The organism is Hyphomonas sp., from assembly GCF_046313975.1.
Taxonomy (GTDB): domain Bacteria; phylum Pseudomonadota; class Alphaproteobacteria; order Caulobacterales; family Hyphomonadaceae; genus Hyphomonas.
This window is the reverse complement of the sequence record NZ_JBKBXB010000019.1, coordinates 1-51,997: the sequence shown is the minus strand read 5'-3', so window position 1 is coordinate 51,997 and position 51,997 is coordinate 1. Positions and strand designations below refer to the sequence as shown.

General features: G+C 63.9%; 62 protein-coding genes and 1 riboswitch (1 of these 63 cut by a window edge). Of the genes, 29 read left to right on the top strand and 33 right to left on the bottom strand.

Annotated features, from left to right (window positions below; genetic code table 11):
* From hrcA to ACK4TE_RS08790, 4 genes are all read right to left on the bottom strand, one after another.
* Nucleotides 1-1,069, bottom strand: partial view of a heat-inducible transcriptional repressor HrcA gene (gene hrcA / locus ACK4TE_RS08805; protein ID WP_409911126.1) — the 5' portion only. The gene continues 20 nt to the left of window position 1, outside the view; only the first 1,069 of its 1,089 coding nucleotides appear in the window; it begins with the start codon at nt 1,067-1,069; its stop codon lies beyond the left edge, outside the window.
* A 42-nt stretch (nt 1,070-1,111) separates the two neighbouring features.
* Nucleotides 1,112-1,825, bottom strand: coding sequence for an SdpI family protein (locus ACK4TE_RS08800; protein ID WP_409911125.1), 714 nt, complete (start codon nt 1,823-1,825; stop codon nt 1,112-1,114).
* Nucleotides 1,822-2,118, bottom strand: a complete 297-nt coding sequence (locus ACK4TE_RS08795; RefSeq protein WP_409911124.1) for an autorepressor SdpR family transcription factor — start codon at nt 2,116-2,118, stop codon at nt 1,822-1,824. The genes ACK4TE_RS08800 and ACK4TE_RS08795 overlap by 4 nt, the downstream gene beginning before the upstream one ends.
* A gap of 61 nt (nt 2,119-2,179) precedes the next feature.
* Nucleotides 2,180-3,850, bottom strand: a complete 1,671-nt coding sequence (locus ACK4TE_RS08790; RefSeq protein WP_409911123.1) for a formate--tetrahydrofolate ligase — start codon at nt 3,848-3,850, stop codon at nt 2,180-2,182.
* 90 nt (nt 3,851-3,940) lie between these two features.
* On the opposite strand from ACK4TE_RS08790, the gene rph reads away from it, so the two are divergent.
* Complete coding sequence (rph, locus tag ACK4TE_RS08785; RefSeq protein ID WP_409911122.1) at nt 3,941-4,669, top strand: ribonuclease PH; 729 nt, start codon at nt 3,941-3,943, stop codon at nt 4,667-4,669.
* Between the two features lie 3 nt (nt 4,670-4,672).
* Here rph and ACK4TE_RS08780 read toward each other — a convergent pair whose 3' ends face one another.
* The 4 genes from ACK4TE_RS08780 to ACK4TE_RS08765 form a co-directional block, all read right to left on the bottom strand.
* Nucleotides 4,673-4,984 (bottom strand): hypothetical protein, encoded by a 312-nt coding sequence (locus ACK4TE_RS08780; RefSeq protein WP_409911121.1) that lies wholly within the window; start codon nt 4,982-4,984, stop codon nt 4,673-4,675.
* A gap of 95 nt (nt 4,985-5,079) precedes the next feature.
* The gene (locus ACK4TE_RS08775; protein WP_409911120.1) at nt 5,080-5,823 is read right to left on the bottom strand and encodes a helix-turn-helix transcriptional regulator; all 744 of its coding nucleotides are present in this window, start codon (nt 5,821-5,823) and stop codon (nt 5,080-5,082) included.
* Nucleotides 5,824-5,894: 71 nt separating this feature from the next.
* On the bottom strand, nt 5,895-6,140 hold the full coding sequence (locus ACK4TE_RS08770) for a helix-turn-helix domain-containing protein (protein WP_409911119.1): 246 nt from the start codon (nt 6,138-6,140) through the stop codon (nt 5,895-5,897).
* A gap of 16 nt (nt 6,141-6,156) precedes the next feature.
* Entirely contained in the window at nt 6,157-6,687 is a 531-nt protein-coding gene (locus ACK4TE_RS08765; RefSeq protein WP_409911118.1) for a DUF2975 domain-containing protein, read from the bottom strand.
* A gap of 117 nt (nt 6,688-6,804) precedes the next feature.
* On the opposite strand from ACK4TE_RS08765, the gene rdgB reads away from it, so the two are divergent.
* Both rdgB and hemW read left to right on the top strand, forming a co-directional pair.
* The gene (gene rdgB, locus ACK4TE_RS08760) at nt 6,805-7,431 is read left to right on the top strand and encodes an RdgB/HAM1 family non-canonical purine NTP pyrophosphatase (RefSeq protein WP_409911117.1); all 627 of its coding nucleotides are present in this window, start codon (nt 6,805-6,807) and stop codon (nt 7,429-7,431) included.
* Nucleotides 7,428-8,600 carry a radical SAM family heme chaperone HemW gene (gene hemW / locus ACK4TE_RS08755; RefSeq protein WP_409911116.1) on the top strand — a complete coding sequence of 391 codons (1,173 nt, stop codon included), beginning with the start codon at nt 7,428-7,430 and terminating at the stop codon, nt 8,598-8,600. The genes rdgB and hemW overlap by 4 nt, the downstream gene beginning before the upstream one ends.
* Before the next feature lie 3 nt (nt 8,601-8,603).
* Here hemW and ACK4TE_RS08750 read toward each other — a convergent pair whose 3' ends face one another.
* Nucleotides 8,604-9,503: a tyrosine recombinase XerC gene (locus ACK4TE_RS08750; protein WP_409911115.1), complete on the bottom strand. Its 900-nt coding sequence runs from the start codon at nt 9,501-9,503 to the stop codon at nt 8,604-8,606.
* Between the two features lie 93 nt (nt 9,504-9,596).
* On the opposite strand from ACK4TE_RS08750, the gene ACK4TE_RS08745 reads away from it, so the two are divergent.
* Nucleotides 9,597-10,799 carry an acyltransferase family protein gene (locus tag ACK4TE_RS08745; protein ID WP_409911114.1) on the top strand — a complete coding sequence of 401 codons (1,203 nt, stop codon included), beginning with the start codon at nt 9,597-9,599 and terminating at the stop codon, nt 10,797-10,799.
* On the opposite strand, the gene ACK4TE_RS08740 is transcribed toward ACK4TE_RS08745, so the two are convergent.
* From ACK4TE_RS08740 to ACK4TE_RS08725, 4 genes are all read right to left on the bottom strand, one after another.
* Nucleotides 10,796-11,266: a YcgN family cysteine cluster protein gene (locus ACK4TE_RS08740; protein WP_409911113.1), complete on the bottom strand. Its 471-nt coding sequence runs from the start codon at nt 11,264-11,266 to the stop codon at nt 10,796-10,798. The genes ACK4TE_RS08745 and ACK4TE_RS08740 overlap by 4 nt on opposite strands.
* The gene (locus tag ACK4TE_RS08735; protein WP_409911112.1) at nt 11,245-11,541 is read right to left on the bottom strand and encodes a GNAT family N-acetyltransferase; all 297 of its coding nucleotides are present in this window, start codon (nt 11,539-11,541) and stop codon (nt 11,245-11,247) included. The genes ACK4TE_RS08740 and ACK4TE_RS08735 overlap by 22 nt, the downstream gene beginning before the upstream one ends.
* Nucleotides 11,520-11,807, bottom strand: a complete 288-nt coding sequence (locus tag ACK4TE_RS08730; RefSeq protein ID WP_409911111.1) for a GNAT family N-acetyltransferase — start codon at nt 11,805-11,807, stop codon at nt 11,520-11,522. The genes ACK4TE_RS08735 and ACK4TE_RS08730 overlap by 22 nt, the downstream gene beginning before the upstream one ends.
* Before the next feature lie 120 nt (nt 11,808-11,927).
* A complete protein-coding gene (locus ACK4TE_RS08725; RefSeq protein WP_409911110.1) occupies nt 11,928-12,098 on the bottom strand; it encodes a CsbD family protein in 171 nt (56 codons plus the stop codon).
* 92 nt (nt 12,099-12,190) lie between these two features.
* Here ACK4TE_RS08725 and mnmC point away from each other — a divergent pair, with 92 nt between their 5' ends.
* On the top strand, nt 12,191-14,041 hold the full coding sequence (gene mnmC, locus ACK4TE_RS08720; RefSeq protein ID WP_409911109.1) for an FAD-dependent 5-carboxymethylaminomethyl-2-thiouridine(34) oxidoreductase MnmC: 1,851 nt from the start codon (nt 12,191-12,193) through the stop codon (nt 14,039-14,041).
* Here mnmC and ACK4TE_RS08715 read toward each other — a convergent pair.
* The 5 genes from ACK4TE_RS08715 to ACK4TE_RS08695 all read right to left on the bottom strand — a co-directional run bounded on the left by ACK4TE_RS08715 (nt 14,038) and on the right by ACK4TE_RS08695 (nt 15,910).
* Complete coding sequence (locus ACK4TE_RS08715; RefSeq protein WP_409911108.1) at nt 14,038-14,223, bottom strand: hypothetical protein; 186 nt, start codon at nt 14,221-14,223, stop codon at nt 14,038-14,040. The two genes, mnmC and ACK4TE_RS08715, sit on opposite strands and share 4 nt — an antisense overlap.
* Before the next feature lie 43 nt (nt 14,224-14,266).
* Entirely contained in the window at nt 14,267-14,683 is a 417-nt protein-coding gene (pspC, locus tag ACK4TE_RS08710; protein ID WP_409911107.1) for an envelope stress response membrane protein PspC, read from the bottom strand.
* A 12-nt stretch (nt 14,684-14,695) separates the two neighbouring features.
* Complete coding sequence (gene pspB / locus ACK4TE_RS08705; RefSeq protein WP_409911106.1) at nt 14,696-14,962, bottom strand: envelope stress response membrane protein PspB; 267 nt, start codon at nt 14,960-14,962, stop codon at nt 14,696-14,698.
* Between the two features lie 113 nt (nt 14,963-15,075).
* Nucleotides 15,076-15,753 (bottom strand): phage shock protein PspA, encoded by a 678-nt coding sequence (pspA, locus tag ACK4TE_RS08700; protein WP_409911105.1) that lies wholly within the window; start codon nt 15,751-15,753, stop codon nt 15,076-15,078.
* A 25-nt stretch (nt 15,754-15,778) separates the two neighbouring features.
* Entirely contained in the window at nt 15,779-15,910 is a 132-nt protein-coding gene (locus tag ACK4TE_RS08695; RefSeq protein ID WP_409911104.1) for a hypothetical protein, read from the bottom strand.
* A gap of 204 nt (nt 15,911-16,114) precedes the next feature.
* Here ACK4TE_RS08695 and pspF point away from each other — a divergent pair, with 204 nt between their 5' ends.
* The 4 genes from pspF to ACK4TE_RS08675 all read left to right on the top strand — a co-directional run bounded on the left by pspF (nt 16,115) and on the right by ACK4TE_RS08675 (nt 19,542).
* A complete protein-coding gene (gene pspF, locus ACK4TE_RS08690; RefSeq protein ID WP_409911139.1) occupies nt 16,115-17,149 on the top strand; it encodes a phage shock protein operon transcriptional activator in 1,035 nt (344 codons plus the stop codon).
* Nucleotides 17,150-17,223: 74 nt separating this feature from the next.
* Nucleotides 17,224-18,327 carry a hypothetical protein gene (locus ACK4TE_RS08685; RefSeq protein WP_409911103.1) on the top strand — a complete coding sequence of 368 codons (1,104 nt, stop codon included), beginning with the start codon at nt 17,224-17,226 and terminating at the stop codon, nt 18,325-18,327.
* Between the two features lie 138 nt (nt 18,328-18,465).
* Nucleotides 18,466-19,056, top strand: a complete 591-nt coding sequence (hpf, locus tag ACK4TE_RS08680) for a ribosome hibernation-promoting factor, HPF/YfiA family (protein WP_409911102.1) — start codon at nt 18,466-18,468, stop codon at nt 19,054-19,056.
* A 21-nt stretch (nt 19,057-19,077) separates the two neighbouring features.
* Nucleotides 19,078-19,542: a PTS sugar transporter subunit IIA gene (locus tag ACK4TE_RS08675; protein ID WP_409911101.1), complete on the top strand. Its 465-nt coding sequence runs from the start codon at nt 19,078-19,080 to the stop codon at nt 19,540-19,542.
* Between the two features lie 76 nt (nt 19,543-19,618).
* On the opposite strand, the gene ACK4TE_RS08670 is transcribed toward ACK4TE_RS08675, so the two are convergent.
* The 4 genes from ACK4TE_RS08670 to ACK4TE_RS08655 all read right to left on the bottom strand — a co-directional run bounded on the left by ACK4TE_RS08670 (nt 19,619) and on the right by ACK4TE_RS08655 (nt 23,752).
* The gene (locus ACK4TE_RS08670) at nt 19,619-21,790 is read right to left on the bottom strand and encodes a M3 family metallopeptidase (protein WP_409911100.1); all 2,172 of its coding nucleotides are present in this window, start codon (nt 21,788-21,790) and stop codon (nt 19,619-19,621) included.
* Nucleotides 21,791-21,921: 131 nt separating this feature from the next.
* Nucleotides 21,922-22,860 (bottom strand): NAD(P)H-dependent flavin oxidoreductase, encoded by a 939-nt coding sequence (locus ACK4TE_RS08665; RefSeq protein WP_409911099.1) that lies wholly within the window; start codon nt 22,858-22,860, stop codon nt 21,922-21,924.
* A gap of 75 nt (nt 22,861-22,935) precedes the next feature.
* Nucleotides 22,936-23,283, bottom strand: a complete 348-nt coding sequence (locus tag ACK4TE_RS08660) for a DUF3088 family protein (RefSeq protein ID WP_409911098.1) — start codon at nt 23,281-23,283, stop codon at nt 22,936-22,938.
* Between the two features lie 31 nt (nt 23,284-23,314).
* Nucleotides 23,315-23,752: a cyclic nucleotide-binding/CBS domain-containing protein gene (locus ACK4TE_RS08655; protein WP_409911097.1), complete on the bottom strand. Its 438-nt coding sequence runs from the start codon at nt 23,750-23,752 to the stop codon at nt 23,315-23,317.
* Nucleotides 23,753-23,920: 168 nt separating this feature from the next.
* Between ACK4TE_RS08655 and ACK4TE_RS08650 the strand changes: the two genes are divergently transcribed.
* Nucleotides 23,921-24,733: an enoyl-CoA hydratase/isomerase family protein gene (locus ACK4TE_RS08650; protein ID WP_409911096.1), complete on the top strand. Its 813-nt coding sequence runs from the start codon at nt 23,921-23,923 to the stop codon at nt 24,731-24,733.
* Nucleotides 24,734-25,217: 484 nt separating this feature from the next.
* Here ACK4TE_RS08650 and ACK4TE_RS08645 read toward each other — a convergent pair whose 3' ends face one another.
* Nucleotides 25,218-27,179 (bottom strand): alpha/beta hydrolase family protein, encoded by a 1,962-nt coding sequence (locus tag ACK4TE_RS08645; RefSeq protein WP_409911095.1) that lies wholly within the window; start codon nt 27,177-27,179, stop codon nt 25,218-25,220.
* A gap of 154 nt (nt 27,180-27,333) precedes the next feature.
* Nucleotides 27,334-27,411, top strand: a riboswitch (SAM riboswitch).
* Between the two features lie 64 nt (nt 27,412-27,475).
* On the opposite strand from ACK4TE_RS08645, the gene metA reads away from it, so the two are divergent.
* Entirely contained in the window at nt 27,476-28,408 is a 933-nt protein-coding gene (metA, locus tag ACK4TE_RS08640; RefSeq protein WP_409911094.1) for a homoserine O-succinyltransferase, read from the top strand.
* On the opposite strand, the gene ACK4TE_RS08635 is transcribed toward metA, so the two are convergent.
* Nucleotides 28,341-29,666 carry a Y-family DNA polymerase gene (locus ACK4TE_RS08635; protein ID WP_409911093.1) on the bottom strand — a complete coding sequence of 442 codons (1,326 nt, stop codon included), beginning with the start codon at nt 29,664-29,666 and terminating at the stop codon, nt 28,341-28,343. The two genes, metA and ACK4TE_RS08635, sit on opposite strands and share 68 nt — an antisense overlap.
* Before the next feature lie 108 nt (nt 29,667-29,774).
* Between ACK4TE_RS08635 and ACK4TE_RS08630 the strand changes: the two genes are divergently transcribed.
* The 6 genes from ACK4TE_RS08630 (at nt 29,775) to ACK4TE_RS08605 (ending at nt 36,297) form a co-directional block, all read left to right on the top strand.
* Complete coding sequence (locus ACK4TE_RS08630; RefSeq protein ID WP_409911092.1) at nt 29,775-30,935, top strand: acyl-CoA dehydrogenase family protein; 1,161 nt, start codon at nt 29,775-29,777, stop codon at nt 30,933-30,935.
* Nucleotides 30,935-31,822 (top strand): lysophospholipid acyltransferase family protein, encoded by an 888-nt coding sequence (locus ACK4TE_RS08625; protein WP_409911091.1) that lies wholly within the window; start codon nt 30,935-30,937, stop codon nt 31,820-31,822. The genes ACK4TE_RS08630 and ACK4TE_RS08625 overlap by 1 nt, the downstream gene beginning before the upstream one ends.
* Nucleotides 31,823-31,889: 67 nt before the next feature.
* Entirely contained in the window at nt 31,890-33,005 is a 1,116-nt protein-coding gene (locus tag ACK4TE_RS08620) for a DUF3667 domain-containing protein (RefSeq protein ID WP_409911090.1), read from the top strand.
* A gap of 81 nt (nt 33,006-33,086) precedes the next feature.
* Nucleotides 33,087-34,799, top strand: coding sequence for an amidohydrolase (locus ACK4TE_RS08615; RefSeq protein ID WP_409911089.1), 1,713 nt, complete (start codon nt 33,087-33,089; stop codon nt 34,797-34,799).
* Nucleotides 34,796-35,143, top strand: a complete 348-nt coding sequence (locus tag ACK4TE_RS08610; RefSeq protein ID WP_409911088.1) for an MmcQ/YjbR family DNA-binding protein — start codon at nt 34,796-34,798, stop codon at nt 35,141-35,143. The genes ACK4TE_RS08615 and ACK4TE_RS08610 overlap by 4 nt, the downstream gene beginning before the upstream one ends.
* Nucleotides 35,140-36,297 carry an acyl-CoA dehydrogenase family protein gene (locus ACK4TE_RS08605; RefSeq protein ID WP_409911087.1) on the top strand — a complete coding sequence of 386 codons (1,158 nt, stop codon included), beginning with the start codon at nt 35,140-35,142 and terminating at the stop codon, nt 36,295-36,297. The genes ACK4TE_RS08610 and ACK4TE_RS08605 overlap by 4 nt, the downstream gene beginning before the upstream one ends.
* Before the next feature lie 4 nt (nt 36,298-36,301).
* On the opposite strand, the gene ACK4TE_RS08600 is transcribed toward ACK4TE_RS08605, so the two are convergent.
* Nucleotides 36,302-37,033 (bottom strand): SDR family NAD(P)-dependent oxidoreductase, encoded by a 732-nt coding sequence (locus tag ACK4TE_RS08600; protein ID WP_409911086.1) that lies wholly within the window; start codon nt 37,031-37,033, stop codon nt 36,302-36,304.
* 80 nt (nt 37,034-37,113) lie between these two features.
* Here ACK4TE_RS08600 and ACK4TE_RS08595 point away from each other — a divergent pair, with 80 nt between their 5' ends.
* Nucleotides 37,114-38,307 carry an FAD-dependent oxidoreductase gene (locus tag ACK4TE_RS08595; protein ID WP_409911085.1) on the top strand — a complete coding sequence of 398 codons (1,194 nt, stop codon included), beginning with the start codon at nt 37,114-37,116 and terminating at the stop codon, nt 38,305-38,307.
* A 2-nt stretch (nt 38,308-38,309) separates the two neighbouring features.
* Here ACK4TE_RS08595 and mutM read toward each other — a convergent pair whose 3' ends face one another.
* A complete protein-coding gene (gene mutM, locus ACK4TE_RS08590; RefSeq protein WP_409911084.1) occupies nt 38,310-39,155 on the bottom strand; it encodes a bifunctional DNA-formamidopyrimidine glycosylase/DNA-(apurinic or apyrimidinic site) lyase in 846 nt (281 codons plus the stop codon).
* Between the two features lie 46 nt (nt 39,156-39,201).
* Between mutM and ACK4TE_RS08585 the strand changes: the two genes are divergently transcribed.
* From ACK4TE_RS08585 to coaBC, 4 genes are all read left to right on the top strand, one after another.
* Entirely contained in the window at nt 39,202-39,990 is a 789-nt protein-coding gene (locus ACK4TE_RS08585; protein WP_409911083.1) for a class I SAM-dependent methyltransferase, read from the top strand.
* Between the two features lie 3 nt (nt 39,991-39,993).
* Complete coding sequence (locus ACK4TE_RS08580; protein WP_409911082.1) at nt 39,994-41,514, top strand: AarF/UbiB family protein; 1,521 nt, start codon at nt 39,994-39,996, stop codon at nt 41,512-41,514.
* 123 nt (nt 41,515-41,637) lie between these two features.
* Nucleotides 41,638-41,958: a hypothetical protein gene (locus ACK4TE_RS08575; RefSeq protein WP_409911081.1), complete on the top strand. Its 321-nt coding sequence runs from the start codon at nt 41,638-41,640 to the stop codon at nt 41,956-41,958.
* A gap of 117 nt (nt 41,959-42,075) precedes the next feature.
* Nucleotides 42,076-43,302 (top strand): bifunctional phosphopantothenoylcysteine decarboxylase/phosphopantothenate--cysteine ligase CoaBC, encoded by a 1,227-nt coding sequence (gene coaBC / locus ACK4TE_RS08570; RefSeq protein WP_409911080.1) that lies wholly within the window; start codon nt 42,076-42,078, stop codon nt 43,300-43,302.
* 1 nt (nt 43,303) lies between these two features.
* Here coaBC and ACK4TE_RS08565 read toward each other — a convergent pair whose 3' ends face one another.
* Nucleotides 43,304-43,534: a GDCCVxC domain-containing (seleno)protein gene (locus tag ACK4TE_RS08565; protein ID WP_409911079.1), complete on the bottom strand. Its 231-nt coding sequence runs from the start codon at nt 43,532-43,534 to the stop codon at nt 43,304-43,306.
* Nucleotides 43,516-43,881 carry a hypothetical protein gene (locus tag ACK4TE_RS08560; RefSeq protein WP_409911078.1) on the bottom strand — a complete coding sequence of 122 codons (366 nt, stop codon included), beginning with the start codon at nt 43,879-43,881 and terminating at the stop codon, nt 43,516-43,518. Before ACK4TE_RS08560 ends, ACK4TE_RS08565 begins: the two co-directional genes overlap by 19 nt.
* Before the next feature lie 48 nt (nt 43,882-43,929).
* On the opposite strand from ACK4TE_RS08560, the gene ACK4TE_RS08555 reads away from it, so the two are divergent.
* The 4 genes from ACK4TE_RS08555 (at nt 43,930) to ACK4TE_RS08540 (ending at nt 45,426) form a co-directional block, all read left to right on the top strand.
* Complete coding sequence (locus ACK4TE_RS08555; RefSeq protein WP_409911077.1) at nt 43,930-44,322, top strand: MerR family transcriptional regulator; 393 nt, start codon at nt 43,930-43,932, stop codon at nt 44,320-44,322.
* A 47-nt stretch (nt 44,323-44,369) separates the two neighbouring features.
* Nucleotides 44,370-44,825: a dUTP diphosphatase gene (gene dut / locus ACK4TE_RS08550; RefSeq protein WP_409911076.1), complete on the top strand. Its 456-nt coding sequence runs from the start codon at nt 44,370-44,372 to the stop codon at nt 44,823-44,825.
* A gap of 78 nt (nt 44,826-44,903) precedes the next feature.
* Nucleotides 44,904-45,122 (top strand): hypothetical protein, encoded by a 219-nt coding sequence (locus ACK4TE_RS08545; protein WP_409911075.1) that lies wholly within the window; start codon nt 44,904-44,906, stop codon nt 45,120-45,122.
* A gap of 73 nt (nt 45,123-45,195) precedes the next feature.
* Complete coding sequence (locus tag ACK4TE_RS08540) at nt 45,196-45,426, top strand: hypothetical protein (RefSeq protein WP_409911074.1); 231 nt, start codon at nt 45,196-45,198, stop codon at nt 45,424-45,426.
* Here the strand turns inward: ACK4TE_RS08540 and ACK4TE_RS08535 are convergent.
* The 5 genes from ACK4TE_RS08535 to ACK4TE_RS08515 all read right to left on the bottom strand — a co-directional run bounded on the left by ACK4TE_RS08535 (nt 45,423) and on the right by ACK4TE_RS08515 (nt 49,875).
* The gene (locus ACK4TE_RS08535; RefSeq protein ID WP_409911073.1) at nt 45,423-46,769 is read right to left on the bottom strand and encodes an ATP-dependent RecD-like DNA helicase; all 1,347 of its coding nucleotides are present in this window, start codon (nt 46,767-46,769) and stop codon (nt 45,423-45,425) included. The two genes, ACK4TE_RS08540 and ACK4TE_RS08535, sit on opposite strands and share 4 nt — an antisense overlap.
* A gap of 5 nt (nt 46,770-46,774) precedes the next feature.
* Nucleotides 46,775-47,221 carry an N-acetyltransferase family protein gene (locus tag ACK4TE_RS08530; protein WP_409911072.1) on the bottom strand — a complete coding sequence of 149 codons (447 nt, stop codon included), beginning with the start codon at nt 47,219-47,221 and terminating at the stop codon, nt 46,775-46,777.
* A 51-nt stretch (nt 47,222-47,272) separates the two neighbouring features.
* The gene (lpdA, locus tag ACK4TE_RS08525) at nt 47,273-48,676 is read right to left on the bottom strand and encodes a dihydrolipoyl dehydrogenase (protein ID WP_409911071.1); all 1,404 of its coding nucleotides are present in this window, start codon (nt 48,674-48,676) and stop codon (nt 47,273-47,275) included.
* A gap of 87 nt (nt 48,677-48,763) precedes the next feature.
* The gene (locus tag ACK4TE_RS08520) at nt 48,764-49,135 is read right to left on the bottom strand and encodes a hypothetical protein (protein ID WP_409911070.1); all 372 of its coding nucleotides are present in this window, start codon (nt 49,133-49,135) and stop codon (nt 48,764-48,766) included.
* A gap of 62 nt (nt 49,136-49,197) precedes the next feature.
* Nucleotides 49,198-49,875 carry a hypothetical protein gene (locus ACK4TE_RS08515; RefSeq protein WP_409911069.1) on the bottom strand — a complete coding sequence of 226 codons (678 nt, stop codon included), beginning with the start codon at nt 49,873-49,875 and terminating at the stop codon, nt 49,198-49,200.
* Nucleotides 49,876-50,009: 134 nt separating this feature from the next.
* On the opposite strand from ACK4TE_RS08515, the gene ACK4TE_RS08510 reads away from it, so the two are divergent.
* From ACK4TE_RS08510 to ACK4TE_RS08500, 3 genes are all read left to right on the top strand, one after another.
* Nucleotides 50,010-50,783: an SDR family oxidoreductase gene (locus ACK4TE_RS08510; protein ID WP_409911068.1), complete on the top strand. Its 774-nt coding sequence runs from the start codon at nt 50,010-50,012 to the stop codon at nt 50,781-50,783.
* 77 nt (nt 50,784-50,860) lie between these two features.
* Nucleotides 50,861-51,592 (top strand): hypothetical protein, encoded by a 732-nt coding sequence (locus tag ACK4TE_RS08505; RefSeq protein WP_409911067.1) that lies wholly within the window; start codon nt 50,861-50,863, stop codon nt 51,590-51,592.
* Nucleotides 51,593-51,714: 122 nt separating this feature from the next.
* Nucleotides 51,715-51,948 carry a helix-turn-helix transcriptional regulator gene (locus tag ACK4TE_RS08500; protein ID WP_409911138.1) on the top strand — a complete coding sequence of 78 codons (234 nt, stop codon included), beginning with the start codon at nt 51,715-51,717 and terminating at the stop codon, nt 51,946-51,948.
* Nucleotides 51,949-51,997 lie beyond the last annotated feature (49 nt).

Sequence of the window (51,997 nt, the reverse complement as noted above, 5' to 3'; positions counted from 1 at the left end):
GCCGGCCGGCGAGGATCTCGCCAACCACTTTCGCGGTATAATCCACCATCGGGATCACCCGGGCATAGTTTAGCCGTGTCGGCCCGATAACGCCCAATGCCCCGATCACCTGTTTCGTGCCGCCCATATAGGGTGCCACAATCACACTTGAACCCGATAACGGGAAAAGCCTGTTCTCGGAGCCGATGAACAGGCGCACCCCGCTGGCATCGCGCGTCGTATCCAGCACTTCGAGCAGGCTTTGCTGGCGTTCAAGCTCGTTGAACAGCTGGCGGACCCTGTCAAGGTCTTCGGCGGCCTTGGCATCTTCCAGGAGGTTGGCGCGGCCACGCACGATCAGGCTGCGGCCGCGGCCCGGCGTCTCACCGCTCCATTGGGCGAGGCCCGCCTCGACAAGGGCGGTGGCGGCGGTGTCGAGCTGGGCGCGGCGGTCCTGCAGCTCGGTGCGGACTTCGGCGGTCGCCTCAGCCAGCGTGCGGCCCTTGAGCCGGGTCGACAGGTAGTTGCCGGCTTCGATCAGGGTTGTGGCCGGCAGGCCTTCGGGCACCTTGATGATCCGGTTTTCAACGTCGCCGTCCTCGGTGACGAGGATACAGAGCGCGTCGCCGCCTGCCAGGGGCACAAACTCGACATGGCGCACAGGGGCGTCGCGCGTGGGGGAGGAGACGAGGCCGGCGCCGCCTGCAAGGCCGGAGAGGATGTCGGAGGCTTCGCCCAGCACGGCCTCCAGGTCGGTTCCGGCCGCCGCGAGGCGCTCGTCGATGGCTTTCTTGTCGGGCTTCGAAGGCTCGCCGTATTCGAGGAAGCCGTCGACGAAGAGGCGCAGGCCCCGGTGGGTCGGAGCGCGGCCAGCGGAGATGTGCGGTGCGTCCAGCAGGCCAAGCTCTGTGAGGTCGGCCATGACATTGCGGATCGAGGCCGGGGAGAGGGCGATACCGGACTTTGACAGCGTCCGCGAGCCGACGGGTTCGCCGGTCGCCAGGTAGCCCTCGACAATCTCCCGGAAAATGTCCCGGGAGCGCTGGTCGAGCCGCTGCATCAGGGATTCAGTTTCGAAACGCTCCGCCATGCTTCTGGATTAAGGTTCAGGCAGGCCGGGTTCAATAGGGCCTCAGACAGTCAGCCCGGTTCCTTCGTCGCGGTCAGGGGCGTTTTTCCAGGCGAAATAGGAGTAGACGACCGAGATAATGGCGGCTGCGAAGATCCATGCCGTGAGCTGAAGGGCGAGCCAGATGCCGTCGAACAGGAAGGCGCCGGCGATGCCGAGCGCGCCGGCGATCATGAACAGGGGGCCGGCGAGGCGGTGGGTCTTTTCCCAGGCATGGTCTGAAGACAAGGTCCAGGGCGTGCGTACGCCGAACATGAAGCTGGAGCGGGTTTTCGGCATATAGTTGCCGATGACGATCATCAGCAGCGCCGCGCCCGCAATGACAAAGCGGACGGCCTCGTCCGGCATCACGAAGTCAGTGCCTGCCTGCAGCATGGACACGCAGATGCCGGCGTGAACCAGCGTCAGCAGGATGGCAGTGCCGATCCATGTGGCGAGGTAGGCCTTGCGGCTGGTTTCGATGTTCGCCTTGCGGGGGTCCATCATCGGCACGATCGCGAGAATGATGCTGAGCAGGAAGAGGGCGGCGGGCATCATCAGCAGGTAATTCCAGACTTCTGCCTTGGGCGCGAACTGGTCCGGTCGGCCATCGAGGCCCCAATGGACCGGGATGTCACCCGTCGCCGGCAGGGCGTTCCAGGCCCAGGCAGCGATACCGGCCGAGAGGATCGTGGCGACAGCCGACCAGGCCAGTCCGGTGCGGATAAAGGGTTTCATTCTGCGGCCTCCTTGATGTCGTCGTCGCCATTGTCCCGGCCGAGCAGGCCGAGAAGGGCGGATGCGGCGTCCTCGAGGACGCTGGTGTTCACGCGGTAGAGGATCTGGTTGCCCTGCCGTTCGGCGGTGATCAGGTCAGCGTCCTTCAGCACGGCGAGGTGCCGGCTCATGGTCGGCCAGCTGGCCTCGAACTCGGCGGCAAGATCGCCGGCCAGACGCGGTCCCTTGCGCAGCATGGCCAGCACCTGACGGCGGGCCGGATGGGCAAGGGCTTTGAAAACGCTGTTTTCCATGCCCATTAATTAGCAGATACGCTAATTAGCGTCAAGTCTAATTTCTATTTTTGCTAAATAGCTAGCTGAGGCCTTCGATCTGGCCGCTGGAATTGAGGGACATGTGCTCCGCTGCCGGATGGCGGGGGAGGCCGGGCATGGTCATGATGTCCCCGCAGATCGCGGCGATGAAGCCGGCCCCGGCCGCGAGGCGCACTTCGCGCAGCCGCACGACATGGCCTTCCGGCGCACCCAGAAGGGCAGGGTCGGTCGAGAAGCTGTACTGGGTCTTCGCCATGCAGACCGGCAGGTGGCCGAAGCCGGCCTCTTCCCATGCGCTCAGCTGCGCTTTCACGGCGCGCGTCGTCTCCACCCGTCCGGCGCGGTAGATGCGCCTTGCCACTGTCTCGATCTTCTCCATCAGCGGTATGTCATCGGGGTAGAGCAGGGTAAACGGCTCAGTCCGTCTCGCCGAGGCATCGACGACCTTGCGGGCGAGGTCTTCAGCGCCGCGGCCGCCTTCGGCCCAATGGGTGCACAGCGCGACCGGCACGCCGAGCTTGCCGCAATAGGCTTCGATGGCGGCGATCTCGCCGGACGTGTCCGTGGTGAACCGGTTCACGGCGACGACCACCGGCAGGCCGAACTGGCGGAGGTTCTCGATATGCCGGCCAAGATTGGCGAGACCGGATTCGAGCGCGCTGTAACTGACAGTGGCGAGGTCTTCCTTCGCAAGGCCGCCATGCATCTTCAGGGCACGGACGGTTGCGACCAGCACGGCGGCGTCCGGCACAAGGTTTGCCTGCCGGCATTTGATATTCAGGAATTTCTCCGCACCAAGATCAGCGCCGAAGCCCGCCTCGGTCACAACATAGTCTGCCATCTGCAAGGCGGCGCGGGTCGCGATGACCGAGTTGCAGCCATGCGCGATGTTCGCGAACGGGCCGCCATGGATCAGGCAGGGATTGTTCTCCAGCGTCTGCACGAGGTTCGGCTGGATCGCATCCTTCAGCAGCACCATCATCGCGCCGACGGCCTTAATGCCTGCCGCCGTGACAGCCGCGCGTTCGCGCGTGTAGCCGACGATGATGCGCCCGAGGCGGGCTTCAAGATCGGCCGTGTCCCTGGCGAGGCAGAGGATCGCCATGATTTCCGAGGCAACGGTGATGTCGAACCCGGTCTCCATCGGCGTGCCATTGCCCGGCCCGCCAAGACCGGTAACGACATTGCGCAGGCTGCGATCATTCATGTCGAGCACACGCCGCCAGGTGACGCGCACCGGATCGAGCCGCGGCTCATGCCCCCAGTGAATGTGATTGTCGATCATCGCGGCGAGCAGGTTGTGCGCGGCAGTGATGGCGTGGAAATCGCCGGTGAAGTGCAGGTTGATCTCGTCCATAGGCACGACCTGGGCGAGGCCGCCGCCCGTGGCGCCGCCCTTCATGCCGAAACAGGGGCCAAGCGAGGGCTCACGCAGGCAGAGCATCGTTTTCTCGCCGATCCGGTTCAGCGCGTCAGCAAGGCCGACAGACGTGGTTGTCTTGCCTTCGCCGGCTGCCGTCGGGCTGATGGCGGTGACCAGGATCAGCTTGCCGAGATTTTGCGGACGCAGGCTGCGGATATGGCGGGCAGAGATCTTGGCCTTGTCGTGACCGTAAGGGATCAGGTCCTCGGCGGCGATGCCGAGCCCGGCGGCTACCTCGCCAATCGGGCGCTTTTTCGCGGCCCGCGCGATCTCGATATCACTTGCCATACTGCTTATCGCACTCCCCGGCGCAGCCTTATCAGTGGACAGGCCGCACAAAACCCGCAAACAAGCCGCAACCTAAGAGGATTCCAGCGAATGCCCAGTCTGCTTCGTCCGTCCGGACGCGCCTTTGACCAGATGCGGCCTGTCTCTCTCGAGACCGGTGTGACCCGTTATGCGGAAGGCTCCTGTCTTGCCAAGTTCGGCCATACCCATGTCCTGTGCACGGCCAGCTGGGAAAAGGGTGTGCCGGCCTGGCTGAAAGGCAAGGGTCAGGGCTGGGTGACCGGTGAGTACGGCATGCTGCCGCGCGCCACCCATACCCGGGGTCGGCGCGAAGCCGCGCAGGGCAAGCAGTCCGGCCGTACGCAGGAAATCCAGCGCCTGATCGGCCGCTCGATGCGCTCCGTGATCGATTTGTCGGCGCTTGGCGAGAACACGATCACCATCGACTGCGATGTCGTGCAGGCCGATGGCGGCACGCGCACGGCGTCGATCACCGGCGGCTTTGTCGCCCTCGCGCTCGCCTGCCGCTACTTGCAGACCGAAGGCGTCATCAAGGCGAATCCGGTTCTGAAACAGGCAGCTGCCATTTCAGTTGGCGTCTTCCAGGACCATCCGGTGCTGGATGTCGACTATCCGGAGGACTCTTCGGGCGAGGCCGACATGAATGTGGTGATGAGTTCCGATGGCGGCTTCATCGAAGTGCAGGGCACAGGCGAAGCGCGCCCGCTGACGCGGGCCGAGCTCGAGGCGATGCTTAAGCTGGCGGAGAAGGGATGCGGCGAACTGTTCGACGCCCAACGCATGGCGCTGGGCGGCTGATCGTCAGGAGACGGACTTCAGCGGCTGAAGCCCGTTCCAGCTGAAAATGTCTTCGCATTCTTCGCGGCTGAACCCGCAGATATGCGTCAGCAGCTCCGCGCGGTCTGCGGCGGCGTGCGCGGTGACGTCCCGGACCTGAAAATCTACCAGGCAGAACAGCAGGTGCCGCGAGGGCTGGGCTGGCAGGTGGTAGCGGATGAGGTCGCTCAGCGCCTCCTCCACGGCAGTATCGCCGGCTTTGAGGTCGCCAAGCAGCGCCGATGCGTAGAGACGCAGGCGCGGCAGTTCCTGTTCGATGAGTGCAATCCATGTCATGGCGGGCCAGATAGGGTATCCGGGCGATTCCCTTGCCACGGGAATCCATGACACCGCTGACAAAACACCTGCGGCATCCTGTCCTGAGGTTGAAGTCAGGCAACCAGTCCGAGTGCCAATCCGCGGAGACCGGCGGTTACCCGGTCGTGGACATCAAGCTTTTCGAAGCAGCGCCGGACGTAGGTATCGACCGTATTGGCCGAAATATTCAGTTTGGCCGCGATCATCTGGTTCGACAGACCCCGGACGACATAGCCGAGGATCTGCGCCTCGCGTTCGGACAGGGACACGGTCTCTGGCAGCGATTTCAGGATCAGGTCGCAATAGCGCAGATGCACCGCTTGGCACGCCCAGTGAATATCCGACGTCTGCTGACGATCCGGCATCACGCCATCCTTGCCGAAGCCGATGGCGAAATAGCCATTGCGGCCGTTGGGCCCGAAAACCGGCACCGCAAGACCATCCCCGAAACTCGCAGACCGGGCGCGGCGTATATAGGTTTTCTCGGCAGGGCTCAGGGTCGTGAGGCTTTCGATCTCCGACCAGCGGAACGGCGCCGTCCGGCGCGCCGCGACCTTCGGCATCGGGTCGAGATCGAGCATGCCTTCACTGCGATAGGTGGTGACCCACTCTTCCGGAAAGCCCTGCGTGTAGACCGGGATGTCGGGTCCGAAGTCCGCCGCGCCGATGGGCGGGTAGTGGTAGTAGCTCGCCATCTTCACACCGCAGGCGCCAAGGAAGGAGGTCATCGCCTGGCGGATTGCCGCGACATCGCGGGCAGCCGAGAGGTGGGACCGCAGCCGGTCGAGAGGGGATTCAGCTTTGTCAGGTTCGGTCACACCTGCTCCCGCCGCTGTACGATTACTACGCGGCAACGATGCCTTTTTTTGGGGAGAAGTGGAAGGGAAAACTATTCAGCGGCGACGCGCCGGTCGCCCTGTTCGCCTTCATCTTCCGTATCGAACACGAGAATGTCACCTGGCTGACATTTCAGCTCACGGCACAAGGCCTCAAGCGTCGAGAAGCGAATGGCCTTGGCCTTGCCGGTCTTCAGGATAGACAGGTTGGCGAGGGTGACACCGACCCTTTCCGAAAGCTCGGTCAGCGACATGCGCCGTTCGAGCAGGACTCGGTCGAGGGTAACGCGAATGGTCATGTCCTTGCGGCGCTCCTCAGATCGTCATTTTTTCTTCGTCGCGCAGGCGTGTGCCTTCGCGGAAGACTTGGGAAAGCACAAACAACGCGGCAACCGATATCCACAGTATGAGCTGAGTCGACAGGCGAGGGGGCTCGTCTGCGACAAGCGTGGGAACGGTGCTGACAGCCACCACAACCAGGATCCGGATGATCTCCATCGCCGCGATGGCAATGCCGATGCGCGACAGGCGCGCCGCGTTTTCCGGCACGAAGGGATCGCCATCCGCCAGTGTCAGCAGGATGCGGCGCAGCTGCAGGCAGATGAAGATCACGCCCGGCACGATCACCGCGAGGCCGGCAAGGCCGATGACCAGCTGGCCCGGTGTTACGCCGTCCGCCAGCGCCTTGATCCCGGAAATTTCGGCCGAGCCGCCCGACAGGCTGGCCGCGAGGCCGATGGAGAGGACAGGGATGCCGATCACGCCCATGGCGCCAACGATCCACATGGCGACCGTGACCAGCACGGTCATGATCTCGGCCATGGAATTGCGACCCGCGTTCGGCATGCTCTGTCTTTTCACCCTTTAGCCTTGATGGTTTATGAAGAAGGACTTTGCCGGCGCATTGTCCCATTATTACCGAATAACGATATATAAGTTCGCAGATAACGCAAGAATGGAGCCATGAAAACGGTGAAACCCGCAGAATCGTCGCTCCAGCTTGAACCCGGCCGCCTGCTGGCGGCAACCCACAATACAGGCAAGGTGCGCGAACTGACCGCCCTGTTTGCGCCCTATGGTTTCGAAGTGGTATCCGCCATCGAGCTTGATTTGCCGGAACCGGAAGAGACAGAGACAACTTTCGCGGGAAATGCGCTCCTCAAGGCGCGTGCCGCGGCGGAAGCATCCGGCCTGCCGGCCCTGTCCGACGATTCCGGCCTCGCCGTAACGGCTCTCGGCGGCGCGCCCGGCATTTATTCTGCCCGGTGGGCGGGCGAGCCCCGCGACTTCTACCGTGCGATGGAACGGGTCGAATCAGAGCTGCAGGCCAACGGTTCGGCGGACCGGACGGCAAAATTCGTCTGCGCCCTCGCCGTCGTCTGGCCGGATGGCCGGCAGGCTGTGTTCGAAGGCGAAGTGCATGGCACGCTCGTCTGGCCCCCGCGAGGGGAGAGGGGCTTCGGCTATGATCCGGTTTTTGTCGCGGCCGGGGAAACCCTCACTTTCGGCGAGATGGACCCCGACCGGAAGCACGCCATGAGCCACAGGGCGAAAGCAGTGGCGAAGCTGCGCGAGGCACTTCTGTCATGAGTGGCGGTGTCTCTCCGGCAGGCCCGCATTTCGGCTTTGGCCTGTATGTCCACTGGCCCTACTGCACGCGCATCTGCCCGTATTGCGACTTCAACGTCTATGCCGCGAAAGACCGGGATGGCAGCGCCCTGGTGGACGCAATTGCCGCCGACATCCACGCACATCGTCCGCGCTTGCCCCAGCACGGCGCCCTAGACACGGTGTATTTCGGCGGTGGCACACCGGCACTGCTGCGCCCGGATGAACTTGGCACGATCCTGCGCGCTGCATCCGATACTTTCGGCATCCAGCGCGGCGCCGAAGTGACGCTGGAAGCCAATCCGAACGATGTGCTGCGTGCAGACCTCACAGGGCTCGCCAATGCCGGCGTCACGCGCCTGTCCATCGGGGTCCAGTCGCTGCGTGATTCCTCCCTTGCCTTCCTCGGGCGCGATCATGATGCGGTGTCGGCCGCTGAAGCCGTCCGCCGGGCCCTGAAGGTGTTTCCCTCGGTGTCGATCGATCTCATCTATGCCCGCCCGGGTCAGAGCCCGGCGAGCTGGGAGGCGGAACTGAAAGACGCGCTCGCGCTCGGTGCGCCGCACCTGTCGCTTTACGAACTGACTTTCGAACCAAAGACCCCGTTCGGCCTGGCGGCAAAGCGCGGCGACATCAAACCCATGGACGATGATCAGCAGGCGGATCTTTATGAGCTGACGCAGGCCGTCACGGCCGGCGCGGGCTTGCCCGCCTATGAAATCTCGAACCATGCAGCCTCGAAAGACCATCAGTCCCGCCATAACCTTGTTTACTGGCGCAGCGGGGACTGGATCGGCGTCGGTCCCGGAGCGCATGGACGTCTCACGGTGAACGGCGCGCGCTATGCCAGCATCGCCGAACGCCGGCCGGAGGCCTATATCGCCAATGTCCAGGCCCTGCAGAGCGGATGGGGCGACGCGACAAAGCTGGAGCCTCTCGAAGTTGCGCGCGAAATCCTTGCGATGGGCCTGCGGGCCGCGGAAGGCGTCGACCTTCGCCGCGTCGAGGCCGTATCCGGACAGCGCGTGCCACGCGACAAGATCGCTGTGTTCGCCGAGAGAGGCTGGGCAGAAATCGTTGGCGCGGAACTTCGCCTGACACAGGCCGGCCGCCTGCTGGCGGATGCCCTGACGGCAGAACTCAGTCCCTGATCGCTAAGCGCGTGGGTGTGCGGCGGCATGCGCCGCTCGAAGCTGGCTGGAGTCGACACCGGTATAAACCTGTGTTGTCGATAGCGAGGCGTGGCCCAGCAATGTCTGGATCGCGCGCAGGTCGGCGCCGTTGGCGAGCAAGTGCGTGGCAAAGGCATGGCGCAGGGCGTGCGGCGTTGCGGTTTCCGGCAGTCCGAGAATACCGCGCAGGGCCTGCATCCGCCCCTGGATGATCCGTGGGCTGAGGGGTCCGCCCTTCGCCCCCCGGAACAGGGCCTGACTGCGGGGCAGGGCATAGGGGCAGAGCCGGGCATAGTCTTCAATCGCGTCGCGCACAGGCGCGATCAGCGGCACGATCCGCACCTTGCCGCCCTTGCCCTTCACGCGCAGCCGCTCCGGTGCCGGTAGATCCGCGCCGGTGAGGCTGAGCGCTTCGGAGATGCGCAGGCCCGCCCCGTACAGCAGCGACAGCACCGCCACATCCCGGGCCGCAATCCACGGGTCCGCATCCGGCTCGGTTTCCGCTTCGTGCAGGATATCCTTGGCCGCATCGACCGAGACGGGCCGGGGCAGGCGCAGGGCGCGGCGAGGGCCCTGCAGGTAGCCGATCTCGGCATTCTCGATTCCGTGCGCGCGCGACAGCCAGCGATAAAGCGCCTTGATCGAGGACAGGAGACGCGCAATCGAGGCGTCCGTCAGCCCGTCACGCCGGCGCGCGGCAAGATAGGCGCGGATATCGCGCGCCTTGAGGTTTCCCAATGCAGACAGGCTCGGCTCTCGGCCGAGATGCCCGCGCAGGAAGCCGAGAAAGCCGGCCAAGTCTGACCCATAAGCTTCCACGGTCTTTGCCGCCATGCGGCGCTCGTGGCCGAGATGGGTCAGGAAGGCGGGCAGGATGTCCATGCCGGCATCCTCCGGGATTTACCTTAATTGCAGCTTTAGCCGGTGGCGTAAAAGTTGCACGAACATTGCCGCTATTCCTGGGTAGGGGGACGCATGCGTTATCTTGGGATCGATCTTGCGCGATCAGTTGCCGTCTTCTGCGTTGTCGTCGGACACGCCATGATGGCGGCCAACGTGCAGGAAGGCGGCACGGCGTTCTACATCTTCCGCCTGTTTACCAGCGTCTCGGCGCCGGTCTTCTACTGCCTTTTCGGCTGCATGCTGCAGTTGGTCTATACCCGCCAGTATGCGGCGGGCGCAGAGAACGAAACGTCGCTGCGCCTCCTGACCCGCGCGCTGCAGTGCTGGATCCTCTACTGCATCACGTGCGCCGCGTTCTGTGTCTTCGCCAGCCTGCCTTTCACCTACTTCATCCGCTGCGCCCTGTTCCTCGGCGAGACGCCGCTTACGGATATCTTGAAATTCTATGCGGTGCTCCTGTTCTTTGCCCCGCTTCTGGTGGGTGTCAGTGCGCGCATTGGCCTGTGGCCAATCGTTCTGTTTTGCGCGGTGGTTCAGGCCGCTTATCCGCTGATCTCGCACATTTCGCCGATGCACGGCTATCCCGGCGCCGAGGCGCTCTCCGCCTTCATCTATGGTGGCGAGTATGTCGGCCATACCGGTCCGTCCATTCTTCACGGTCTCAGCTTCGTCGCTTTCGGAATGGTGCTCGGCCGCGTCTGGCAGGCCCGTCCCGGCAGGGAATTCCTGCTCTCGGGTCCGGACTGGGGCATGCGAGCTGTGTTTGGGCTGATGATCGCCGTAACGGTTGCCTCGGTCATCCTCGGCAAACAGAACCTGCTTGACCCTGTCGTGCGCGTCACCCTCATCAACGAAAACCACCCGATCTTCCTGCTCTTCGGCTGCACGGCAACGATTGCCTTCATCGACACCTTCACGGCCATCCGCCGCATGGCCGGCATCGGGGAAAAATCGATCTGGATGGTGTTCGGACGCACCAGCCTGTTCACGTTCTGCTATGGCAGCGTCATTCTCTATGCCGTGCGGCTGAACGATCCGGCAGCGGCGCCGGACCCGGCGCGCGTGATCTGGTCAACGCTGGCGGTCATGGTGATGAGCCTTGCCTATGCGGCGTTCCGGGACGGCCCCGTGAAGCGCATCAACCATCCGCTGATGCGCGCCTATCGCTGGCTGGTGGATGACAGCACGCCGCGGTTTATCAGGTTCCTGATGCAGCCCTTTCTTGAACGCGGCGGCAAGAACCCGGATCACGGCACGCGGCCGCACGCGCCTTAGGGCGGGCTGCCTTCCCAGTCGATGATGTAATCTTCCTGGTCCTCCTCGGAGATATCTTCTTCCGAGATCGTCCGCCCACGGACGGAGTGGCCTTCCTCGTGGATCCGGTTCCGGTCACCGCAAACGAGATGGTGCCAGTCCGGCAGGTCCTTGCCATCCTGCACCAGCCGGTAAGCGCAGCTGTCCGGCAGCCAGTCCACCGCCGCCACGGATTCCGGCGTCAGCTTCACGCAGTCCGGAACATACTTCTTGCGGTTCCTGTAGTCCGAACACTGGCAGGTAGACCCGTCCAGAAGCTTGCAGTGCAGATTGGTATAGGCAAGCGCGCCGGTTTCTTCATCCTCGAATTTGACGATGCAGCATTTCGCACAGCCATCGCAGAGGCTTTCCCACTCCTTGCGGGTCATCTGGTCCAGCGTCTTGGTTTTCCAGAAGGGCAGGCGGGTCATGCTTCCAGCGCGGCCCATTCCGGCGTCTTCTCGATCAGCGCCTTGGCGAACCAGCAGGAGGCGGACACCGTCTCGCCGCCTGCGATGATATCCTCCATCGCGCGCGCCACCAGCCTTTTGCCGAGCCCGCGCCCGCCGAGTACGTCGGGCACGATCGTGTGGGTGATGTGCCGGTGCTTCGGCTTCGGCCGTTCATAGGTCAGGTAGGCCTCGACGCCGTCGATGGTCAGACTGTAGCGCTGGCGCGCCGCATCATGGGAAATCTCGTAGGTCACGCGAGCACGTCCTGCCATTCGGGGTGTTTTGCGATCTGCGCCTTGGCGAAGGGGCAGAGCGGGATGATCTTGAGGCCCGCCTCGCGTGCGTCTTCCACCGCGCGCTGCACCAGCGCCTGTCCGGCGCCCTTGCCGCGCAGCGCGTCTGGCACGCCGGTATGGTCGATGATCAGGCGGGTCGTACCCGCCTTGGAATAGGTCATCTCGGCCGTATGGCCGTCAATTGTGGTGAGGTAGCGCCCGCCAGTCGGGCCGTCCTCGCGGGTGACGATGATCTCGCTCATGGCTGGCTCCTTCGGGCAGCGATGGCGGGAAAGTGGCGCTTCGCCGGCGAAAGCGCAATGGCGCCTGTCCGATAGCACTTATGCCGGAGGGGAGGGCCCCAGCCCCTTGGCAGCCTTCGCCTACTTCTTCAGCGCGTCCTTGGCATCGCCGACCGCCTTGCGGACCTCGCCCTCAGCCTTCTTCAGCTTGCCTTCGGCTTCCAGCTTGCGATCACCCGTCAGCTTGCCGGCGGTTTCCTTGATCTGGCCTTCAGCTTTCTTGGCTGCGCCCTTGATATGTTCCTTATCCATGGGAGGATTCCTTTCTGCTTTGGCAGGCAGGCGTCTTCGCGAACCGAAAACGCCCCCTACCCAGCAGGCAAGCGGCGAGGTAGGGCAGAAAAATGGCACGCCTGCTTACCTTTCCGAGAATTAACTGGAACGCCGAAGGCGCTCCGGTCGCTGAGGCGCATGGCGATGTGTACTATTCGCTGCAGGACGGGCTGGAAGAAACGCGCGCCGTGTTCCTGCGTGGATGCGGCCTGCCGCAGGCCTGGGAAGGGCGCAGCCAGTTTACCGTTGCCGAAACCGGCTTTGGCACGGGTCTCAATTTCCTCGCTCTCTGGCAACTCTGGCGCCAGCATCGCCCATCCTCCGATGCGCAGCTCACTTTTGTCAGTTTCGAACTTTATCCGCTCACGGAGGAAGATGCCCGCCGCGCGCTTGCTGCCTGGCCGGAACTGGCGGACGTCTCGGCACGATTGCTCCCGCAATGGCCGGGCCCTGTGCGCGGCGTGCGCGAGCTGCGTTTCCCGGATGACGGCGTGCGCCTCGTCCTTCACCTTGGCGACATTGCCGAGATGCTGCCGCAGGCCGTGTTTGCTGCCGATGCCTGGTTCCTCGACGGGTTCAGCCCGGCGAAGAATGAGGACATGTGGTCGCCGGCCCTTTATCCTCATATCGCGGCGCATTCTGCGCCTGGCGCGCGGCTGGGCACATTCACCGTGGCCGGCGCCGTGCGCCGCGGTCTTGCCGAAGCAGGCTTCGACGTTGCGAAAGCCGAAGGCCACGGCCGCAAGCGCGAGCGGCTGGAAGCCCGCATCGCCGCGCCGCCTCTGCCTGCGCCGGACATATTCGCCATCCGCAGTCCGCCATCCCGCCCGCAGCGTGTCGCCATTCTCGGTGCAGGCATCGCGGGCGCGGCCCTTGCGCACCGTCTGAGGGCGGACGGTTTTGATCCGGAAGTCTTCGACCCCGCTCCGGCGCCCGCCAGCGGCGCCAGCGGCAATCCGCTCGGCCTCCTGATGCCGCGCCTGGATGCCGGCGACACAGCCGAGGCCGCGCTGCTGATCGATGCCTATCTCGCCGCGCGCAGCCTCTATCTCGGCCTTCCCGAAGCTGAAGAGACAGACGTGCTCCAGCTGCCCCGCAATGCCACCGAGGCTGCCCGTTTCGAGAAGTTGCTGGCGGATCCGCCCCTACCGCTGGAAGACCTTGAGGCCGCCCGGGGCGGGGCCTTGCTGCACAAGCGTGCGCTTATCGTGAAGCCGGCCCCTCTGGCTGCGCGCCTTCTCGAGGGGGTGCCGCAGTATCTCGGGTCACAGGTTTCGGTGCGTCTTGAAGAAACCTCCGTCAACGGAGTGGTATTCGATGCCATCATCCTCGCAAATGGAATGGAGGCAAAGACGCTCGCGCCGGTCCTGCCGCTCGAGGCGCGCCTCGGACAGGTGGACTGGGCGGACATGCCGGTCACCGCCCCGGCCTCTGCGCTCGCCTCCGGCAGCTATGCGCTGGCGCTCGGTGCCCAGCGCCTCTGGGGCGCAACGTTCGAGGCGTCCGATGGCCGCTACGAACCGGAGGGCACCGCAGGCGCGCGCGCAGAGAATCTCGCGGCGCTGGAAAAGCTTTCCCCCTGGTGGCTGAATGCCGTGCGCGGCGCGGCGCACCGTTCCCGCGCCAGCCTGCGCGCCACAACGCCGGACCGCCTGCCCTTGATCGGCGCGGTGCCCGATGCGGTCGCGGCCAAGATTGCGTATGCCGGACTGAAAAAAGGGCGCGCTGCCGAAACAGACGCGCCCAGTCGCTCAGGAATTCATGTGTCAGGCGGATTTGGCGCGCGCGGCTTTACCTGGGCGCCCTGGGCCGCCGCGATCCTGTCTGCCCGTCTCACCGGCGCGCCGTCGCCGGCGTCCCACCGCGCGCTCTGCGCCGTCAGCCCGATGCGGTTCGTGCTGCGATCGCTGAAGCGCGGTTAGCGCAGGCTGACGAAAGACAGGACCAGGCCGCCCTGCTCGTGCGACTGCACGCTCAGGTGCACTTCGCCGACGTTCATATGGATCCCGCCGCTAAAGTGTGACGCCACCAGTGCCGCGATCAGCACAGTCAGAGCGAGCGCGCCGAGCAGGCGGTTGTTGCGAAGAAGTGTCCCCTTGGTCATTGTTCCGGTCCTTACACGGATGAGTGGGTGGGTGGGGTGAAGGTCAGTTGCCTTTTTCAAGGTCGCGGAATTCCTGGCGCAGGCGCCATTCGTCCGAGGTCACGGTACGCTCGATATTCTTCAGGCGCTCTTCGAGGTCCATGAAGGTGTACTTGATGGTGCCGAACGTCGCGCGCGGCCGGTCGGAGACACCGCGCCAGAAGGCATCTTCCTCGGGGGAAAAATTGCCATAGCCGAAGGGCGCATAGGGCGTGATCATCCACACGACGATGTAGGCCACCAAGATCAGCGGGCCGGCCATGAAGAAGAACATCAGCGCCGCGACAATGCGCACCAGAAGCGGGTCCCAGCCGAAGCGCTCGGCAAGGCCGCCGCACACACCGGCAATCACCTTGTCCTGACCCGAGCGGTAGAAGCGCTTGGGGTTGGGGGAGAAGTAGGGGTCTGAATAGCGGGACATGGGGAAAGTGTCCTATTCCTCAAAAGTGGATCGGGAGGGCCGGGGCGGACGCCGCGGGGCATCCGCCTCGGATTTGTCGAGCAGGGCTTCGAGAGACTCGATGCGCCGCTCCATGGATTTCGCCGAGCGCCAGAGGTCTTCCAGCATACGCTCGTCGTCAGGCTGCAAGGTCTTCTGCCGGCGCCACATCGTGACATAGTGCAGGATCATGCCCGGCAGCACGACGAACAGGGCGAGCGTGCCGGTAAGGGCAATGAGGACAATGGCAGCCTCGTCCATCAGGCGTCTCCCTCAGAGGAGGCGCTCGAAGGGTTGCGTGCCTGGGCAATCAGGCCCGGGGCGCAGATGACGGCGAGAAAGCCGATGAGGAATGCAAGAGATGTCAGCATTGATCAGTCCTCGGATTTCTTGCTGCCCTTGCTCTTGCGAGCTTTCAGGGCGGCGAGTTCTTTTTCGATGGCTTCGTTCTGCTCGAGCTCGGCAAACTCCTGTGCGAGGCTCGGCTCGCCGCCGCGGATTGCGTCTGCATAGGCTTCCATCTCGTCCACCTTGCGCTCGAGATTGGCGTAGCGGGCGATCGCCTCGTCTGCGCGGCCATCATAGAGCTGGCTGCGCATGCGGATGCGCTGCTCGGCAGCCTCGCGGCGCATCACCAGCGCGCGGTGCTTGGCTTTCGCCTCGTCGAGCTTGGCCTGCAGCTTCACCAGGTCTTCCTGGCGGCGGGCGAAGGCGTCTTCGGCGATCACCATGGCTTCCTGGCGGCGCTGGATTTCAGCTTCCGCTTTCTGCTTGGCCAGCAGCGCGCCGCGGGCAAGGTCCTCGCGGCCCTTGTCGATGGCGAGTTCGGCCTTGGCCGACCAGTCATCGCGGGCGCCGGAGAAGTGAACGATCTCGCGCTCCATCTCTTTCTTGTCGGCCATTGCGCGGGCTGCAGAGGTGCGCACTTCGACCAGCGTGTCTTCCATTTCCTGGATGATCAGCCGGGCGATTTTTTCGGGATTTTCGGCGCCGTCGAGCATCGCGTTGATGTTCGAGTTGATGATGTCGCCGAGGCGGGAGAACAGACCCATTGTGGTTATCCTTTCTTTGCTCGGATCAGAAGAAGAAGCCGCCGAGGAACACGCCCGCGGCAAAGAAGATCCACGATTCAGCCGGCCGCGTGGACAGCCAGCGGCCAAGGCGGCCGGCATCCGAGCGGGGTGGGTAGCGATAGTCCTGGTCGTTCATGTCTTGTCTGGTCCTTCTAGGTTTCGATTGCCCATCGTCCTGATGGGCTCTCTTTTTCAAGGACCGTGCCAGTTTCGGATTAAATGTTTAAAGCCTTGTAATATATAAATAAAAAGTTTTCTGGTGCATTGCCTTAACACTTTCGTGGCGAAAGGTGCAGAATATTTGGTCGATTTCACCAGTGATTTTGGCTATATCGGCCTCATGGTCGAGCGAACCTCTCATCTCGTTGGCGAATCCGCGCCCTGGCTGTCAGCGCTGGAGCATGCGAGCCGTGTTGCCCCGCTGGACCGGCCGGTGCTGGTTATCGGCGAGCGCGGCACCGGCAAGGAACTCGTCGGCGAGCGGTTGCACTTCCTGTCGAAGCGCTGGGAAGGCCCGTTCGTGAAGGTGAACTGCGCGGCGCTGACCGAAACCCTGCTCGATTCCGAACTGTTCGGCCATGAGCGCGGTGCTTTCACCGGCGCGACCGAACAGCGCCGCGGCCGGTTCGAACTCGCCGATGGCGGCACCATCTTCCTCGACGAGATCGCGACCGCCGGCATGGCGCTGCAGGAAAAGTTGCTGCGCGTGGTCGAATATGGCGAGTTCCAGCGCGTCGGCGGCTCGAAAGTGCTGACGACGAATGTGCGCATCGTGGCGGCAACCAACGCGGACCTGCCGGCGCTTGCGGAAGCGGGAAAGTTCCGGTGGGATCTGCTCGACCGGCTCTCGTTCGATGTCATCACCCTGCCGCCTCTGCGCGCGCGGCACGGCGACAAGAGCTTGTTGGCGGATTTCTTCGCCCGCCGCATGGCGGTGGAGATGGCGCAGGATTTTCCGGGCTTTGCGCCGTCGGCCATCGCTGCGATCGAGACGCATGACTGGCCGGGCAATGTGCGCGAGCTGCGCAACTTCGCCGAACGCCTCGCCCACCGCGCCCTGCTCACCGCGCCGGACGATCCGGTACAGTTCGACCCCGCCGCGCTCGACCCGTTTGCCTCGCCCTGGCGGCCCTCCGGGCAGTCCATAAACCGTCCGGAAAAACGCCTGATAGAGACCCCTGACATATGGAGCATTCCGGGCGGCTTCACCGAAGCCACGCGGCTCTACGAACTCCGACTGATCGATGCGGCTCTGGCCGAAGCCGGCGGCCATCAGGGCCGCGCCGCCGAGGCCCTCGGCCTCACCTATCACCAGCTGCGCGGCCTTCTGAAGAAGCATGGTTACAAGGGACAACGCGCCCTGCTGGAAAACTGACACGCTAAACCTGGTTGCCGCGCCGCCTTGATTTGTTAACCTCTGGTTAGTCTGAAAGCACACGGAGGCTGGCCTTGGCTGCATTCGACATCTGGCTGGCCGATGATGGCGCCCGCCTCCGGGAATGGCTGACCGGTCAGACGCCCGACTGGCTGCACGGTCTGATTGCCACCTTGCCGCTGTGGGCCGCTGGTGCGCTGGGCGTCGTCGCCGCGCTCGCCAGTGTCTGGGTGGTGATCCAGATTGTGCAGGGGGCGATCGCGCTCCTGCGCTTCCTCTGGGGCCTTGTCACCCGGCCCGTCACCACGGCGCGTGACACCTTCGTGCCGGAAACGAAGGCCGCGAGGAAGGATGTCGAGAAACTGAAAGCCGACCTCGCCGCAGAGAAGGCCGAGAATGCCCGCCGCCAGGAGGAAATCCTCGCGCGGCTCGATGCGCTTCAGAGACTGCAGGTCGCTGCCGGCGCGGACCCGCTTGGGGCAGAGGAACGCGGTCGACGGGATGCTGCTGTCGCGGAGATCGTCGCCGAGGCGAGCCCTGCGGCTGATGCGGCGGCCGAAAAGCTGGCCGCAGGCGACCTTGCCGGCGCCATCGCCACGCTGGAGCGCGATGCCCGCGCTGACGCAGAAGCCGCAGCGGAGAAATGGCGCCGACTTGGTGCGCTCGTACTGGGTGTCGATTTTGCGAAGGCGAAGGCGGCCTATGAGGAAGCTTTCCGCCTACAGCCTGACGATTTCTGGACCTGCGTCGAGCTCGCCCGACTGCGCCAGACCGGCGGCGACCTAGCCGGGGCAAGATTGGCCGCCGAGGCCGCAGCGCGCTCGGCTGCCACTGAACGCGAGAAGAGCGTCGCCGCCGATGCGCTCGGGGATGTGTTGCGGGAGGGGGGCGACCTTTCGGGGGCGCGGGCGCAGTATGAGGCGGGGCTGAAGGTTTCAGAGCGCCTCGCGCGGGACAATCCGGCCTCGGCAGAGGCGCAGCGCGACCTGTCGATCAGCTATGAGCGGCTCGGGGATGTGCTCGCCGCATCGGGCGACCGGGCCGGCGCGATTGCGCGTTACCGTCAGAGCCTGCCGATTGCCGAGGCGCTGGCGCAGGCGAATCCCTCGCATCCGGGCTTGCAGAAAGACGCGGCGATAACGCGGGCGCGCCTCGCCGAACTGGAAGGCCGCGTCTGAACGAATACGGTTTCTGCAGCAGACCTGCGGGATCTCCTCAAGATTACGGATTTTTGCCCTGACAGAGTCGTGATGGGAGTCGCTAATCTCATCCGGATGCGCCATATTTGTCACAGGTCACTCGCAAAGGAGACTCCCATGCAGATCCAGATCACCGGCCGGCATATCGAACTGGGTGAGGCGCTGCGAGGGCGGATCGAGACGGGGCTGGAAGCCGCCGTGACCAAGTATTTCAATCGCACCGGCGACGCCAATGTCTTCGTTTCCCAACAGGGGCCGTGGATCGAGGTCGACTGCAATGTCCACCTGCCATCAGGGATCGTGCTGCAATCCTCCGGCAAGGCAGACGACCCCTATGCCGCCCTGGAGGCGAGCCTCGACAAGATGGAAAAGCGGGTGCGCCGCTATAAGCGCCGCCTGAAGGACCACCACGCCACCGCGCCGCAGCCGCTGCCGGCCGAACCGGCATCCGAAATGCTGTTCCAGTCGGCAGACACGGATGATTCACAGGATGAGGGTATAGAGGCGGGTGACGCTCCCCTGACAGTTGCAGAAACGAGCGTGCAGATTCGCACAATGACCGTTTCGGAGGCAGTTATGCAGCTGGAATTGCAGGATGTTCCGGCACTCATGTTCAGGAATGCTGGCCATGACGGGCTGAATATGGTCTACCGCCGCCACGACGGGCACATTGGCTGGGTCGACCCCGCCAACACGCCCCGCACCTGAGATTCATGGACCTGTAGATTGATGGCCACAGATCTGAGTGCCCTGCTGCAAGGTGGGGTCATCATCCCGCTTCACGACGTGCCGAGCCGCAAGCAGGCAATCCACGTCCTGTGCGAAGCGCTGAGCGAGGCGACCGGCATCGGCGCGCGCGTCATCGAGGACGCCGTGATGGAACGCGAACGTCTCGGCTCCACCGGTGTCGGCGAAGGTGTGGCGATCCCTCATGCGCGCCTTCCCGGGCTGGAAAAACCGGTCGGCGGGTTCATGCGCCTTCTGCACGGGGTGGATTTCGAAGCGATCGACGAGCGCCCCTGCGACCTCGTGTTCATGCTGCTCGCGCCGGATGGTTCGGGAGCGGATCATCTGCGGGCGCTCGCCCAGGTCAGCCGCGTCTTCCGTCAGAGCGCCGTGCGCGACGGACTGCGCAAGGCGCGCACGGAAGAGGATGTCCGCGCCGTGATCTGCAAGGAATCGGTCAGCGGCTGATCTGCCTTAGCAACCAACGCAAAACGAAAAAACCCCGCCAATCGGCGGGGCTTTTGTTTTGGAAAAGGGGCTTCGATCAGCCTTCCGCAGGCGCCGGATCGGCAAAGCCGCGCTTGCGCAGCAGGGGATCGATGCCAGGGTCGGAGCCGCGGAAGTTGCGGTAGAGCTCGTCCGTTTCCCGCAGGCCACCGGACTCGTAGACCCACTTCTTGAGTTTAGCGGCGAGTTCCGGGTTGAAGATGTCGCCGGACTGTTTGAACGCATCGAAACCGTCCGCATCCAGAATTTCAGCCCACAGATAGGAGTAATAGCCGGCCGAATAGCCGCCATCGAAGATGTGCGAGAAATAGGTCGAGCGGTAGCGCGGCTCGATCACTTCCGGGATGTTGTATTTCTTCAGAACCTCAAGCTCGAAGGCGCGGGCATCGGTCACCTTTGCGGCCTCTTCCGAGGACAGCATGTGCCAGTGCAGGTCGATCAGCGACGCGGCGATGAACTCGGTGGTCTTGAAGCCCTGGTTGAAGGTCGCGGCCTTGTTCATCTTGTCGATCAGGTCCTGCGGAAGGGGCGCGCCGGTCTGGTAGTGACGGGCGTACACGGACAGAACCTGCGGCTCGGTGGCCCAGTGTTCCAGCACCTGCGCCGGGAACTCGACATAGTCCGGTCCGCCATAGACGCCGGAATAGCTCGGATACCGGATCGTCGTCAGCAGGCCGTGCAGGCCGTGGCCGAATTCGTGGAACAGGGTTTCCACCGCATCCATCGACATCAGCGCCGGCTGGCCTTCGGCCGGGGGCACGAGGTTCATGTTGTTGGTGATGATCGGGCGCGTAACCGTGCCGTCCATTTCGGAGCTGTCGCGGTAACCGCTCATCCAGGCCCCGCCACGCTTGGAGTCGCGGGAAAACATGTCGATCATGAACAGGCCGAGATGCTGGCCGGTCGCGGCATCTTTCACGTCGTAGGACTCAACGGTCGGGTGCCAGCCAGCCACATCCGCGCGCGTCAGCGTGATGTTGAACAGGCGCTCGGCCACTTCAAAGGCACCGTCGCGCACGGCGTCCAGCTGGAAGTAGGGGCGCAGCTGGTTGTCGTCGAAGGCGTATTTGTCGGCGCGGACTTTCTCCGCATAGAACCACCAGTCATGGCCCGCGATCGGGAAGCCGGCGAGTTTTTCCATGTCGGCTTGCTCTTCGGCCGCGCGCTTCAGGCCCGGTTCGAGAACTTTCACGAGGAACTCAATGGCCGCTTCCGGCGTTTTCGCCATGCGGTTTTCGAGGACGTAGTGCGCATGGCTCTTGTAGCCCATCAGCTCGGCGCGCTTGGCGCGAAGCTGGGCGATCTTGATGGCGAGCGCGCCATTGTCCCACTCGCCCGAGTTGGCCCGAAAGCGGTAGCCATCGAACAGCTGGCTGCGCAGCTCGCGGTCTTCACCGGCTGTCATGAAGCCTTCGAACACCGGACGGTCGAGACCGATTTCCCAGGTCTTGTTGCCGTCCCGGTCGAGCGCGTTCTTGAAGTCCGGCGACAGGCCCTTCAGGCGGGCTTCGTCGGTGACCACCAGTTTGAAGTCTTTCGAGGCAGCAAGCAGGTTCTGGCCATAGGTTGTCGTCAGGCCCGACAGTTCGGCGTTGATCTTGGAGACTTCCGCCTGAACGTCCGGCGAGAGGCCAGCGCCAGCGCGCACGAAGCCGCGATGGGTGAGTTCGAGCAGGCGCGCGTCCTGTTCGTCCAGACCAAGGCGGTCGCGCTGGTCATAGACGGCCTTCACGCGGGCGAAGAGTTTCGGATTGAACGTTACCGCATCGCGCTCGGTCGAGAGCATCGGATAGATCTCGGCTTCCAGCGCCTGGATTTCCGGATTCGTGTCGGTGCTGGAGAGGTTGCCGAAGACGCCCATCACCTTGTTCAGCGACTTGCCGGAACGCTCAAGGGCAAGGATCGTGTTGTCGAAGGTCGGCGCCTCGGCATTGTCGACGATGGCCGCGATTTCGGCGCGCGATTCCAGGATGCCCTTCAGGATCGCCGGTTTGAAATGCTCGTTGCGGATCTCGGCAAAGGGCGGCACGCCATACGGGCCGGTCCAATCGGCGCGGAACGGGTTGCCGTCCAGTTCAGCGTCCGTGACGGTGATTTCCGGCAGCGCGATCTCGACACCGGCCACCGGCTTGTCGGCGGCGGTGCCTCCGCAGGCGGCTGTTGCAACAAGGGCGAGAGCGGCCACGCCGCCCTTCAGGGCTTCCGACATTTTCATCATACTTCCTCTGGCAAACAGGTTTGGTGGGCTGTTTAGCCTCTGGGGATAGCGATTTACAATAAGAAACGACAGGATTTTGCCGGAATCCCGTCAATTCTGACCCGTCCGGGTCATACCGCGCATCAGCGCGGCAGACCGGCGACAATGCGGTGATATTCCTCCAGCGTCTCCTCGAAGATCTGCGCGATGGGCTTCACTTCCCGGATGCGGCCCGCCACCTGGCCGGTCAGGGCAATGCCCGCCTCGAGATCGCCCCCGAAGTAGACGTTCTGAGTCCCCGCGAATTCTCCGAAGATATTGGGACTGCCCTCCTTCTCGATGCGGCTGGTGCGCTCGGTGCGCAGCGCGCGCAGGGCAGGGCCGGGGCCGGCGCGGTTGAGGAACACCGTGTCGGTGGAATCGGCCTTCACGATCGCCTCCTTCCAGTTCGCGTGCACCGGGCTTTCGGCAGAGGAGAGGATGCGTGTACCCATCAGCACGCCTTCGGCGCCGAGCGCGAAGGCGGCTGCCATCGTGCGCCCGTCCATGATGCCGCCGGCAGCGACTACCGGCACATCCACCGCCTCGCAGACCTGTGGGATCAGCACCATCGAGGCGACATCCTTCGCGTTCTTGAACCCGCCGCCTTCACCGCCTTCCACGATCAGCCCGTCCACGCCCGCCTCGATGGCGCGCATCGCACCGGCGAGGGAGGGGACAACATGGAATACGGTGAGGCCCGCTTCCTTCAGAGTGGACGTGTACTTCATCGGATCGCCAGCGGAGGTGGTGACGAACTTGATGCCCTGGTCGATGATGAAGGGGATGATGTTCGGATCGCGCACGAAGGCCTGCGCCACGTTCACGCCGAAGGGCTTGTCCGTCAGCGTCTTCATTTTTTTGATCTCGTCGCGGATGGCATCAAGCTCGCCGGACGAAGTCTCGATGATGCCCATGCCGCCGGCATTCGACACCGCCGAAGAAAGCTTCGAGCGCGCAATCCAGCCCATCGCCGCCTGAATGATCGGTTTCTCGATGCCCAGCATCTCGGTGATACGGGTCTTCACGGGCGCGGCTGGCATGACGTTCCTCCGGTCGGTTCTGGTTCTGCTGCATTGAGAGGACCATGACGCTGCGGGAGCGCAAGGGGGCGGGCATCAACTCCCGCGCGGTTGCGGCGTACCGTGAAGCCCCGCGAAGTGTCTGGCGATCAGGCGGGCAGAGGGCAGGTAGGTGTGCCCGTTCGCTTCGGAATAGGGAACGCCGTCCGCTCGCTGCGACTTCTCCGCCAGCACCAGCGTCGGCGCATTGAAATGGCCCGGGCCGAGCAGGGCGGTTATCTCGGCGCGCGGCTGGTCAATGCCGACATAGACGATCCGAAGCGTCTCCTTCAGCGCCGGAAACCAGCTGAGCAGGCCCCAAAGCTCCGCGCATTCCGGGCAGAATTCGCGGCGCCCGTTTGCGGCAAATCCGGGTGGCAGCAGAAACAGGGTATCGCGCGGCATGGAGGGCAGCTCCGTCTGGTGCTACCTCGTCTTAGCCGCGCGCGATGGCGATGTCTCTCAGAACGTTGATCTCCAGTTCGTCGATTTCGTGCAGCTTTTTCAGGATCTGCCGGATGCCGACGACCGCAATCGGCCGGCCCTTCTCTGCGGTGACGACGATGTGCCGGATGCGATGGAACGCCATCAGCTTCACCGCCGCATCGAGCCGAGTGTCTTCCGTCACCGTGATCACATTGCGCGTCATCCAGTCCTCCACCTTGGCATTGCCGACCGACCCGCCCCCGGCATAGAGCGCGCGGATGATGTCCTGGTCCGACAGGATGCCGGCAAGCTGGCCGGACGGGTTGGTTACGGCGATGGCATTGGCGCTGTCGCTGACCAGCCGGATTACGGCCGTCATCAGATGGTCGTCCGGACTGCAGGCAAGCAGCGGCGTGTTCCGGGGGCCGATCAGGGATTGCATGGTCATGGCACGCTCCATCGCTTGCGAGCGGGGCTGCGCCGGGCAGGGACTGGCGCGCCCCGTTACCGCAGGGAAGGATGCCACCGGCACGCCGCACTGGCAAGGAAATCCGGCAGGCCGTGACTTCTCTCACCGCCGCATTAGGGTGGCGGCAAACAGACAGGGAGACAGGCGATGAGCGCGGCATATGACATCACGAAGGACAAATGGGAGCGCTTCACCTTCGAGCGAAAGGGCCGTGTACTGACGGCTTACATTACGTCCGACCACCCGGTGAACGGTGTCGACGAGGCGATGCACACCGAGTTGGCGCTGGTCTTCAACTGCCTGCAGCGCGACAGCGAGAGTGACCTGATCATCCTTTCCGGCAAAGGCAGGGCATTCTGCGCGGGCGGGGATTTCGACTGGTTCGAGGAACAGATCGCCCACCCTGAACGCTTCCGCGCCATTGGCTGGGACGCAAAGCAGATCGTCGTCACGCTCTTGCAGATGGAAAAGCCGATCCTCTGCCGCATGAACGGCGCAGCAGCCGGGCTGGGCGCAACGATTGCACTCCTCTGCGACGTGATCATTGCCGACGAGACGGCGAAGATCGGCGACCCGCATGTGAAGGTAGGCCTCGTGGCCGGCGATGGCGGCGCGCTGATCTGGCCGCAGCTGATCGGCTTTGCGAAAGCAAAAGAACTTCTGATGACCGGCGACCTGCTGGATGCCAAAGAAGCCCAGCGCCTTGGCCTCATCAATTATGCCGTACCTGGATCAGAGCTGGACGCGAAAGTCGCCGAGATTGCCGGCAAGATCCTCGCCAACCCGAAATGGGCCGTGCGCTGGACGAAGACGACCGCGAACATCCCGCTGCGCGCGCTCGCCGCGCAGCTGATGGATGCCAGCATCGGCTGGGAAAGCGTCTCGAACTATCTCTCCGACCGGCGCGAAGCCGTCACCGCCTTCAAGGAAAAACGCGCGCCGAAACTGACGGGGGATTGAGAGGTTTACTCTCAGGTATCGGCGGAGCGTGTTGCGTTCAAAACGCCCTATGCAACACCGCCGCCCGGTGCCCGCCCTCACCCCTTGTCATCCCGGCGTAAGCCGGGACCCAGAAAGCACGGCAGAACAAGGTGTTCTGGCTTTCGGCTTTCGCCGGGATGAGCGGGATGGGAGATTTCGCAGTTTTCCAATCCGGTAGGGTCAGTGGCGGAGCTATTCTCCCTCCCGAAGCGTGAGGCCAAGGAGGTGTAGCCCTATCCTCACGCGGGTCGGCGGCGCACGGGATGGTCCCTGCATCGCTGGAATGCGGATGGGACCCTTCGCCCCCGGTGCACTGGGGCAGAGACAATCCCCACCACTTCACTACCAAGTCCTCAGACGCATGGGCGAAGCCCCATCCGCAGGACCCGAAAGCCAGGCAAAACCGGAAGGGGAGACCCTGTCCGGCTTCTGGTGTTTTCCGAAACGCCGGCAGCCTGAAGGATCAGCGTTTGCCAGGGTGGTTCTCTTCGAGGAATCGGAGGCTCTCGGTCAGAGTATCAGTGCGGGCTTTGGTGCTGCGCAGATAGTGATCTTGTCCATCCATCTCGATGAAGGTCAATCCTTTGCGTGTGCCCCAGGCCTTCGCAAAGTTCCGGGATTGCGAGGGCTCGACAACGACGTCGCTCTTGCCATGGATGAGCAGGACCGGCACGTTGAACTCGTTCGTACGCTGGACCGGCGTGACACTCTTGCGCATCTCCGGTGAGGAGAACTTGCCGCCGCCGACATACCGCGCCCAATAATTATAGGCCGCCCCATCGGAATCAAAGCGCGCCATATGGTCAAAAATGTCCGTCACCGGAGCAACCGCGACCACGCATGACACTTTGCCAGCGCCGCGCAGAGCGCTCATCAGCGCCGCATACCCGCCATAGCTCGCCCCCGCCACGCAGGCCTGACTGCCTTTGGATAGGCCGGACTCCTCAGCCCAGCCGATGGCATCAACAATATCATCAATCATCTTGCCGCCGAACTCTCCGAATCCGGCATCGCGGAATTCCGGTCCGTATCCGGACGATCCGCGGAAGTTCGGCTGGACAACGGCATATCCGGCAGCCGCATAGGCCTGTGACCACCAGTCAAAAGATGCGGAATCGCGCGCCTCCGGTCCGCCATGCGGCATGACGATCAGCGGGAAGGGACCGTCAGCTGGTTTCTTGCCCGGCGGAAGGGTCAGATAAGCGGGGATATCCAGCCCGTCACGCGCCTCGTACGAAACGGCGGTCACACTGCCTGTCTCGCGGCCCGTGAACTGAGGGGCGATATTTCCGAGCGGCTCGAGGCCGGACGCTGCGGCATCATACAGAAAGAAGCGCACGGGCTTTCCAGGTTCTTCGGCCGCAATCGTCATGATCGAGCGGTCAACGGAGATGGAGGCGATCCGCACCGTCATCCCCAGGATGTCTTCAAGATCGCTTTGCAGGGTCGCCAGTTCCGGATCGACGTAGATATGCTCCTGCAGATCATTGAGGTAGGAGAAGCCGATCACGGTTTCCATGCTGCCATCGTGCAGGACGCCAAGATTGCCCAACTCCTCGCCATTGATCTTCAACGGCTCCATCGCGCCGTCGCTCATGCGGATGCGGTGGAGGCCGAAATGACCGTCATAATCAGCCTGCACGATCACGCTCTTGCGGTCGTCTGACAGGCCCATGACGTCCATCGGCCAAACCGGCGCGCTCTTGAGTTCGAAGAAGCGGCGGCGGGTTTCTGCGTTTTCCAGTGCAAACTCGCCGCGCTGGTCGTTGTAGATCACGTTCACGACCGGCTTGCAGTCCTTGTCCACGAGCACATCGACCACGGAAGTGTTGTGAGATTTTTCCAGCTTGCCGCGTCCGGATTTCAGGTCGACTTCATAATTCTCCGCGCGGACGCCGCCTTTGGTCGTACGGATCTTGCTGCCGATGGGCGCATCACTGGACGCGCGCACGGTCAGCTGCATCATCACCTTGTCCGGCTTGGCCGCGCAGGTGGAGGAGACATGCGTCGTGTCGGTGTAGAGGCCGATATTGTTGAGCAGAATAGCATAATCGCCCGTCGTCACATCAAAGGACACAGCCCTGCGGAACTCAAAAAAGCGCAGGCCCGCAGATACAGCCATTCGCTCATACGAGGCGGCATTGCTGACAATGTGCTTGTCACTGGCCCAGTAGAAATTCAGCAGGCGGGTGTCTGCATTCCCCCGCAACACGCGAGGGTCGCCCGGCTGTTCTGCATCGAACACGCAGATGCCCGGCCAACCGCCCGGGCTGCAGCCCAGGGCGACATACCGGCCGTTCGGGGATATCTGAGCGTCCCAGACATCGTCGGCGCGCCCGTAAAGCGCAGCGACATCAGCACGGGCAGGGCCGACCGTCAGCCAGAAGGCAGCGGCCATCAGGGCCGACAGGGCGAAATGTTTCATGCTTTGGTCTCCGGCCGACTCTGCGGACAAATTCGCGTTTTGAGGGATCAATGGCAATCCTGCGCAGACAAGACAACCGGCTCATGCCGTTCGGCAGAGGGACTGCGCTGCGCTCCGATCCGCACGGATTTGACGCCGCCGCGTGGCCATACTAAATCCCGCCTGTGGTGATTTGGCCGGCCGGCTTGCAGCCACGTTAAACAAGTCGCTAAAGGGCCGAGATGCGGAGGGTGCTCCGCCTTTCCCCCCCATCGCGATGCGTTTGATCCCAAGCGGGCCGATGAGGACTTGCCGCCATGCCCATCCGCATTCCCGATACGCTGCCAGCCGCCGAGACGCTGAAACGCGAGGGCGTCGCCGTGATGCGCGAGATCGACGCGGTGCGCCAGGATATCCGCCCGCTGCAGATCGGCCTGCTGAACCTGATGCCGAACAAGATCCGCACCGAAACACAGCTCGCCCGCCTGATCGGCGCAACCCCACTGCAGGTCGAACTCACCCTCGTGCGTGTTGGCGGGCACCAGCCGAAAAACACGTCCGCCGAGCACCTGATCAGCTTCTACCAGACCTGGGAGGAAATCCGGGAGCGGAAGTTTGACGGCTTCATCATCACCGGCGCGCCGGTGGAGCAGATGCCGTTCGAAGCTGTAAATTACTGGAACGAGCTGCAGCAGATCCTCGACTGGACGCGCACGAACGTGCACTCGCCCTTCTATGTCTGCTGGGGCGCGATGGCGGCCGCGTATCATTTCCACGGCCTGCCGAAATACCAGCTGGGCGAGAAAGCCTTCGGCGTTTTCCGCCAGTCAAACCTTGCGCCGGCTTCGCCCTACCTTGCTGGCTTTTCGGATGATTTCCTGATCCCTGTCTCACGCTGGACCGAGGTGCGCCGCGAGGATGTACGCGCGCGCCCCGAACTCGGCCTGCTGGTCGATTGCGAGAAGACCGGCCCGAGCCTCCTGCACCACGCGCCGAGCCGCAGCCTCTTCATGTTCAACCATGTCGAATACGATTCCTTCTCGCTCAAGGAAGAGTATGAGCGCGACGTGGCGCAGGGCCTGCCGATTGCCGTGCCCCATAACTATTTCCCCGGCGACGACCCCACACGCCCGCCGCTCAACCGCTGGCGTAGCCACGCCCATCTCCTCTTCGGCAACTGGATCAACCAGACCTATCAGACGACGCCTTACCGGCTGGAAGAGATCGGCCAGGGCGTTCTGGTGGGTTGACGGGAAGCCCGTCAAAATCCTCCAGGCTGGGCACCCGGCCAAAGGCGATCTTGGCGCCGGCATAGCCTCCGGGTAGCTCGTTGCGGATGCCCAGCGAGATGGCCCCGCCGCCATAGCGCCGGTTCAGTTCGTCCATCACGTCCGTGATCTGGTCCCAGCGCGGCTCCCGGTCGTGTACGCCGGCCTGCTCGAACAGGTCTCCCGTCACTTCGCCCGGTCGGCTGATCCGGTGCAGCATGACATAGACATTCTGCAGCTTCCGCCCCCTGAGAGCAGGTTGCGCCGAATCGAACAGGCGGCTCACGGCACTGAGAAATGTATGGTCATCGCGGGCAGGGGAGAAATGCTCCGCACCCGACCATCCTGCACCTTCCGACACCGAGACCGAAATCTCGATTGCGCTGGCGTTATACCCCTCCCGCCGCAGCCTCTGCGCGGCTTTGGCTGTCAGCAGACGCAGGCATTCGCGCGCCTTTGCCGGGGATTGCCAGTCCTTCGCCAGAACGCGGCTGTGACCGAACATCCGTCGCGTGGGGCCGGGCTTCGACACGGCATAGCCATGCAGTTGCAGCCAGATCCGTTCGCCTTCCACGCTGCCCCATATCTGGCGGGCCTGTTTGGGGGAGGTATGCCAGAGCTGCGTCATTGTCGTGATACCCGCCGCTTCGAGGCGGCGGCGCATGCTGCCGGCAATTCCCGGCAGGTCACTCAGTTCCAGCGGCGCGAGTTGCTGAAGCAGCGTATCCGGATGAAGCACCGTCAGTCCCGCCGGCTTTTCCATTTCGGCGGCCACTTTCGCCAGGAACTGGTTCGGGCCGAGGCCGATGGATGGGGAGAGCACGGCGCCGACATTCTTCGCCAGCCCGTCGCGCAGGGCGTGTGCGATCTTCAGGTAGCGTTGCTGCTCGGTGCCGGTCAGTTCGCATTCCATCTCATCGACCGACCAGACCCGTTTGACGGGCACATGATTGTCGATCTCCTCAAGGATCCTGTGATGGAGGCGGACATACTCGTCATGCCGGGCCAGAACGAGGGTGATGTCGGGGCAGAGTTCCCGCGCCTCACTGACCGACATGCCGCGCTTCACGCCCGAGAGCCGGGACTGGTAGCAGCAGGCAATCAGGCTCGTATACTCTGAGGGCAGGGGAATGACGCCGACTGGCCGGTCCCGCAGCTCGGGCCTCAGCAGCTTCTCCGCATTGGCGAAGAAGGCGTCGAAATCGACATAAAGGGATTCAATGCCGGTTGGCTTGCGCATGGGGGTCTCACGCCATGAACATATAGGGAACAATTCGGGCTGTCGAGTCTCACCCCTTTCCCCGCTTGCCAAAGCGTCCCAGATAGCGGTGAAAATCCCGGGGGAAGTATGACCAGTTTTGCCGCCGAGCCTGATCACGTCGCCGAAATCCGCCGCCAGCTTTCGCGCTGGGTGGCGGAGAAGATGCCGCGCGAGAAGCGGCGGGAATGGGACAAGGCCGCGACCTGGGACCGGGGTCTGTTCCGCGAGCTTGCACAGATGGGCCTGATCGGCCTGACAATTCCCGAGGCATATGGCGGGCAGGGCGAGGATATCTATGCCGCCGCCGCCGTGATCGAGGAACTCTGCCAGGGCGGGCCGTCGATGGCGGGCCCCTACATTCATGCGGCCTTCTATGGCGGGCTGAATATCTCCGAGAACGGATCAAAGGAGCAGAAGGAAGCTCTGTTGCCGAAACTCGCGCGTGGGGAAATCTTCCTCGCCTATGGCCTGTCCGAACCGAATGTCGGCGGCGACCTGCCGAGTGTCGAGACACGCGTGGAGCGGGACGGCAGCGAGATTGTCATCCGCGGCGCCAAACGCTGGTGCACGGGCGCCGACTGGGCGGATTATATCTACTGCCTCTGCCGCTCGGGTGAGCCGGGCGCGCGTCACGGCAATCTCACTTTTGTCCTTGTGCCGACGAATGCCAAGGGCGTGACGATGCAGGCCATCGAACATGCGAACCTGCGCTATACGAAATCGATGGACGTTTATCTGGACGATGTACGCTTGCCGGAAAGCGCCATCGTCGGCGGGCCGGAAAAGTGGAACAAAGGCTGGGAGGCGCTGGCGGGCCGCGCGCTGGATGTCGAGAAGATCGAGATCACGGCAGTTGCCTATGGTCTTGCCCGCGCGGCGCTGGAAGAGGCCTGGCAATATGCGGGCGAGCGTGTGCAGTTCGGCAAGCCGATCGGCAAGCATCAGGCGGTTGCCAACAAGCTCGTCACGGCACGGACGAAACTCGCCGCCTGCCGGCACATGCTCTACCACGCCGCCTGGCTCGCCGGCACCGGCCAGCCCTGTTCGGCGGAAACGGCGATGGCGAAACTCTTCGTCGCCGATACCGGTGTCGAGATCGCGCTCGCCTGCCAGCAGGTGATCGGCGCCTATGGCCTCTCGGATGCCTATGACATCGAGCGAAATGTGCGCGACCTGCTCGGCATGCCCATCGTTGGCGGCTCGTCCGACATGCAGAAGAACAATCTGGCACGGATGTGGCGGCTCTGATGAAAGCCGAAGCGGCGCCGGAGCTTTCCTACGCGTCTTATTTCGACGATCCGCTGAAGCGCGCGCTCGTGCGGGCGGTGGAGCATGCGTCCGGCCAGCCGAAACTCGCAAAGCTCTACGCGCATTACCGCGAACACCTCGCCAATGATGTGCCGTTCTTCGAGGCGGCGGTGCGCCTGCTCGATCTGGATGTGAGCTTTCCTGCGGGCCGTCTCTCTGCGATGCCGGAGGAGGGGCCGCTGGTGGTTGTCGCCAACCATCCCTTCGGCGTGCTGGATGGTCTGGTCATCAGCTGGCTGATCAGTCTGCGGCGGAAGGATTTCAAGGTGCTCACCAATTCGGTGCTGGATGCTGTGCCGGAGGCGAAGCCCTACCTCTTGCCCGTCGAGTTTGCCGCCACGAAGGAGGCGGTCGCTGCAAATGTCGAAATGCGCCGCGCCGCGCTGGCGCATGTGAAAGGCGGGGGCTGTGTCGTCGTGTTCCCGGCGGGCGGGGTTTCCACCGTGCCGCGCCCGTTTGATCCGCTGGCAGTGGATGATGAATGGAAGCCTTTCACGGCGAAGCTGATCACGCACAGCCGCGCCTCAGTCACGCCGATCTTTTTCGACGGCCAGAACTCGCGCCTGTTCCAGATCGCCTCGCACCTGTCGTTGGAACTGCGCCTCGCCCTCGTCTTCCGCGAAGTGAAACGCCGGATGGGCGAAACCCTCCGTGTAGAGATTGGTGAAACCCTGTCTCCGGAAGCGCTGGAGGCCGCCGGCAAGCGCAAGGGACTGATGGAATTCCTGCGCGAACAAACCTACGGCCTTGCCTCTGACGGGCGGGCGGAAAGCTACCGCGAAGCGACCCGGCGTTTCCAGGCGAGAAAGCCGAAGATCTTCATCTGATGGCGAGAAGCCCGTTGCGTGAGACCGCGGAGCCTGTGACAAGGGCCGGGGCTCAGGAGTAACGGGTATGACCGACGATTTCGGCAGCGCGGCAGATACAGCCATCGAACATGCGGGCGCAGATGCGGCCGTCGGCCTTGCGCAGACCAAAGGCCCGCCTGCCAGCCCAAACTGCCTAAATTGCGGCACGCTGCTGTCCGGCGAATTCTGCCACCATTGCGGCCAGAGCGGGCAGAGCCTGCGCCGGCCTTTCTGGACGCTCGTCAGCGAAAGCCTCGAGACCTTCTTCTCGCTCGACGGGCGCATCGCACACACCCTGCCCAATCTCATGCTGCGCCCCGGCCGGATGACGCGCGACTACCTTGATGGCCAGCGCGCGCGGTTCATTCCGCCCTTCCGGCTGTATGTGTTTGCCTCGCTGATCTTCTTCGTGCTGTTGCCGCTGATGACAGGGCAAGGATTCGGTTTCGGGCCGCGAGCCTCCGGCAATCTTGAGGATGCCAGGGCGCAGGTCGAACGGGCTTTCGCCGAAGGCAATATGAGCGAAGAGGAATACCGCGAGGCGATCGAGGGGCTGGACCAACTTGATGCGCTCTGGAAGGGTGGCATCCCGGGCCTCGTTTCCAGTCCGCCGCCAGAGCCGGGTGCGGACGCGGCAGAAAATGAAACCGGGCCCGGCAGCCCGGACCGCGAATGGGTCGGCTTCATGCCGAAGGAAGCGCTCGATTCCGTGCGCGAAGCCGGCGAGCGGGGTGACAGGGACGCGGCGCAGTTTGCCGAAGTGATGGATGACCCGGCTCGTCTTGCCCGTCAGACACAGGAATGGATTCCGCGCCTGATGTTCGTGCTGCTGCCGGTCTATGCGCTGCTGCTTGCGGCGGTTTATATCTGGCGCCGGCAATTCCTGTTCTTCGATCATCTGATCGTCTCGCTGCATTTCCATTCGGCGCTGTTCTTCGCCATGTCTGTGGGCTTCCTCGTCTCGCTGTTGATCGGGTCGGGATGGGTCGTTCTGGCGCTGCTGATCTGGTCGAACTGGTATCTCTACCGGATGCTGCGCACAGTGTATGGCACCGGCCGGACAACCGCGGTGCTGAGAGTGCTGACGCTCGACAGCATCTATTTCTGCGTTCTCCTGTCCGGCATCCTGACCGCGGTGATCCTCGGCGCCCTGTCACTATAGGTGCTTGCCAAGCCGGGGGCGCCTCGCCGATGGTGCCGGGTGAAACGCTGGCGCAGTCGGGCGAGGGAGGACGACGTGTTGATGCAGGCCCGCACTCACCGGTGGATACTGGGCGCCCTTGGCGCAGCGTTGCTGGGCGCCTGCGCTGCAAAGCCTGTGGCGGCGGGCGGAGAAGGCATCACCGTGCTGATCAATGCCGATATCGTGACGGTGGATGAGGAACAGCCTTCGGCAGAAGCCGTCGCCATCCGGGAGGGACGAATCTTTGCTGTGGGCACCGCCGCCGATGTGCTGCAGGCCGCAGGACCGCAAGCCGTGGTGCGCGATCTTGGCGGGCGCACGCTGGTGCCGGGCTTCATCGATGCGCACGGCCACCTCGCGATCATGGCGCAGGTCGCCTCGATGGCCGATCTGCAGCCGCCGCCGGCGGGTGAGGTTTCCTCGATTGCGGACTTGCAGGCGAAGCTTGCCGGTTGGCGTGCGGCGCGCCCCGCAGCCCCGGCGATCACAGGTTTCGGCTATGACGACTCGCTGCTCGCCGAAGCGCGACATCCGGACCGGCATGATCTGGACGCGGTCGCCGCTGATGTGCCTGTAATCCTCTTGCACACGTCAGCGCATTTCATCGCCTGCAACTCTGCCTGCCTTGCACTGGCCGGCATCACGGCGGAGACGGACGATCCATTCGGAGGTGTCATCCGGCGCGAGGCGGACGGGGTGACCCCGAACGGTGTGCTGGAAGAAACGGCGATGTATCTGGTGCTGAAGCATCTTCCGGCCCCGGATCAGTCGATGCGAATTGCCGGGCTTGCAGCGGCGCAAAAGGTCTATGCCCGCGCCGGGATAACCACGGTGCAGGACGGGGCGACAACGCCGCAGCAGGTCGAGGATATGCGCAAGGCGGCTGCAGACGGCGCGTTCTATCTCGATATCGTCGCTTACCAGCATTTCGCGGATGGCACTTCCATCGGCGAAGATTTCACCAGTTCTCGGGCCTATGACGGCAATTTCCGGGTCGGCGGCATCAAGCTGATCCTTGATGGCTCGCCGCAGGGCAGGACCGCCTGGCTGACGAGGCCCTATGTCGTTCCGCCGCCGGGGCAGGAGACAGGGTATTCCGGCTACGGAACATATTCTGACGAGAGCGTCGAGGCGCTGCTGGAAGGGGCGCATGCGCGCGGCATTCAGGTGATTGCGCATGTCAACGGCGACCGCGCGATTGACCAGTTGCTGGAGTTTGAAGGGGCCATTCTCGGCACCTATCAGGATCAGGATGTGCGCACCGTCGCGATCCATGCGCAGACGGCGCGTGAGGACCAGCTGGACCGGATGGCGGAGCTTGGCATGGTGCCCTCCTTCTTCGCGGCGCATCCCTTCTTCTGGGGTGACTGGCACCGCGATCAGGTGCTCGGGCCGGAGCGTGCTGCAAGGATCAGCCCGCTCGCAAGTGCGAAGGAGAAGGGCCTCGCCTACACGATGCACACGGATTCACCCGTGGTACCGGCGGATTTCATGCGGCTCATCTGGGTGGCGGTGAACCGCGAGACGCGCACAGGTCAGGTGCTCGGCCCGGCAGAAAAGGCAGACCCGCTCGACGCCCTGCGCGCTGTCACGCTGAACGCGGCGCGGCAGTATTTCGAGGAGGCGGACAAGGGCTCGATCACGCCCGGCAAGCGGGCGGATCTCGTGGTGCTTTCGGCCAATCCGCTGAAAGTTGATCCGTCCACGATCAAGGACATCCGCGTGCTGGAAACGATCAAGGATGGCAAGGCCGTGTTCGGGGCTGCGGAATGATCAAGCCGGAGAAGCTGCGCGCCGAAGCTCTGAAACTACCGCGCGCTCTTGAGCGCCCGCATTTTGACTGGGCGAGTTTCCGGGTCGATGCGCCGAAAGGCAAGATATTCTGCACGCTGCCGCCGCACCATGAATTCTCGAACGTGTTCCTGACGCCGGATGAGCAGAAGATGCTGTGCGAGGCAGAGCCGGACATCTTCTTCCAGGTGCCGAACAAGTGGGGTCTGAATGGCGCGACTTCCATTCGCCTCGCGAAGTGCGATCTCGCCACGCTGCGCTCAGCGCTCATCATGTCCTGGCGCCACGCGGCGCCGGCAAAATTTCATGGAGAACTGAAATCGTGACCAGGATTGATCCGTTGACGGCGCTTCAGCCGCTGCTGCCCGAACTTGCTGCACGCGCGGCGGAAATGGAGGAGGCGCGCCGCCTGCCCGCTGACCTTGCGCAGAAGATTGCCGCAACCGGCGTGTTCCGGATGGTGACGCCGAAAGCGTTCGGCGGCCTCGAGTCCACGCCGCGCGAGATGGTGGAAGTGACCGAAGCCGCCGCCCGCGCGAATGCCAGCGCCGGCTGGTGCGTGATGATCGCGGCGACCACCGCGCTGAACGCCGCCTATATGGACGCCGAATACGCCCGCGCGATCTATGGCGACCCTATGGCGATCACCGGCGGCGTGTTCGCGCCGATGGGGCGCGCGGTGCCGGAAGGGGACAGCTACCGCGTCACAGGGCGATGGCAGTGGGGCTCGGGCTCGGCAAATTGCAGCTGGCTTTGCGGCAGCTGCACGATCTGGGAAAACGGCGAGATGCTGCGCCTGCCCTCCGGCGCGCCGGACACACGGATGATGGTGTTCCCGGCTTCCGATGCGGTGCTGCACGATACCTGGCATGTGATGGGCCTGAAAGGCACCGGCTCCGGCGATATCGAGGTGAAGGATATCCTGGTGCCGAAGGGGCGTTCGGTGTCGCTGGTCTCTGACAAACCGAAAGTGCCGGGTGCGCTCTACAAGTTCCCGGCCTTTGGGCTCTTGTCGCTGGGCGTGTGCGCAGTGGCGCTTGGAAACGCGCGCGGCGCGCTCGATGCGTTCCATGCGCTGGCGACCGTGAAGAAAAGCCAGGGCTCGGCCAAGACGCTCGCCGAACGCCAGATGATGCAGGCGGCGTATGCAAATTGTGAAGCGCAGTGGCGCGCGGCGCGGGCGTATCTGTTTGCCGAGATCGACCGGGTCTGGACGGCTGCACAGGCGCCGGGCGAGATTCCGATGGAGTTGCGTGCCGACCTTCGCCTTGCCTGCACGCACATGACACGCACGGGCGCGGAGATATGCCGTACACTGTATGATCTCGGTGGCGGCGCTGCGCTGTTCGAGGCGAGCGATCTGCAGCGCCGTTTCCGCGATGCGCATGCAATCACGCAGCATATCGTCACGGCGCCGTCGACCTATGAGCTGACCGGCCGCATCCTGTTCGGCCTGCCGACGGATGCGGGGATGGTGTAGCGCGCTACCAGCTCTCGCTCCACGGGCGCAGGTCCAGCTCATGCGTCCAGGCCGAACGATGCTGGCGGTGCAGCCAGACATAATTCTTCGCGATTTCGTCCGGCAGCAGCAGGCCGTCTTTCGCAAAGCGATCTGCCGCATCCGGAACATTCTCGCGGATGAACTGGCTGTTGATCGGCCCGTCGATGACGACATGCGCAACATGGATACCTTCCGGGCCAAGCTCGCGCGCCATCGATTGTGCCAGCGCGCGCAGCGCATGCTTTGCGCCGGCAAAAGCGGAGAAGCCCTCGCGGCCGCGCACGCCGGCGGTGGCGCCGGTGAAGATGATGGTTCCGCGGCCGCGCGGACGCATCACACGTGCCGCCTCGCGCCCGGCAAGGAACCCCGAATAGGCCGCCATCTCCCAGACCTTCTGATAGACACGCGAGGTCGTCTCCGTGATGCCGAAGCGGACATTGGCGCCGATATTGAACACGCATACTTCCAGAGGGCCGACCTCCGCCTCGATCTGGTCGACCAGCGCGGCGGTCGCCTCCTCCTCGCGCGCATCAACGCCAAAGGCGCGCGCCTTGCAGCCTTCAGCCTCGATCTGCGCGACCAGTTCGTTCAGCGACACGAGATTGCGCGGCCGCCGGCTGACACACGCGACCAGTCCCTCGCGGGCGAAGGCTTTTGCGATGGCGCCGCCGGTGGCGTCTCCTGCACCGACGATCAGCGCGGCTCCTTGAGGCATGGCGATCTCTCCCGTTTCTTTTCGGAACTCACTCTGCTTGAGACTTGCGCAACGTGCAAGGAGCAGGGCTAAACAGGCTGATGAGCGCGAAGTTATCGATCGGAATTGCGGGGGCCGGGGTTGGCGGGCTGGCGAGCGGGATACTGCTGGCGCGGGCAGGCCACCGGGTGACGGTGTTTGACCAGTTTGAAGCAGCCGGCCCCGTCGGCTCCGGGTTGATGCTGCAGGAGACAGGGCTGACGATCCTCGGCGCGCTGGGCCTGCGGGCGGGGGCGGAAGCGCTGGGCAGTCCGATAACGCGGCTGTGGGGTGTGTCGTCTGAGACGGGCAGGGCGGTGCTCGATGTGCGTTACGGCGCGCTGCGGAAAAGCCTCATCGGGATTGGCATCCAGCGCGCAGCCCTGTTCGATCTGCTGTTTGAGGCGGCAAAGGCAGCCGGCGTCCAGGTTGTGCTTGGCACACGGATCGTTTCGGCAGACAGTGAGGCGGGCGTGTTCCGGGACACGGAGGGTAGCGCGCTTGGTCCGTACGATCTCCTGATCGACTGTATGGGTGTGCGCTCGCCGCTGGCATCGAAACCGTCAAAGGAGCTGCCCTATGGCGCGCTTTGGGCAACACTGCCCTGGCCGGAGAGCAGCGTGTTTGACGATGCCGCGCTGGAACAGCGCTACGAAGCGGCGCGCAAGATGGCGGGCGTGATGCCGTCCGGCAGGGCCGCGCCCGGTGCGCCGGTGAGCCTCACCTATTTCTGGTCGATCCGGGGCGATGCTTACGAGGCTTTCCGCACCGCGCCGCTCGCCGACTGGAAGCGGGAGGCGAGCGCGCTCTGGCCGGAGACGGCGGTGCTGCTTGATCAGATCACGGAGCATGACCAGCTGACTTTCGCGCGCTATCGCCACCGCACGCACTGGCCGGCCACCGAAGGCCGCCTGATTCGTCTGGGTGACAGCTGGCACGCGACCAGCCCGCAACTCGGGCAGGGGGCGAATATGGCGCTGCTGGATGCCTTTGCGCTGGCGCGCGCTGTGGAGGCAGGCGGCGAGATTGCTGCGGACTACACGCGGATGCGCGCGCTGCATGTGCGCCTCTTTCAAGGCATGAGCCATATGTTCACGCCGGTCTACCAGTCGGATTCTGCGGTTCTGCCCTGGCTCAGGGACTGGCTCGCAGCGCCGGTCTCGAAGATCTGGCCCGCGCTGCCACTGCTGGCGGCGCTGGTGAGCGGGGGGATCGGGGCGCCGCTGGCTAAGCTGGGGCTGAGGGCGGAGCGGTAGGGCTACTTCTGGCACCCGCCGCAATAGAAACTCGATCGGCCCGATTGCACGATGCGCTTCACCGTCGCGCCGCAGCGTTTGCAGGGCTCGCCTTCGCGGTCGTAGACATCAAACCGGTGCTGGAAGTAGCCGAGTTCGCCTTCGGCATTTGCGAAGTCGGAAATCGAGGAGCCACCCGCTTCGATGGCTTCGGCGATGACGGCGTTGATCGCCGGGGCGAGGCGGAGGGCGCGCTGGCCGGGGATGGTTTTCGACAGGCGCTTGGGCGAGATGCCGGCGCGGTAGAGCGCTTCGCAGACATAGATGTTGCCGAGGCCCGCGACGACTTTCTGGTCGAGCAGGGCAGCCTTGATCGGCGCGGCTTTTCCGGCAAGCGCTTTACCAAGATAATCGGCCGAGAAATGGTTCGACAGCGGTTCCGGCCCCATCTGCGTTAACCTTGGGTATGCCCCGAATTCCGCGGCCGGCCAGAGCTCCATGAAGCCGAAGCGGCGAGGGTCGTTATAGGTGACCGTCTCACCACCCTCCATGTGGAAGACGACATGGTCGTGGGACTCGGCGGCGCCGGTTTCATGGTGGAATGCGCCTTTCATCTGACCGGAGATGGTGAACCGCCCGGTCATGCCGAGATGCATGACAAGGACTTCCCCGGTCGACAGGTGGGCCGCCAGGAATTTCGCCTGCCGGGCCAGCCGGTCGATCCGGGCGCCTTTCAGCCGCTGCGGAAAGCGCTCGGGCAGGGGAAAGCGCAGGTCCGCCCGGCGCTGCTCGACCCGGAGGATGCGCCGCCCCTCCATCACGGGGGCAAGTCCGCGGCGAACTGTCTCGACTTCGGGTAATTCAGGCATCTTTATCGCATATACGCTATGGCTGAGGCAGGTAAGATAGGCGCGCATGACAGGCACGGATAGCAACGAACGCATCGTCTCCTTCGGTTTCGAGGATGTGACGGAAAGCGAGAAGGTCGCCCGCGTGAAGGGCGTGTTCCGCTCTGTTGCCTCGCGCTATGACCTGATGAACGACCTGATGAGCGCCGGCGTCCACCGTTTGTGGAAGCATGATGCGATGAACAAGGTGAACCCCCAGCCGGGCGAGCGCCACCTTGATGTTGCCGGCGGCACGGGCGAGCTGGCACGGGCGTTTCTCACACTGGCGGATGCGGCGGGCAAACGCCGCGGCGATGCGCGCCCGGCAACAGCGATTGTCTGCGACATCAACGATGCGATGCTGGAAGCCGGCAAGGCGCGCGCAGACAATGCGCAATGGGCGGGCCGCCTGAACTGGGTCTGCGCCGATGGCCAGAAGCTGCCTTATCCGGACAAGAGCTTTGATGCCGTCACGGTCTCTTTCGGCATCCGCAATTTTGCAGACCGCGTGGCGGGTCTGCGCGAATTCCGCCGTGTACTGAAGACCGGTGGGCGCCTTGCCGTACTCGAGTTCAGCCAGATGACGGTGCCCGTGCTGCAGGAGGCTTATGACGCCTACAGCTTCGCCGTCATTCCGCGCCTCGGCGAACTGATCGCATCGGACCGCGAAAGCTATCAGTATTTGGTCGAATCGATCCGCAAGTTTCCGGACCAGCAGACATTCAAGACCGAAATTGAAGGCGCCGGGTTCTCGCAAGTGTCAGTGACGAACTATTCGGGCGGCATCGCAGCTTTGCATTTCGGCTGGGCGGTCTGACGGATGCTGAAAGCGCTCTCCGACTATCGCCGGCTGATGCGCGCGGGCACGGCGCTGGCCCGGCATGATGTCATCCTGCCGGGGGAGTACCAGTCGCGCCTGCCGCTGCCGGCGCGGATTGCGGGCGGGGTGCTGCGCATTTTCAGCGGTGCGCGCGGACGTCCCGGTGAGCGCCTTGCGCGGGCGCTGGAGAGTCTCGGGCCTGCTTACATCAAGCTCGGCCAGTTCCTGGCGACCCGGCCGGACGTGTTCGGTTCGGAAGTCGCGGGTGACCTGTCGCGGCTGAAGGACAAGCTGCCGCCTTTCTCCATGAAACAGGCGCGCGCTGCGCTCGCAGCCGAGTTCGGCAAGGCGGAGGCCGAGCGGCTGTTCTCCGCGCTGTCGGAGCCTGTCGCTGCGGCCTCGCTCGCGCAGGTGCACCGCATGGAACTGCCAGACGGCGCGCGCGCGGTGAAAATCCTGCGCCCCGGTATCGAGCGCCAGCTTGAGCTGGAACTCTCCGCCATGCGCCGCGCCGCGCGCACGATCGAGGGCGTTTCCTCCGAAAGCCGGCGCCTGCGGCCCATCGCCTTCACCGAAACCATCGCCACATCGATGATGCGCGAGACCGACCTTCGCCTTGAAGCGGGCGGCGCAGACGAGATGCGCGCCGTGAACGAGAAGACCGGGTTCTTCCGTGTACCGAGGGTCGACTGGGAACGCACAGGCCGCCGCGTACTGACGGCCGAATGGATCGAAGGCACGCCGCTGACCGCGCCCGGCGCGCTGGACCGGTCGGGTCTGGACCGCAACAAGCTTGCCAATGACATCATCCAGGGCTTCCTCGCGAGCGCGCTCGATCACGGCGTCTTCCACGCCGACATGCATGAGGGCAACGCGATCATCACGCCGGAAGGCCGGATCGCGCTTGTCGATTTCGGCATCATCGGCAGGGTAGGGCCCATAGAGCGGCGTTTCCTGGCGGAGATTCTCTGGGGCTTCCTGAAGCGCGATTATGTGCGCATCGCGGAAGTGCATTTCGAGGCGGGCTATGTGCCATCCAGCCAGTCTGTCGGCGATTTCGCGCAGGCACTGCGCTCGATTGGCGAACCGCTGTTCGGCCGCTCTGCCGAAGACGTGTCGATGGGCCGGGTGCTCTTGCAGCTGTTCGATTATACGCACACGTTCGGCATGGTGCTGCGCCCGGAACTCGTGCTGCTTCAGAAAACCATGGTGCAGGTGGAAGGCGTCGCGCGCGCCATCGATCCGGCGGTGAATATCTGGAACGCCTCGGAACCGGTGGTCGGCGACTGGATCCGGCGCAATTTCGGACCCGAAGGCGCGGTGCGGCTCGTTGCCGAGAACATCCGCGATGTCGCCAATCGGCTGAAGCGCTTGCCGGAAGTCATGGACCGGTTCGAGAAATCCCTCGAGGCGGAACCCACGCCGCCGCCGAAACCCGAACGTTTCGCACCCTGGTGGGGCTGGTTCGGGTTGATCGGAATTCTGGGTGTTGCTGCGGCGTGGGCCGTGCGCGGATTCTGAGGCGAATTTCTCGCGGCTGCGGGTCCTGCCTGCCTGTGAGTTTCCCGCAGGGGGCGTAAGGGCTTCGCGGCGTTAAGACTCCGGTTAGCATTCACGCTCCGCCACCAGAAGGGAGCCGGAGCCATGAAACTCGCCGTCCTGTTCATCGCCGCCGGTCTCGCTGCCGCGCCCGCCTTTGCCGACACCTGCGCCGCCGCGACCGATGCAGCCACGCGCGCCGCGCTGGACAACGCTGCTGCCAAGGGCCAGCGCACCGCCACCGTCCGCGTCGCCTGCGGCGGCAAGACCGAGACTTTCGTCCTCCACCGCACCGAAACGGCGCGCGGCACATCTGTCTCCGTGCGCACGGTTCAGGCTTCGCCCGCAAGCCGGGTGATCAAGGTGGATGACAAGCCGGGCTTCGGCAACTCCACCAGCGCCCACCTCATCCGCGTCGGCGACTGAGGCGCCAAACCTTACCGCGGTGTTGACGCCGGCGTGCCATTCCCGAGGTTTTGATGGGGGCGCGGCAAGGTTTTTGCGCTAGGAATGGGGCTAGTCAGACCCGATATATCCGGAACCATGAGCGCTAAACGCATCCTCCTGATCATTGGCGGCGGCATCGCGGCCTATAAGAGCCTGGAGCTGATCCGCGAGCTGGGCCGGCGCGGCATTGCCTCGCGCGTGATCCTGACGAAGGCCGGCGCGCAGTTCGTGACGCCGCTTTCGGTCGCCGCGCTCTCCGGCGAGAAGGTCTTTTCCGAACTGTTCGATCTCACCGACGAGACCGAGATGGGCCATATCGAGCTGTCGCGCTCGGCTGATCTCGTCGTCGTCTGCCCGGCAACCGCGGACCTGATGGCGAAAGCGGCGAACGGCCTCGCCAATGATCTTGCCTCCACCACACTGCTCGCCACCGACAAGCCTGTGCTGATGGTGCCGGCGATGAACGTGCGGATGTGGGAACATGCCGCGACGAAGCGCAATGTCGCCCGTCTGCGCGCGGACGGCGTGACGGTTGTTGAGCCGGATGTCGGGCCGATGGCCTGCGGTGAGTTCGGGCCGGGTCGCCTGCCGGATGTGCCGGTGATCGTGCGCGAGATCGAGGCGATGCTCTTGCCGAAAGCGAAACGCCTCAGTGGCTTGCACGCGCTCGTCACCGCCGGGCCGACGCGTGAGCCGCTGGACCCGGTGCGCTATATTTCCAATCAGTCCTCCGGCAAGCAGGGCTATGCGATTGCTGCGGCGCTCGCCGCCGAAGGCGCGCGCGTGACGCTGGTGTCAGGACCGGTCTCGCTCGCCGCGCCGGCCTGTGTGGAACTCGTGCAGGTGGAGACCGCGCGGGAGATGCTGAAGGCGTGCGAAGATGCTCTGCCTGCGGATGTTTTTGTCTCCGTCGCTGCGGTCGCCGACTGGCGCCCGGTGAAGGCTGCGCCGCAGAAGCTGAAGCTGAAAGGCAAGGGCGCCGCCCCCGCCATCGAGCTGGCCGAAAACCCGGACATCCTGCGCACGCTCAGCCACAAGCGCAAAAACCGCCCGCGCCTTGTCATCGGCTTTGCCGCAGAGACGCATGATGTCGAAGCCCTCGCCACCGACAAGCGCGCCCGCAAGGGCTGCGACTGGATTGTCGCCAATGATGTGTCCGGCGATGTGATGGGCGGGGCGGAGAACGAGGTTTACCTGATCACGGAGGAGGGCAGCGAACACTGGCCGCGCCTCGCCAAGGAAGACGTCTCCCGCCGCCTCGCCGCCCGCATCGCCGACGCGCTCACCGGCCCGCAGACGGGTTTGCGGCTCGCGGCGGAGTAGCCTAGCTACAACATCCGTTGCCGAGCTGAATAGGCGGACATTTGGCCGTTCCGTAGGAACAGAAGACACAGCAATCGCCCGGCTTAGGTCGTAGCAGTTCGCCGCATCCCGTGCAGTCATAATAATACTGGCATGCGTTGGTAGGCATGGTCTCGGTTTTCTGATGGCCGCAGAGCGGGCAGATCAACGTCGATTCGGGTTCAAAGGCTTCGGTCAAATCAGGTCCAGCCATTTCAGGATTTCGATTTCGTGTTGGGGCAACTGCCAAGCCACAGCCAGCAGAAGGCTCGAAACGCCCATACTGGTCCAGAACTTCGCGCGTGGCCTTCGACCTTTCCAGAATGCTGCAATAAACGCTGCCAGCATCAGCAATGCGGTGGCGGCGATCATGGGCTCTCGCCAGCGCTCAAGAAGCGCTAGGTTCGCTGCCAATACGCTGCCAAGCCCGACATAGGCGAGCAGAAGCGGCAGGATGCAGCAGGATGCGCCGAGCAATGCGAAGAAGCCGGACAATATGCCCGCGCCAGAAAGCCAGCCCGGTGCGTGTTCGGAGGAGGGGTGTCTGGATTGCGTTTCCATACCCTTCGTCTAGCATCTGTAGTAACTACAGGAGCAAGGATTACTTTCGTGAGTACCTTCACAATCGGGCGACTGAGCCGCGAATCCGGCGTGCATATCGAAACTATCCGGTTCTACGAGAAGGCGGACCTCATGCCGGAACCTCGCCGGTCACAAGGCGGACGGCGTCTTTACACGTCGTCCGACGCGGCACGGTTGACCTTCATTCGCCGAGCTCGCGAGCTTGGTTTCCCGCTCGATCTGATCCGGGCGATGATGGGTATGCATGATCGTTCGATGACGTGTGCCGAAGTCCACACTGAAGCCAGTCGCCAGCTCGCGCTGGTGCATGAAAAGATCGCAACACTGACCGAACTGGAAAAGAGGCTCGGCTCCATCCTTGAGAATTGTGCACTGACGGACACACCTGACTGTGCCGTGATAGAAAGCCTGTCTGCTTAAGGCGCTCGCGGCTTGACTCCTGCGCAGAGTCTCCGCACCCGGGGGCGATGAGCAATATCACTGTTCAAGTCCGCCCGCTGCCGCATTTCGACGGGCTGCAGCTGCCGTCTTACGAAACCGCAGGCTCTGCCGGCATGGATGTGCGCGCCGCTGTGCCCGAAAATGAACCCGTGGTGCTCGCGCCCGGCGCGCGCGCGATGGTGCCGACCGGCCTCTCTGTCGCAATCCCCGAAGGCTACGAGATCCAGGTGCGCCCGCGCTCGGGCCTTGCGGCCAAGCATGGCCTCACCTGCCTCAACACGCCGGGCACGATCGATTCGGATTATCGCGGCGAGATCAAGGTGATCCTGATCAATCTCGGGGCAGAAGCCTTCACCATCCAGCGCGGCGAACGCATCGCCCAGCTCGTCCTCGCCCCGGTCACCCGCCTCGGCTGGCAGGAAGTCAGCGAGCTCGGAGAGACCGCGCGAGGCTCAGGCGGGTTTGGGTCGACGGGGCGCTGAGTCGTTTTTTTCTCCCTCGCCTCTTGCGCTGACCTTCAATCTTCCCACATTGATAATCGATATGTGAGGGAGGATGACATGTCTGGTTTCTGGCTGTTCATGACCGTGGCCCTGATCGTCTGGGCGGTTGCGGGCAGGTCGCGGTGCCGGCCGCGCCGGTATGCCGGGTATCCGGAGGCCGATGTGCGCGGGGCGCGGGATACGGAGATCGACCGTCTCAACGAGCGCATCCGCGTGCTGGAGGAAATCATCACCGACCGCGACTGGCGCCTGCGCCGCGATATCGACCGGCTCTGATCCATCCTGATCCGGCCTTTTATTCACCGCCCCTTTGGGGCATCTTGCCTGCTGCGAACCGGAGGATGATCACATGGGTCCGTTTGAAATGGTGGTGCTCATCGTCGCGATCAGCGTCGGGGCAGGGGTCTACACCACTTACCTGAAGACCCGCGCCAATTCCCGCGCGGATGATGTCACGCAGGGCGAGGTCGCGAAACTGCGCGAGGACGTGGCGCGGCTGAAGGAGCGCGTGAAGACGCTGGAAGCGATCGTCACCGACAAGGACCGCGCGCTGGCAGACGAAATCCGCAAGCTCGCTTAAACGAGCACGCCCTCGTCCTTCCGGAATTTTGCCAGCAAGTAGGCCGGCGTGTCCTCAATCGTGTCGAGGTCGCCGAAGGCAAACGCGTCGCGGTCGAGCACGAGGTCGCGCGGGCGCAGGGGCCGTGAGATTTCGAGCCCTTCCAGTGTGCGCGCCCGCGAGAAGGCGACATAGGCCTGTCCGTGCGCGAACATACCGGAGTCGAAATCGATATAGACATTGTCGAGCGTCAGGCCCTGCGCCTTGTGCACGGTGACGGCGTAGGCAAGGCGCAGCGGCACCTGCTTGAACGTGCCGACCACTTCGCGCTTCACTTTCTTCGAGTCCATCTCGAAATCATAGCGGTACTTTTCCCAGGCCGCCTGCTCGATCTCGTAGACCCGTTTGCCGATCTTCACGATCACGCTCTTGGAGCCGAAGCCTTCGACATGCGCCAGCGTGCCGTTCACCCAGCGCCCTTCGGGATCGTTGCGGATCAGCATCACGCGCGCGCCGACCTTCAGCTCAAGGTCTGCCTCGGTCGGGAAGCTCTTGTCGTCGAACTGGCCCTGCACATCGGCGGCGAACACCTTGCGCTCGCCGGTCAGCTGAGCAAGGCGCGTCTGGTTGATGCGGAAGGCGTTGGCATTGTTCGGCGTGAGCACGACATGCGTGTCGGAGGCTTCTGCGGCGCTGCGTTTCGACACGAGACGGGCCAGCGTCAACTCATCTTGCGGCGTCACGCGGCCATTGCGCAGTGCGCCGAGCAGGGCGAGGAAGCGCGGGTCTTCCTGCCGGAACACATGCTTCAGGGCGAGCAGCGCGAACTCCGCTTCCTTGAAGGCGTGCGCGTTGTGGAAATAGTTCCCGCCGAAGCGTTCCTGCAGGATCGGGCTTTCCTGATTGGACACGACCGGCGGCAACTGGTGCAGGTCGCCGGAGAGGATCATCCGTACACCGCCGAATGGGCGTTTCGATCCGCGGTTCAGCTTCAGGCTGCGGTCTATGGCGTCCAGCATGTCGGAACGCACCATCGAGATTTCATCGATCACCATCGTGTCGATGGCCCGCACCACGCGCGCATTCGGTAGGCGGCGCACATCCTGTGCCTCGATCAGGCGCGGCGGCAGCTTGAAGAAGGAGTGGATCGTCTGCCCGCCGGCATTCATCGCGGCCACGCCGGTCGGCGCGACGACCACCGCCTTGTCACCCGCCTCTGCGAGGAATTTGCGTAGCAGCGTCGTCTTGCCCGTGCCGGCGCGCCCCGTGAGGAAGAGGTTGCCCTGCGCGCCCGCGCCGCGCGCGACCCATTCTGCCGGGGCGGCATAAACGGTTTCCGGGTTCGGGGGCAGGCGTGCGGGCAAAGCGGTCAGGGGCTGACAAGGCGCATCTGGCGCGCCTTGCCACTGGTGCCAGTGCTGGCCACGACCTGCCAGCCGAGCGCCTCATAGGCGCGGCGGGCGCCCAGGTTTTCCGCGTCGACATCCAGGCTCAGCGTGCCGTTGACATGCGCGCGCGCCACTTCCAGCAGGCCGCGGGCGACGCCGCAGAAGCGCCAGTCCCGGTCCACGAACATATGGTCGACATAGCCCTGCGCCATCTGCAGCGTCAGGAAGCCGATGATACCGGCATCGGGTTCCTCCGCGACCAAGGCATTCTGGGGCCCGAGCGCCCGGCGCAGGATCATGTACTGGCCCCGGTTACGCCCACGCCAGGGCATGTCGGTCAGGCAGTCGCGGAAGATCGACAGGCATGCGTTCGCATCTGCCGGATCAAACGGCCTGATGCTCCATCCTGCGCCCGCATGTGTGTACATGGGCCCACTCTAAGGGAGTTTTGCGCCGGGCGCCAGTCCCGGCGGGCAAGTCTACATCTGCATAGTCCAGCCTTCCACGCCCATGGCGGCCTGCCGGACGGCTTCCGACAGGGTGGGGTGGGCATGGCTGGTGCGGGCGATGTCTTCCGACGCGGCGCCGAATTCCATCGCGACGACGACTTCCGCGATCATCTCGCCGACGCCGACGCCGATCATGTGTGCGCCGAGGATCCGGTCCGTGCCTTTTTCGGCGAGGATTTTGACGAAGCCTGTGGTCTCGTGGTTCGTCCGTGCACGGGAGTTTGCCATGAACGGGAACTTGCCCTTCACATACTCGATGCCGGCGGCCTTCAGCTCTTCCTCATTCTTGCCGACCCAGGCGATTTCCGGGTTGGTATAGACGACGCTGGGCACAAGATCATAGTTCACATGGCCTGCCTTGCCGGCGATCAGCTCGGCAACCGCCGTGCCGTCATCCTCGGCCTTGTGCGCGAGCATCGGGCCCGGAATACAGTCGCCCACGGCCCAGACGCCGGGCGCAACGCGGAAGTGATCGGTCACTTCGATCACGCCGCGCTTGTCCGTCCTGCCGCCGACATTCTCGAGGCCGAGGCCTTCGGTGTAGGGCTTGCGGCCGATGGCGACGATGACGATGTCGGCGTCGACCGTTTCGGTCTCACCGCCCTTTGCGGGCTCCATCGAGACTTTCAGCTTGGTCTTCTGCTTCTCGATGCCGGTGACTTTTGTGCCGAGCTTGAAGGTGAGGCCCTGCTTCTTGAACGTGCGCTCGGCTTCTTTCGCCACTTCGGCGTCTGCCGGCGGCAGGATGCGGTCGAGATACTCCACCACAGTCACATCCGAACCGAGACGTGCCCAGACCGAGCCCATTTCAAGGCCGATCACACCAGCTCCGATCAGGACGAGGCGCTTCGGAACCGCGCTCAGCGACAGTGCGCCAACGTTCGAGACAATGCGCTCCTCGTCGATCTCGATGCCGGGCAGGGTGGCCGGCTCAGAACCGGTGGCGATGACGATGTTCTTCGTCTCCAGGACGCGGGTGCCGCCGTCTGCCAACGCGACCTCGACCTTGCCCGGCCCGAGGATTTTTCCACGCCCTTTGATATATTCGGCTTTGTTCTTTTTGAGCAGGAACTCGACGCCCTTGGTCAGGCCCTCAACCGCGTCGGACTTCTGCGCCATCATCTGCGCGAGATCGAGCTCGACCTTGCCAGTCTTGATGCCGAGCGCAGCGAAATCATGCTGCGCGGCATGGAACAGGTGCGAGGCATGCAGCAGGGCCTTCGACGGGATGCAGCCGACATTCAGGCAGGTGCCGCCGAGCTTTCCACGCGACTCGATGCACGCGACTTTCAGGCCCAGCTGGCCGGCGCGGATGGCGCAGTTATAGCCACCGGGGCCGCCCCCGATGATGACGACGTCATAGGTGTCTGCCATGGAATGATTGTCCTTTGCGCGCGAGGGCGGATGCGTTGCGCCGCATACCTATTCATTCCCGCCCTGAAATCAATCCGCAGGGATCGATTATTGGACCCAGTCGCGGCGGGTGAACAGGATCACGCCCGAGACGATTACGACGCCGAGGCCGGCAATCGAATCCGGTGTGATCATGTTGCTGTTGGCAGACAGGCTTGCCATCACCACGGCGAGCGCGATGAAAAGGACGCCGCCGATCAGTCCCAGGACGCCGCCGAAAGGCAGGCGCAGGGCCGCCAGCAGGCCGCCGCCAAGGGCAAGGCCGCCCGCGACGAGGCGCCAGCCGCTGGTCGGCGGATTCAGCAGCGCATCGGAGAGGGGGCTGCCCCGGCTGACGATCAGCTGAACGGCATAGATCGCATCCCAGAGCATCCAGGCGGCGATGAGGGCGACGATGGCCCCGGCAATCCTGCGGATCATGATCAGGTCTCCCGCCCTATGAGCAGGAAACTAGGCTCTGGGGCCGGTTCCGGCAATGGGAATCAGGCCGCCTCTTCCTCGTCGTCGAACCACTCCCCACGGCGGCGGGCGAGGGCTTCGGCGCGGCGTGCCTGCTTGCGGCGGGCCTGGGCGATCAGGAAGGCGCGCTGGCGGGCGACCATGATGTCCGGCACGAACAGGGGCGGGTGCTTCTTCTTAACTTTGACCGGCTTCTCGGCGACCAGAGGCTCGCCGCGCAGCGCCGCAGCAACGACGGGGTTCTCCATGGTTTCCGGCGTCACTTCGACATCGACATATTCCGGAGGGCGCTTGCGCAGTTCCCAGACCGCGATCAGCAGCAGCAGGGCGCCGGCCATCAGGCCCGCGAGCGCGCCTTCGCCGGCGGTCGGGTTTTCCCACCAGTTCGGATTGAAGTGAACGAGGAACACGGCCGGCACCGAGGCGGCAAGCGCGAACAGATACCAGCTGACGGCTCCGCCCTTGCGGGCGCCGAGCAGGGCGCTGGAGGCGTAGTAGCCAAGCGAGGCGAAGAGATAGGCGGCGCCATGCGTGATGCCGAGTTCGCGCCAGTTTACGGCGTCAATGCCGCCCTTCACATCATCCTGCACGATCCAGCCCATGACCATCACGATGGATGGCCAGCGCACGGCCGTCAGCGCGCCGAAGGCGAAGGCAATCGCATAGATCGTCAGTAGGAGGCAGATGAGGCGCCGGGACATTCACCATGTTTACATCCGTCACGGTAAGCCCTGGCTGAAGGAGATCGATGAAATTTCACCGATCTCCGCGAGGTGACCCTTGGCGGGGCTGGCGGCAGGTTGTTAGGTCAGGCGGAGAACAGGGAGGAGACAGAATGGGCCGCGTTTCAGGCAAAATGGCATTCATCACCGGCGGCGCGCAGGGCCTCGGCGAGGCAACCGCGCGGATGCTGGCGAAGGAGGGTGCGAAGGTCACCGTCACCGATATCAACGGGGCAGGGGCTGACGCAGTGGCGGCTTCGATCAACAAGGCACACGGCGCAGGCACCGCCTTCGCCTTCCAGCATGACGTGACCGATGGCGCGCGTTGGCAGGACGTGTTGCAGGCCGCGCATGATGCGATGGGCGGGCTGAACATTCTCGTCAACAATGCCGGCATCGGCTCGCTCGGCTCGGTGGAGGATGAGAGCTACGAGATGTTCCGCAAAGTGCAGGAAGTGGATGTCGATTCGATTTTCCTCGGCTGCAAGTATGCGATCCCCCTGATGCGCGTGCACGGGCTCGGCTCGATTATCAACATTTCCTCCATCGCGGGCATTATCGCGAGCGGCAATTACGTTGCCTACAACACGGCCAAGGCTGCGGTGCGGCATCTGTCGAAGTCGATTGCGCTGCACTGCGCGAAGACGGGCGGGCAGATCCGATGTAACTCCGTGCACCCCGTATTTATCAACACGCCGATTCTTGACCGCACCAAGGAGATGTTCGGCGAGCAGAAGGCGCTTGAAAAGCTCGGCCGTCAGATTCCGCTCGGCAAGGTCGGCGAGCCGGACGACATCGCCTATGCGGTGCTTTATCTCGCCTCGGACGAGTCGAAGCTGGTGACCGGCGCCGAACTGAAGGTCGATGGCGGCATCAGCGCGATGTAGGCATTAGATAGCGCTGGCCAAATCACTCAGTAGTGACCATCATCCATTGACCGAATACTCGTTTGAGGAAGGGCCGCATGAAGAAACAAGTTCTCTGCCTTGCAGGCCTACTCGTCGCGGCCTGCGCCAATCCGCCGGAGGAGCACGCCTTGCCCGCAGCCACACCCCTTGTGGCATCCCCTGCCGCAGAGAGTTGCGCGCCGCCCTCCGATTTTGGGGGCTATATCTTCTGGCTGGAGCCGCCTGCTGTTCTGCCGGGCGCCAGCATGGTTCTGACGCCCTGGTTCACGAGCCGGCCCGGCATGATCGTGCCCGTGGCCGCCAGCTGTCTTCAAGATGTTGCCATCACCGGCCCGGCCACGCTCGGGCCGGACGGGCGCACAGTCCTGATAGATGCGGACGCGGCCTCCGGCGCCGCCATTCAGGTTCAGGCCCGGGTGGGAGAAGCCAGCCTGTCCGGCCGCATGCTCGTCTATCTGGAAGAGGCCTTGCCCCTCGTCGGAAGATGGGCCCAGCCAGAAGCAGCGTGCGCCGCAGTGGGCGCCGAACCCGTCCGTGAGCTGATCTTCCATCCCGATGGCACTTTCTCCCTGACCTGGACCCCGTTCGAGATCTACAAGGATTACTGGGGCACCTACACATTTGAGGATGGCCGGCTGCAACTCTCCCCTGAGGGCGGCAACCATATGCCCGCAGATGCAGCCTATGCGGGGACGGCAGAACTTGCCGGCGGCTCACTGCGCCTTGCGCCCGGCCTATTCGGCTCGCCAAGGCAGGGCATCGCCTGCACCGAGCCCTTCGGCCGCTAGCCCTCTCCAATCGGCAGACGCACCCTGCGCCAGCACACATGCTGGCGCATGCCCCTATTGACGCGCAATGAATTATTGTGTAAACACAACATATCGATGCGATAAAAAGGTAATTCGCCTTGATTCACAACAGAATATCCGTGTTTCGCGCCGAGCGAGGCTTCAGCCGCAAGGAACTGGCGGAAAAGGTTGGGGTGAACCCCCAGACCATCGGCTATCTCGAGCGCGGGGATTATGCCCCTTCGGTCGAACTCGCGCTCAAGCTGTCGGGCATTTTCGGCGTACCGGTAGAACACCTTTTTTCGCTGAATCCGTTTGCCCCTCTCTCCCAAAGCCTCAAGACCCCGGAGTCCTGATCCCATGTTCATCCGTTCCAAAGCACATCCCTTCGGCCGGCAACTGCCC

Excerpts from the sequence above, each read along its gene's own strand:
- ACK4TE_RS08620 (WP_409911090.1), top strand. The coding sequence starts at position 31,890 with ATGACCGACGATTTCGGCAGCGCGGCAGATACAGCCATCGAACATGCG.
- ACK4TE_RS08515 (WP_409911069.1), bottom strand. The coding sequence starts at position 49,875 with ATGTCCCGGCGCCTCATCTGCCTCCTACTGACGATCTATGCGATTGCC.
- pspB (WP_409911106.1), bottom strand. The coding sequence starts at position 14,962 with ATGGACGAGGCTGCCATTGTCCTCATTGCCCTTACCGGCACGCTCGCC.
- ACK4TE_RS08540 (WP_409911074.1), top strand. The coding sequence starts at position 45,196 with ATGGGTCCGTTTGAAATGGTGGTGCTCATCGTCGCGATCAGCGTCGGG.
- ACK4TE_RS08665 (WP_409911099.1), bottom strand. The coding sequence starts at position 22,860 with ATGCCAGCCGCGCCCGTGAAGACCCGTATCACCGAGATGCTGGGCATC.
- ACK4TE_RS08625 (WP_409911091.1), top strand. The coding sequence starts at position 30,935 with ATGAAAGCCGAAGCGGCGCCGGAGCTTTCCTACGCGTCTTATTTCGAC.
- mutM (WP_409911084.1), bottom strand. The coding sequence starts at position 39,155 with ATGCCTGAATTACCCGAAGTCGAGACAGTTCGCCGCGGACTTGCCCCC.
- ACK4TE_RS08800 (WP_409911125.1), bottom strand. The coding sequence starts at position 1,825 with ATGAAACCCTTTATCCGCACCGGACTGGCCTGGTCGGCTGTCGCCACG.
- ACK4TE_RS08560 (WP_409911078.1), bottom strand. The coding sequence starts at position 43,881 with ATGGAAACGCAATCCAGACACCCCTCCTCCGAACACGCACCGGGCTGG.
- rph (WP_409911122.1), top strand. The coding sequence starts at position 3,941 with ATGCCCAGTCTGCTTCGTCCGTCCGGACGCGCCTTTGACCAGATGCGG.
- ACK4TE_RS08740 (WP_409911113.1), bottom strand. The coding sequence starts at position 11,266 with ATGGGCCGCGCTGGAAGCATGACCCGCCTGCCCTTCTGGAAAACCAAG.
- ACK4TE_RS08715 (WP_409911108.1), bottom strand. The coding sequence starts at position 14,223 with ATGACCAAGGGGACACTTCTTCGCAACAACCGCCTGCTCGGCGCGCTC.
- ACK4TE_RS08545 (WP_409911075.1), top strand. The coding sequence starts at position 44,904 with ATGTCTGGTTTCTGGCTGTTCATGACCGTGGCCCTGATCGTCTGGGCG.
- dut (WP_409911076.1), top strand. The coding sequence starts at position 44,370 with ATGAGCAATATCACTGTTCAAGTCCGCCCGCTGCCGCATTTCGACGGG.
- ACK4TE_RS08735 (WP_409911112.1), bottom strand. The coding sequence starts at position 11,541 with ATGGCAGGACGTGCTCGCGTGACCTACGAGATTTCCCATGATGCGGCG.
- ACK4TE_RS08650 (WP_409911096.1), top strand. The coding sequence starts at position 23,921 with ATGAGCGCGGCATATGACATCACGAAGGACAAATGGGAGCGCTTCACC.
- ACK4TE_RS08695 (WP_409911104.1), bottom strand. The coding sequence starts at position 15,910 with ATGAACGACCAGGACTATCGCTACCCACCCCGCTCGGATGCCGGCCGC.
- ACK4TE_RS08575 (WP_409911081.1), top strand. The coding sequence starts at position 41,638 with ATGAAACTCGCCGTCCTGTTCATCGCCGCCGGTCTCGCTGCCGCGCCC.
- ACK4TE_RS08510 (WP_409911068.1), top strand. The coding sequence starts at position 50,010 with ATGGGCCGCGTTTCAGGCAAAATGGCATTCATCACCGGCGGCGCGCAG.
- ACK4TE_RS08610 (WP_409911088.1), top strand. The coding sequence starts at position 34,796 with ATGATCAAGCCGGAGAAGCTGCGCGCCGAAGCTCTGAAACTACCGCGC.
- ACK4TE_RS08520 (WP_409911070.1), bottom strand. The coding sequence starts at position 49,135 with ATGATCCGCAGGATTGCCGGGGCCATCGTCGCCCTCATCGCCGCCTGG.
- ACK4TE_RS08585 (WP_409911083.1), top strand. The coding sequence starts at position 39,202 with ATGACAGGCACGGATAGCAACGAACGCATCGTCTCCTTCGGTTTCGAG.
- pspC (WP_409911107.1), bottom strand. The coding sequence starts at position 14,683 with ATGTCCCGCTATTCAGACCCCTACTTCTCCCCCAACCCCAAGCGCTTC.
- ACK4TE_RS08630 (WP_409911092.1), top strand. The coding sequence starts at position 29,775 with ATGACCAGTTTTGCCGCCGAGCCTGATCACGTCGCCGAAATCCGCCGC.
- ACK4TE_RS08645 (WP_409911095.1), bottom strand. The coding sequence starts at position 27,179 with ATGAAACATTTCGCCCTGTCGGCCCTGATGGCCGCTGCCTTCTGGCTG.
- ACK4TE_RS08725 (WP_409911110.1), bottom strand. The coding sequence starts at position 12,098 with ATGGATAAGGAACATATCAAGGGCGCAGCCAAGAAAGCTGAAGGCCAG.
- hemW (WP_409911116.1), top strand. The coding sequence starts at position 7,428 with ATGAGTGGCGGTGTCTCTCCGGCAGGCCCGCATTTCGGCTTTGGCCTG.
- lpdA (WP_409911071.1), bottom strand. The coding sequence starts at position 48,676 with ATGGCAGACACCTATGACGTCGTCATCATCGGGGGCGGCCCCGGTGGC.
- pspA (WP_409911105.1), bottom strand. The coding sequence starts at position 15,753 with ATGGGTCTGTTCTCCCGCCTCGGCGACATCATCAACTCGAACATCAAC.
- pspF (WP_409911139.1), top strand. The coding sequence starts at position 16,115 with ATGGTCGAGCGAACCTCTCATCTCGTTGGCGAATCCGCGCCCTGGCTG.
- ACK4TE_RS08565 (WP_409911079.1), bottom strand. The coding sequence starts at position 43,534 with ATGGCTGGACCTGATTTGACCGAAGCCTTTGAACCCGAATCGACGTTG.
- ACK4TE_RS08505 (WP_409911067.1), top strand. The coding sequence starts at position 50,861 with ATGAAGAAACAAGTTCTCTGCCTTGCAGGCCTACTCGTCGCGGCCTGC.
- ACK4TE_RS08745 (WP_409911114.1), top strand. The coding sequence starts at position 9,597 with ATGCGTTATCTTGGGATCGATCTTGCGCGATCAGTTGCCGTCTTCTGC.
- ACK4TE_RS08660 (WP_409911098.1), bottom strand. The coding sequence starts at position 23,283 with ATGCCGCGCGATACCCTGTTTCTGCTGCCACCCGGATTTGCCGCAAAC.
- coaBC (WP_409911080.1), top strand. The coding sequence starts at position 42,076 with ATGAGCGCTAAACGCATCCTCCTGATCATTGGCGGCGGCATCGCGGCC.
- ACK4TE_RS08750 (WP_409911115.1), bottom strand. The coding sequence starts at position 9,503 with ATGGACATCCTGCCCGCCTTCCTGACCCATCTCGGCCACGAGCGCCGC.
- ACK4TE_RS08595 (WP_409911085.1), top strand. The coding sequence starts at position 37,114 with ATGAGCGCGAAGTTATCGATCGGAATTGCGGGGGCCGGGGTTGGCGGG.
- ACK4TE_RS08765 (WP_409911118.1), bottom strand. The coding sequence starts at position 6,687 with ATGCCGAACGCGGGTCGCAATTCCATGGCCGAGATCATGACCGTGCTG.
- ACK4TE_RS08790 (WP_409911123.1), bottom strand. The coding sequence starts at position 3,850 with ATGGCAAGTGATATCGAGATCGCGCGGGCCGCGAAAAAGCGCCCGATT.
- ACK4TE_RS08580 (WP_409911082.1), top strand. The coding sequence starts at position 39,994 with ATGCTGAAAGCGCTCTCCGACTATCGCCGGCTGATGCGCGCGGGCACG.
- ACK4TE_RS08670 (WP_409911100.1), bottom strand. The coding sequence starts at position 21,790 with ATGTCGGAAGCCCTGAAGGGCGGCGTGGCCGCTCTCGCCCTTGTTGCA.
- rdgB (WP_409911117.1), top strand. The coding sequence starts at position 6,805 with ATGAAAACGGTGAAACCCGCAGAATCGTCGCTCCAGCTTGAACCCGGC.
- ACK4TE_RS08600 (WP_409911086.1), bottom strand. The coding sequence starts at position 37,033 with ATGCCTCAAGGAGCCGCGCTGATCGTCGGTGCAGGAGACGCCACCGGC.
- ACK4TE_RS08730 (WP_409911111.1), bottom strand. The coding sequence starts at position 11,807 with ATGAGCGAGATCATCGTCACCCGCGAGGACGGCCCGACTGGCGGGCGC.
- ACK4TE_RS08615 (WP_409911089.1), top strand. The coding sequence starts at position 33,087 with ATGCAGGCCCGCACTCACCGGTGGATACTGGGCGCCCTTGGCGCAGCG.
- ACK4TE_RS08635 (WP_409911093.1), bottom strand. The coding sequence starts at position 29,666 with ATGCGCAAGCCAACCGGCATTGAATCCCTTTATGTCGATTTCGACGCC.
- ACK4TE_RS08770 (WP_409911119.1), bottom strand. The coding sequence starts at position 6,140 with ATGACCATTCGCGTTACCCTCGACCGAGTCCTGCTCGAACGGCGCATG.
- hpf (WP_409911102.1), top strand. The coding sequence starts at position 18,466 with ATGCAGATCCAGATCACCGGCCGGCATATCGAACTGGGTGAGGCGCTG.
- ACK4TE_RS08795 (WP_409911124.1), bottom strand. The coding sequence starts at position 2,118 with ATGGAAAACAGCGTTTTCAAAGCCCTTGCCCATCCGGCCCGCCGTCAG.
- ACK4TE_RS08530 (WP_409911072.1), bottom strand. The coding sequence starts at position 47,221 with ATGTACACACATGCGGGCGCAGGATGGAGCATCAGGCCGTTTGATCCG.
- ACK4TE_RS08655 (WP_409911097.1), bottom strand. The coding sequence starts at position 23,752 with ATGACCATGCAATCCCTGATCGGCCCCCGGAACACGCCGCTGCTTGCC.
- ACK4TE_RS08780 (WP_409911121.1), bottom strand. The coding sequence starts at position 4,984 with ATGACATGGATTGCACTCATCGAACAGGAACTGCCGCGCCTGCGTCTC.
- ACK4TE_RS08675 (WP_409911101.1), top strand. The coding sequence starts at position 19,078 with ATGGCCACAGATCTGAGTGCCCTGCTGCAAGGTGGGGTCATCATCCCG.
- metA (WP_409911094.1), top strand. The coding sequence starts at position 27,476 with ATGCCCATCCGCATTCCCGATACGCTGCCAGCCGCCGAGACGCTGAAA.
- mnmC (WP_409911109.1), top strand. The coding sequence starts at position 12,191 with ATGGCACGCCTGCTTACCTTTCCGAGAATTAACTGGAACGCCGAAGGC.